The organism is Kitasatospora sp. NPDC001683, from assembly GCF_053596495.1.
This window is the reverse complement of sequence record NZ_JBSFGK010000025.1, coordinates 1-56,824: the sequence shown is the minus strand read 5'-3', so window position 1 is coordinate 56,824 and position 56,824 is coordinate 1. Positions and strand designations below refer to the sequence as shown.

At 71.8% G+C, this 56,824-nt stretch carries 54 protein-coding genes (1 of these 54 cut by a window edge); 41 read left to right on the top strand and 13 right to left on the bottom strand.

Annotated features, from left to right (window positions below; genetic code table 11):
* Positions 1 to 518 carry the 5' end (the start) of an ABC transporter substrate-binding protein gene (locus ACWCYO_RS16125; protein WP_449784553.1) on the bottom strand. 784 nt of this gene lie to the left of the window's left edge, so 518 of the gene's 1,302 nt are visible here — the first part of the coding sequence; its start codon is at positions 516 to 518; its stop codon lies beyond the left edge, outside the window.
* A 246-nt stretch (positions 519 to 764) separates the two neighbouring features.
* Between ACWCYO_RS16125 and ACWCYO_RS16120 the strand changes: the two genes are divergently transcribed.
* Positions 765 to 1,208: an SCO4402 family protein gene (locus ACWCYO_RS16120; protein ID WP_408941679.1), complete on the top strand. Its 444-nt coding sequence runs from the start codon at positions 765 to 767 to the stop codon at positions 1,206 to 1,208.
* A 116-nt stretch (positions 1,209 to 1,324) separates the two neighbouring features.
* A complete protein-coding gene (purU, locus tag ACWCYO_RS16115; protein ID WP_405000660.1) occupies positions 1,325 to 2,191 on the top strand; it encodes a formyltetrahydrofolate deformylase in 867 nt (288 codons plus the stop codon).
* 49 nt (positions 2,192 to 2,240) lie between these two features.
* Here purU and ACWCYO_RS16110 read toward each other — a convergent pair whose 3' ends face one another.
* Positions 2,241 to 3,470, bottom strand: coding sequence for a zf-HC2 domain-containing protein (locus ACWCYO_RS16110; RefSeq protein WP_270151058.1), 1,230 nt, complete (start codon positions 3,468 to 3,470; stop codon positions 2,241 to 2,243).
* A 2-nt stretch (positions 3,471 to 3,472) separates the two neighbouring features.
* Positions 3,473 to 4,069 (bottom strand): sigma-70 family RNA polymerase sigma factor, encoded by a 597-nt coding sequence (locus tag ACWCYO_RS16105; protein ID WP_270144824.1) that lies wholly within the window; start codon positions 4,067 to 4,069, stop codon positions 3,473 to 3,475.
* A 656-nt stretch (positions 4,070 to 4,725) separates the two neighbouring features.
* Between ACWCYO_RS16105 and ACWCYO_RS16100 the strand changes: the two genes are divergently transcribed.
* Positions 4,726 to 5,199 carry an ATP-binding protein gene (locus ACWCYO_RS16100; protein WP_270144823.1) on the top strand — a complete coding sequence of 158 codons (474 nt, stop codon included), beginning with the start codon at positions 4,726 to 4,728 and terminating at the stop codon, positions 5,197 to 5,199.
* Positions 5,200 to 5,727: 528 nt separating this feature from the next.
* Here the strand turns inward: ACWCYO_RS16100 and ACWCYO_RS16095 are convergent.
* On the bottom strand, positions 5,728 to 6,702 hold the full coding sequence (locus ACWCYO_RS16095; protein WP_270144821.1) for a GlxA family transcriptional regulator: 975 nt from the start codon (positions 6,700 to 6,702) through the stop codon (positions 5,728 to 5,730).
* Between the two features lie 146 nt (positions 6,703 to 6,848).
* Between ACWCYO_RS16095 and ACWCYO_RS16090 the strand changes: the two genes are divergently transcribed.
* The 4 genes from ACWCYO_RS16090 (at position 6,849) to ACWCYO_RS16075 (ending at position 10,402) form a co-directional block, all read left to right on the top strand.
* Positions 6,849 to 8,192, top strand: coding sequence for an MFS transporter (locus ACWCYO_RS16090; RefSeq protein ID WP_270144819.1), 1,344 nt, complete (start codon positions 6,849 to 6,851; stop codon positions 8,190 to 8,192).
* 32 nt (positions 8,193 to 8,224) lie between these two features.
* Positions 8,225 to 8,752 carry a GNAT family N-acetyltransferase gene (locus tag ACWCYO_RS16085; protein WP_270144817.1) on the top strand — a complete coding sequence of 176 codons (528 nt, stop codon included), beginning with the start codon at positions 8,225 to 8,227 and terminating at the stop codon, positions 8,750 to 8,752.
* Between the two features lie 123 nt (positions 8,753 to 8,875).
* Positions 8,876 to 9,220 carry a DUF4229 domain-containing protein gene (locus ACWCYO_RS16080; protein WP_270144815.1) on the top strand — a complete coding sequence of 115 codons (345 nt, stop codon included), beginning with the start codon at positions 8,876 to 8,878 and terminating at the stop codon, positions 9,218 to 9,220.
* A gap of 18 nt (positions 9,221 to 9,238) precedes the next feature.
* The gene (locus ACWCYO_RS16075; protein ID WP_449784552.1) at positions 9,239 to 10,402 is read left to right on the top strand and encodes a LacI family DNA-binding transcriptional regulator; all 1,164 of its coding nucleotides are present in this window, start codon (positions 9,239 to 9,241) and stop codon (positions 10,400 to 10,402) included.
* Positions 10,403 to 10,519: 117 nt separating this feature from the next.
* Here the strand turns inward: ACWCYO_RS16075 and ACWCYO_RS16070 are convergent, their stop codons facing one another.
* Positions 10,520 to 11,731, bottom strand: a complete 1,212-nt coding sequence (locus ACWCYO_RS16070; protein ID WP_270144811.1) for an MFS transporter — start codon at positions 11,729 to 11,731, stop codon at positions 10,520 to 10,522.
* Positions 11,732 to 12,203: 472 nt separating this feature from the next.
* On the opposite strand from ACWCYO_RS16070, the gene ACWCYO_RS16065 reads away from it, so the two are divergent.
* Positions 12,204 to 13,553 (top strand): dicarboxylate/amino acid:cation symporter, encoded by a 1,350-nt coding sequence (locus ACWCYO_RS16065; protein ID WP_449784551.1) that lies wholly within the window; start codon positions 12,204 to 12,206, stop codon positions 13,551 to 13,553.
* Between the two features lie 246 nt (positions 13,554 to 13,799).
* On the opposite strand, the gene ACWCYO_RS16060 is transcribed toward ACWCYO_RS16065, so the two are convergent.
* Entirely contained in the window at positions 13,800 to 14,003 is a 204-nt protein-coding gene (locus ACWCYO_RS16060) for a cold-shock protein (protein WP_030287184.1), read from the bottom strand.
* Between the two features lie 429 nt (positions 14,004 to 14,432).
* On the opposite strand from ACWCYO_RS16060, the gene ACWCYO_RS16055 reads away from it, so the two are divergent.
* From ACWCYO_RS16055 to ACWCYO_RS16030, 6 genes are all read left to right on the top strand, one after another.
* A complete protein-coding gene (locus ACWCYO_RS16055) occupies positions 14,433 to 15,338 on the top strand; it encodes a menaquinone biosynthetic enzyme MqnA/MqnD family protein (protein WP_270144808.1) in 906 nt (301 codons plus the stop codon).
* Positions 15,339 to 15,628: 290 nt separating this feature from the next.
* Positions 15,629 to 16,849 (top strand): cyclic dehypoxanthinyl futalosine synthase, encoded by a 1,221-nt coding sequence (gene mqnC, locus ACWCYO_RS16050; RefSeq protein WP_449784550.1) that lies wholly within the window; start codon positions 15,629 to 15,631, stop codon positions 16,847 to 16,849.
* Positions 16,850 to 16,928: 79 nt separating this feature from the next.
* Positions 16,929 to 17,579, top strand: a complete 651-nt coding sequence (locus ACWCYO_RS16045) for an amidohydrolase family protein (RefSeq protein WP_270144804.1) — start codon at positions 16,929 to 16,931, stop codon at positions 17,577 to 17,579.
* A gap of 293 nt (positions 17,580 to 17,872) precedes the next feature.
* Positions 17,873 to 18,460 (top strand): hypothetical protein, encoded by a 588-nt coding sequence (locus tag ACWCYO_RS16040; RefSeq protein WP_270144802.1) that lies wholly within the window; start codon positions 17,873 to 17,875, stop codon positions 18,458 to 18,460.
* A gap of 131 nt (positions 18,461 to 18,591) precedes the next feature.
* Positions 18,592 to 19,287: a demethylmenaquinone methyltransferase gene (locus ACWCYO_RS16035; RefSeq protein WP_270144800.1), complete on the top strand. Its 696-nt coding sequence runs from the start codon at positions 18,592 to 18,594 to the stop codon at positions 19,285 to 19,287.
* Between the two features lie 170 nt (positions 19,288 to 19,457).
* Positions 19,458 to 20,747, top strand: coding sequence for a geranylgeranyl reductase family protein (locus ACWCYO_RS16030; RefSeq protein WP_270151057.1), 1,290 nt, complete (start codon positions 19,458 to 19,460; stop codon positions 20,745 to 20,747).
* A gap of 93 nt (positions 20,748 to 20,840) precedes the next feature.
* Here the strand turns inward: ACWCYO_RS16030 and ACWCYO_RS16025 are convergent, their stop codons facing one another.
* From ACWCYO_RS16025 to ACWCYO_RS16015, 3 genes are all read right to left on the bottom strand, one after another.
* Entirely contained in the window at positions 20,841 to 21,203 is a 363-nt protein-coding gene (locus tag ACWCYO_RS16025; protein WP_270144798.1) for a MazG-like family protein, read from the bottom strand.
* Between the two features lie 200 nt (positions 21,204 to 21,403).
* Positions 21,404 to 22,114 (bottom strand): peptidylprolyl isomerase, encoded by a 711-nt coding sequence (locus tag ACWCYO_RS16020; protein WP_449784549.1) that lies wholly within the window; start codon positions 22,112 to 22,114, stop codon positions 21,404 to 21,406.
* Positions 22,115 to 22,296: 182 nt separating this feature from the next.
* Positions 22,297 to 22,980 (bottom strand): TetR/AcrR family transcriptional regulator, encoded by a 684-nt coding sequence (locus tag ACWCYO_RS16015; RefSeq protein WP_449784548.1) that lies wholly within the window; start codon positions 22,978 to 22,980, stop codon positions 22,297 to 22,299.
* A gap of 103 nt (positions 22,981 to 23,083) precedes the next feature.
* Here ACWCYO_RS16015 and ACWCYO_RS16010 point away from each other — a divergent pair, with 103 nt between their 5' ends.
* The gene (locus ACWCYO_RS16010) at positions 23,084 to 23,740 is read left to right on the top strand and encodes a CatB-related O-acetyltransferase (RefSeq protein ID WP_449784571.1); all 657 of its coding nucleotides are present in this window, start codon (positions 23,084 to 23,086) and stop codon (positions 23,738 to 23,740) included.
* Between the two features lie 179 nt (positions 23,741 to 23,919).
* On the top strand, positions 23,920 to 24,891 hold the full coding sequence (locus tag ACWCYO_RS16005) for a DMT family transporter (protein WP_449784547.1): 972 nt from the start codon (positions 23,920 to 23,922) through the stop codon (positions 24,889 to 24,891).
* Positions 24,892 to 24,904: 13 nt separating this feature from the next.
* On the opposite strand, the gene ACWCYO_RS16000 is transcribed toward ACWCYO_RS16005, so the two are convergent.
* On the bottom strand, positions 24,905 to 25,483 hold the full coding sequence (locus tag ACWCYO_RS16000; RefSeq protein ID WP_270144791.1) for a hypothetical protein: 579 nt from the start codon (positions 25,481 to 25,483) through the stop codon (positions 24,905 to 24,907).
* A 202-nt stretch (positions 25,484 to 25,685) separates the two neighbouring features.
* Between ACWCYO_RS16000 and ACWCYO_RS15995 the strand changes: the two genes are divergently transcribed.
* From ACWCYO_RS15995 to ACWCYO_RS15900, 20 genes are all read left to right on the top strand, one after another.
* Complete coding sequence (locus ACWCYO_RS15995) at positions 25,686 to 26,807, top strand: sensor histidine kinase (protein ID WP_449784546.1); 1,122 nt, start codon at positions 25,686 to 25,688, stop codon at positions 26,805 to 26,807.
* Positions 26,804 to 27,496 carry a response regulator gene (locus ACWCYO_RS15990; protein WP_449784545.1) on the top strand — a complete coding sequence of 231 codons (693 nt, stop codon included), beginning with the start codon at positions 26,804 to 26,806 and terminating at the stop codon, positions 27,494 to 27,496. Before ACWCYO_RS15995 ends, ACWCYO_RS15990 begins: the two co-directional genes overlap by 4 nt.
* Before the next feature lie 811 nt (positions 27,497 to 28,307).
* Positions 28,308 to 28,667 carry an NADH-quinone oxidoreductase subunit A gene (locus tag ACWCYO_RS15985; protein WP_030060100.1) on the top strand — a complete coding sequence of 120 codons (360 nt, stop codon included), beginning with the start codon at positions 28,308 to 28,310 and terminating at the stop codon, positions 28,665 to 28,667.
* Between the two features lie 134 nt (positions 28,668 to 28,801).
* Complete coding sequence (locus ACWCYO_RS15980) at positions 28,802 to 29,356, top strand: NuoB/complex I 20 kDa subunit family protein (RefSeq protein WP_030286559.1); 555 nt, start codon at positions 28,802 to 28,804, stop codon at positions 29,354 to 29,356.
* Positions 29,353 to 30,066, top strand: a complete 714-nt coding sequence (locus ACWCYO_RS15975; protein WP_449784544.1) for an NADH-quinone oxidoreductase subunit C — start codon at positions 29,353 to 29,355, stop codon at positions 30,064 to 30,066. Before ACWCYO_RS15980 ends, ACWCYO_RS15975 begins: the two co-directional genes overlap by 4 nt.
* Entirely contained in the window at positions 30,066 to 31,397 is a 1,332-nt protein-coding gene (locus ACWCYO_RS15970; protein WP_270144781.1) for an NADH-quinone oxidoreductase subunit D, read from the top strand. The genes ACWCYO_RS15975 and ACWCYO_RS15970 overlap by 1 nt, the downstream gene beginning before the upstream one ends.
* Entirely contained in the window at positions 31,394 to 32,245 is an 852-nt protein-coding gene (nuoE, locus tag ACWCYO_RS15965; RefSeq protein ID WP_449784543.1) for an NADH-quinone oxidoreductase subunit NuoE, read from the top strand. Before ACWCYO_RS15970 ends, nuoE begins: the two co-directional genes overlap by 4 nt.
* The gene (nuoF, locus tag ACWCYO_RS15960) at positions 32,245 to 33,606 is read left to right on the top strand and encodes an NADH-quinone oxidoreductase subunit NuoF (protein WP_270144777.1); all 1,362 of its coding nucleotides are present in this window, start codon (positions 32,245 to 32,247) and stop codon (positions 33,604 to 33,606) included. The genes nuoE and nuoF overlap by 1 nt, the downstream gene beginning before the upstream one ends.
* Entirely contained in the window at positions 33,603 to 36,164 is a 2,562-nt protein-coding gene (locus ACWCYO_RS15955; RefSeq protein ID WP_449784542.1) for an NADH-quinone oxidoreductase subunit G, read from the top strand. Before nuoF ends, ACWCYO_RS15955 begins: the two co-directional genes overlap by 4 nt.
* A complete protein-coding gene (gene nuoH / locus ACWCYO_RS15950; protein ID WP_270144773.1) occupies positions 36,161 to 37,507 on the top strand; it encodes an NADH-quinone oxidoreductase subunit NuoH in 1,347 nt (448 codons plus the stop codon). Before ACWCYO_RS15955 ends, nuoH begins: the two co-directional genes overlap by 4 nt.
* A 6-nt stretch (positions 37,508 to 37,513) precedes the next feature.
* Positions 37,514 to 38,116 carry an NADH-quinone oxidoreductase subunit NuoI gene (nuoI, locus tag ACWCYO_RS15945; protein WP_270144771.1) on the top strand — a complete coding sequence of 201 codons (603 nt, stop codon included), beginning with the start codon at positions 37,514 to 37,516 and terminating at the stop codon, positions 38,114 to 38,116.
* Positions 38,116 to 39,000 carry an NADH-quinone oxidoreductase subunit J gene (locus tag ACWCYO_RS15940; RefSeq protein ID WP_449784570.1) on the top strand — a complete coding sequence of 295 codons (885 nt, stop codon included), beginning with the start codon at positions 38,116 to 38,118 and terminating at the stop codon, positions 38,998 to 39,000. The genes nuoI and ACWCYO_RS15940 overlap by 1 nt, the downstream gene beginning before the upstream one ends.
* Positions 38,997 to 39,296: an NADH-quinone oxidoreductase subunit NuoK gene (gene nuoK, locus ACWCYO_RS15935; protein ID WP_188309222.1), complete on the top strand. Its 300-nt coding sequence runs from the start codon at positions 38,997 to 38,999 to the stop codon at positions 39,294 to 39,296. Before ACWCYO_RS15940 ends, nuoK begins: the two co-directional genes overlap by 4 nt.
* Before the next feature lie 13 nt (positions 39,297 to 39,309).
* On the top strand, positions 39,310 to 41,223 hold the full coding sequence (gene nuoL, locus ACWCYO_RS15930; protein ID WP_270144768.1) for an NADH-quinone oxidoreductase subunit L: 1,914 nt from the start codon (positions 39,310 to 39,312) through the stop codon (positions 41,221 to 41,223).
* Between the two features lie 34 nt (positions 41,224 to 41,257).
* Entirely contained in the window at positions 41,258 to 42,940 is a 1,683-nt protein-coding gene (locus tag ACWCYO_RS15925; RefSeq protein WP_449784541.1) for an NADH-quinone oxidoreductase subunit M, read from the top strand.
* A complete protein-coding gene (gene nuoN, locus ACWCYO_RS15920) occupies positions 42,937 to 44,571 on the top strand; it encodes an NADH-quinone oxidoreductase subunit NuoN (protein WP_449784540.1) in 1,635 nt (544 codons plus the stop codon). Before ACWCYO_RS15925 ends, nuoN begins: the two co-directional genes overlap by 4 nt.
* Positions 44,572 to 44,822: 251 nt before the next feature.
* The gene (locus ACWCYO_RS15915) at positions 44,823 to 45,833 is read left to right on the top strand and encodes a polyprenyl synthetase family protein (protein ID WP_270144761.1); all 1,011 of its coding nucleotides are present in this window, start codon (positions 44,823 to 44,825) and stop codon (positions 45,831 to 45,833) included.
* Between the two features lie 104 nt (positions 45,834 to 45,937).
* The gene (locus ACWCYO_RS15910) at positions 45,938 to 46,600 is read left to right on the top strand and encodes a response regulator transcription factor (protein ID WP_270144760.1); all 663 of its coding nucleotides are present in this window, start codon (positions 45,938 to 45,940) and stop codon (positions 46,598 to 46,600) included.
* 222 nt (positions 46,601 to 46,822) lie between these two features.
* Positions 46,823 to 48,778: a 2-oxoacid:acceptor oxidoreductase subunit alpha gene (locus ACWCYO_RS15905; RefSeq protein ID WP_270144759.1), complete on the top strand. Its 1,956-nt coding sequence runs from the start codon at positions 46,823 to 46,825 to the stop codon at positions 48,776 to 48,778.
* A 100-nt stretch (positions 48,779 to 48,878) separates the two neighbouring features.
* Positions 48,879 to 49,949, top strand: coding sequence for a 2-oxoacid:ferredoxin oxidoreductase subunit beta (locus ACWCYO_RS15900; protein WP_270144758.1), 1,071 nt, complete (start codon positions 48,879 to 48,881; stop codon positions 49,947 to 49,949).
* A gap of 56 nt (positions 49,950 to 50,005) precedes the next feature.
* Here the strand turns inward: ACWCYO_RS15900 and ACWCYO_RS15895 are convergent, their stop codons facing one another.
* Complete coding sequence (locus ACWCYO_RS15895) at positions 50,006 to 50,386, bottom strand: VOC family protein (RefSeq protein WP_449784539.1); 381 nt, start codon at positions 50,384 to 50,386, stop codon at positions 50,006 to 50,008.
* Between the two features lie 177 nt (positions 50,387 to 50,563).
* On the opposite strand from ACWCYO_RS15895, the gene ACWCYO_RS15890 reads away from it, so the two are divergent.
* Genes ACWCYO_RS15890 through ACWCYO_RS15875 form a run of 4 tightly spaced genes read left to right on the top strand, consistent with a single transcriptional unit; the run spans position 50,564 to position 53,592 of the window.
* Entirely contained in the window at positions 50,564 to 50,860 is a 297-nt protein-coding gene (locus ACWCYO_RS15890) for a type VII secretion target (protein WP_270144756.1), read from the top strand.
* A 26-nt stretch (positions 50,861 to 50,886) separates the two neighbouring features.
* Positions 50,887 to 52,476: a DUF2515 family protein gene (locus ACWCYO_RS15885; protein ID WP_270144754.1), complete on the top strand. Its 1,590-nt coding sequence runs from the start codon at positions 50,887 to 50,889 to the stop codon at positions 52,474 to 52,476.
* Positions 52,473 to 53,096 (top strand): hypothetical protein, encoded by a 624-nt coding sequence (locus ACWCYO_RS15880; protein WP_449784538.1) that lies wholly within the window; start codon positions 52,473 to 52,475, stop codon positions 53,094 to 53,096. The genes ACWCYO_RS15885 and ACWCYO_RS15880 overlap by 4 nt, the downstream gene beginning before the upstream one ends.
* 13 nt (positions 53,097 to 53,109) lie before the next feature.
* Positions 53,110 to 53,592, top strand: a complete 483-nt coding sequence (locus ACWCYO_RS15875; RefSeq protein ID WP_270144750.1) for a hypothetical protein — start codon at positions 53,110 to 53,112, stop codon at positions 53,590 to 53,592.
* Between the two features lie 49 nt (positions 53,593 to 53,641).
* Here ACWCYO_RS15875 and ACWCYO_RS15870 read toward each other — a convergent pair whose 3' ends face one another.
* On the bottom strand, positions 53,642 to 55,312 hold the full coding sequence (locus ACWCYO_RS15870; protein ID WP_449784537.1) for an LCP family protein: 1,671 nt from the start codon (positions 55,310 to 55,312) through the stop codon (positions 53,642 to 53,644).
* Positions 55,305 to 55,655: a DUF6542 domain-containing protein gene (locus ACWCYO_RS15865; protein ID WP_449784536.1), complete on the bottom strand. Its 351-nt coding sequence runs from the start codon at positions 55,653 to 55,655 to the stop codon at positions 55,305 to 55,307. The genes ACWCYO_RS15870 and ACWCYO_RS15865 overlap by 8 nt, the downstream gene beginning before the upstream one ends.
* 417 nt (positions 55,656 to 56,072) lie before the next feature.
* Here ACWCYO_RS15865 and ACWCYO_RS15860 point away from each other — a divergent pair, with 417 nt between their 5' ends.
* A complete protein-coding gene (locus ACWCYO_RS15860) occupies positions 56,073 to 56,720 on the top strand; it encodes a TetR/AcrR family transcriptional regulator (RefSeq protein WP_270144744.1) in 648 nt (215 codons plus the stop codon).
* Positions 56,721 to 56,824: the final 104 nt, after the last annotated feature.

Sequence of the window (56,824 nt, the reverse complement as noted above, 5' to 3'; positions counted from 1 at the left end):
ATCAGCGCCGGCATCCCGCCGTCCACCGGGTAGGACAGCGGGCTGGAGAACTCGGGCTGGGACAGGCCGTACCCGCCGATCAGCGGGATGCCGGCGCGCTCCAGCACCGGCATGAAGGCGTCGCCCCACTGGCTGTAGGAGCCGATCACGGCCACGGCCTTGGCGTCCACCGCCTGCTGGGCGCAGTCCTTGGCACCGTCGGCGGTGTTGTGCTCGTTGCAGGTGATCACGTGCAGCCGGTGGCCGTTCAACCCGCCCTTGAGGTTGACGTCCCGGCCGATCGACTCGGCGAGCGCGGTCATGCCGGGGCGGTCCGCGGCGCCGGTGCCGGACGGGGCCCAGGTCATCACGGTGAGGTCGTCGGCGTCGGTGGAGGCGTCGGCCGGTCCGCCGCACGCGGAGGCCGAGAAGAGGGCGGGGAGCAGCGCCGCGGCGGTCACCGCGGCGGCGATCGGACGCCGGTGGCGGCGCCGGGCGATCGTGGGACGGGCCCGGAACGAGTCCCTTCGGCTGGTCATCGGTCTTCCCTCTCTGGGGCGCCATCCGGCGCACCGGAAACAGCCAAGCCCCGGAGCCACAAGCCGAGAGGGCGGAAATGCGAACGGCCGGCGAACGGCGGCCGAACTCCGAAGGGGTACGCGTGTAGATCGCGAGTGGAGCACGAACAGACGGGGAACGTACGATCGTTCACCATGTCCGCCAGCACAGATTCTTCGCACCGGTCCGCCCGAAACCCTTCTCGTCCGGGCCACCGCTCCAGCACGATGGGCGGCATGCCGCTCAACGACCTGCCCTGGTGGCGCTGGCGAGCCCGACTGCGCTCCGCGCTGCACATGCTGTCCGACCCCGGTTTCCAGCAGGAGGCCTGGCTGGCCGGACGGGAGGGCTACGGGGACGTGACCGACGCCGTCTACCGGCTGGTCGAGGACACCTGGCTGGACCGCTGGTCCGCCGAGAAGTACGTGGGCACGATCTTCCGCGACTCCGCCGAGGCCGCCCTGGTCGACGTCGCGGTGCTGCGCGCCGTGCAGATGCTGCACGAGGTCGGCGCGGACGCCCCGGCCTCCGCCTACCTCGGCCACCCCGGCTGGCCGGAGACCGTCCGGGCCGCCCGCGAGGCGCACGTCGCCCTGGCCGTCGGCGACGGGGAGGACCCGGACACGGCCCCCAGGTCCCTGGACGTGCTGCGCATCCTGACCCAGGTCTGAGGCGGTCCCGCCGGGCGGTGCCGTCCCGCAGTACGGGCAGCGGGGCGGCCACTGTCCAGGATGTGACACGCTGGACCATTCACGAACTCGCACGACCTCAGGACGGGATACCCCCAGTGGAACAGCAGCCGGCCAGCGCCCAGTACGTCCTCACGCTGTCCTGCCCCGACAAGCAGGGCATCGTCCACGCTGTCTCCAGCTACCTCTTCATGACCGGCTGCAACATCATCGACAGCCAGCAGTTCGGCGACGGGGACACCGGACTCTTCTTCATGCGGGTGCACTTCTCCGCCCCCGAGCCGGTCACCGCCGACAAGCTGCGGGCCAGCTTCGCCGCGATCGGCGCCTCCTTCGGGATGGACTGGCAGATCCACCCGACCGAGCAGCGGATGCGGATCGTCCTCATGGTCAGCAAGTTCGGGCATTGCCTGAACGACCTGCTCTACCGCACCCGGATCGGCGCCCTGCCGGTGGAGATCGCCGCGGTGGTCTCCAACCACACCGACCTGCGCGACCTGACCGAGAGCTACGGCATCCCCTTCCACCACATCCCGGTCACCAGGGACACCAAGGCCGAGGCCGAACGGCAGCTGCTCGACCTGGTCGAGAAGGAGAACGTCGAACTGGTCGTACTGGCCCGCTACATGCAGGTGCTCTCCGACCAGCTGTGCACCGAGCTGTCCGGCCGGGTGATCAACATCCACCACTCCTTCCTGCCGAGCTTCAAGGGCGCCAAGCCGTACCACCAGGCGCACGCCCGCGGCGTGAAGCTGATCGGCGCCACCGCGCACTACGTCACCGCCGATCTCGACGAGGGCCCGATCATCGAGCAGGAGGTGGCCCGGGTCACCCACGACGTCAGCCCGGACCAGCTGGTCGCGATCGGCCGGGACGTCGAGTGCCAGGCGCTGGCCCGCGCGGTCAAGTGGCACAGCGAGCACCGGGTGCTGCTGGACGGCACCCGGACCGTCGTCTTCGCCTGATTCCCCTCGCGGTTGATTCCGCCCGCGCCCGCTTCCCCCCGCGGCTCCCTTACGGCCGCGACAGCAGCGGCAGCGCGTGCAGCACCTCGCGCACCGCGGCCCGGTCACCGTGCTCGCCCACCGGCAGCCGGTCCGGGTCGCGGTGCGCGGCGGCCAACTGGCACAGCTCCAGGCCGTCCAGCACCATCGAGGCCACCGGCTCCCCGCCGGGCGGCCCCGCCTCCTCGCCGTCCAGCGGCACCAGCCACTCGCCGGCCGCCGGACCGTCCACCACCAGCCGCAGCCGCCTCGCCTCCCGCACGGCCGGCGCGCCCGGCGCGGTCGGCGCTGCGGCGAACTCGGGTCGCGCCGCGCGCAGCCCGCCCAGCGCCCGCGGCAGCAGCCGGACCACCAGCTCCACCATCTGCCGCAGGTGCTGCGGCGCCGGCGGGTCGTACGGGTAGGCGACCGCGCGGGCCACGTCCTCGCCGTGCACGAAGCACTCCAGGGCGCGGTCCACGAAGGCGTCGCGCAGTGGCAGCACCGCGAAGCCCAGATCGACCGGGGTTCCGCCGTACGGGGCCAGCGCGGCGCTGCGCACCAGGTCGTGGGTCTGCTGGCGCCACCGGGCGCGCACCGACTGCGGGGGCAGCCCGGCCTGGTAGGCGAGCAGCCGGGCGGTGCGCGCGGTGACCGCGGCGTACCGGCCGCCCTGTGACGGCACCCGCGGCACCCGCGGCGCCGGGACGGCCGCCTCCTGCGGCGGCACCCGGCGGCCGACCGGCGGAGTCGATGTGGAAGCCCATGCGGAAGTCGGTGCGGAAGTCGGTGCGGAAGGGGCGGCCGCCGGTGCCGGGTCCGGCAGGCCGAGGGCGAGCGCCAGGAAGCCGTCCCCCGCGGTCAGCCGGCCCAGCACCTCGGCCGGGCGCAGCCGCTCCGCGCCGCCGTGCCACGGCAGTTCGGCCACCTCCTGCCACTCCTCCTGGCCGAGGTCGCGCAGCAGCGCGTCGAGCTTGGCGGTCTCCGCGGTGTACGGCATCCCCCAGGAGGGGAGGGGCAGTTCGGCCGGGCGGCGGGCCAGGCACCAGTCCAGCACCTGCTGGCGCAGCGAACCGGGCTGGTCCAGCGGCTCGTCCAGGGAGAGCCAGCCGGCCGCGTCGCGCAGCCGGGCCGCCTCCTCGGCGCACTCCGGGCAGCCGCGCAGGTGCTGCTCCAACTCGGCGGCCTCGCGGGGCGGGCAGGCGCCGAGGGACCAGGCGCCGAGCAGCGAGCGCAGGGCGTCGTGCCGCTCCTCGTTCATGGTCACCTGCCCCCGTCCCCGTCGCCGTCCCGGTGCTCCCGGTGGGGCTCCTGGCGGGCGCGCTCGTCGGCCAGTTCGGTGGCCAGCAGCTCCAGGCCGAGCCGCATCCGCTGCTTGGCGGCCTGCTCGCTGATGCCGAGCAGCCGGGCCGTCTCCTGGTAGGTGCGGCCGTCGTAGTACGTCACCGCGATGGTCTCACGCAGGGATTGGGGCAGGGAGTCGACCACGTACTGCATGCGGGCGGCGGTGGCCACGGCGCGGATCTCCTCCTCGGCCGCGCCGCTGCCGCGTCCCGGCAGCCGCTCGGCGCCGCGTCGCGCCCGCAGCCGTTCGACCGCGCGGCGGTGGGTGAGCGCGCCGAGCCAGGAGCGCAGCGAGCCCTGGGTGGGGTCGAAGTCCTCGGGGTGCTCCCAGACGTGGGCGAAGATCTCCCGGGTGAGCTGGTCGGCGGCCGCCTGGTCGGCGAGTATCCGCCCGGCCAGCCCGTGCACCATCGGCGAGAGCCGGTCGTAGAGTTCGCCGAGTGCGGTCTCCTCGCCGCGGGCGAGGCGCCGCTGCAACTGCTCGTCCCAGCGCGGGATCCGGTCCGGGGCGGCCATCGAGAACCACCCTCCTGCCCGGTTCGCTTGGCGTTACCCCACGGTATCCCGTGGCCGTTCCGGGGTGGGAGGGAATCCGCCAAGAACGGAACCCTGCCTCATGGTTCGGCCGCCCTGTGTCCGGCCGCCTCGCCCTTCGGCGCCCGCTCCTCGGGCCCGGCGGTGGCGGTTGGTCACATGGTTGGACGGTCCGCTCGTGGGACGGTCCGTCGATGCCGCTGTTCGAGAACCGCTGGACATATGTCGCACGGGTGGTTCGCGAGTGGCGGACGGGGCGTCGGGGGTGTCCGGCGATAGGTTCCCGCCAGGGCGTGTCCGACACGCGCTGAACGGGACCGGCGCCGGCCCGGGCCGGACGAGTGCCGGTGCGAGGCTCGCGAGAGTGAGCGGGACAGTATGCACTGCCCTGTCCCCCGATCGCCGGAATATGCCCGAAGCGCTTGCTGCCGTCCGTCCGCCCACCCATCCTGAGGCGTATTCGTGTCGCGGCCTGTGCGCGACTGACGAGTTGGCGCGGGCGAGTGGCGCGGGCGGACGGGTCGGCGAGCGCCCGGGCGAGCCCCGGGTGGCACCGGGCGAAGAGTGAGGGCTGCGCCGGCCGGCTGATCCGGCCCGATCGGGACGTTGGCCGAACTGCGAGTGCGGGTGGTGGAGCGGTGCAGGTTCTTCAGGTACAGCTTGCGGTGCGGGCGGACCCCTCGGAGGTCGGCCGGGCCCGCCGGTGGGTGCGCTCGCGGCTGCTGAACCACGGAGTGGAACCGGACGCGCCGATGGCCGAGACGGTGGTGCTGGTGGTGTCGGAACTGGTCACCAACGCCGTGGTGCACACCGGCTGTCCGGCCGTGCTGAGACTCTGTCTGCCGGTGGTCGACGACTCCCCGCAGGCCGGTCCGGCCGGTCCGCTGCGGGTGGAGGTGGCCGACGCGAGCCGGACCGCCCCGGCCCCCCGGCACGCCGGTGCGGACGAGGAGGCGACCAACGGGCGAGGTCTGGAACTGGTCGAGCTGCTCTGCGAGCGCTGGGGCTGGTACCCGGACGGATCGGGCAAGCGGGTCTGGTGCGAGATCGACACCCAGGCCAGGCCGGTGGACCCGATGGCCGGGGTGGACTGGGCCGCTTTGGCTCAATAGCGGCTTCCCGCAACGGCTTTCGACGCTTTCGACGGCCTTCCGGCGGCCGTCGGCAGGGCTTGCAGGCCGGTCGACGGATGGCGGCGATCACCGGCCGAAAGCTGACGCAACCATTCCGAATTTCTGACTACCCATTGACGTGACGTATCCGACTGATCACGCTTGGGTGCGGCTCTCCGTTGCGAGGGGACGCCGAGGGGACGTCCGTCCGCCGCCACGGTGCTGCTGTCCAGGGGGATCGCGTCAGCAGGGGGGATCGTGGACCGCCGGTCGCGGCCCGCTCCTCGGCGAGTGCGGAGGGCGCGGTGCGGGTTCAGGGCCCGCGCGCCGCGATCGGATGGCGGCCCACCATGCTGCGCTCGGCGCGCACGCGGTCGGCCGCCGTCCGTTGCGCCGCTCCGGAACGGCGAATTCCGGCCAACCGTCAGTCTTTTCCCAGGGTTCACTCAGCTTCACCCCGGTTCACTCGGCTCCGCCCAGCCCCGCTCGGCTCCGCCGGGAAGGCCTGCTCCAGTCCTCGGGCACGCCTCAGGCGGCCGGGGTGTTCCGGAAGGTGCGCCGGTAGGCGCTCGGTGCGACGTCCAGCCGCCCGCGCAACTGCAGCCGCAGCGAGGCGGCGGTTCCGAAGCCGGACCGCCGGGCGACCTGGTCGATCGTCAGGTCGGTGCGCTCCAGCAACTGGCGGGCCCGCTCGGTGCGCTGGGTGGTGATCCACTGGCCGGGGCTGGCACCGGTCTCCTCGCGGAAGCGCCGGGTGAAGGTCCGTACGCTCATGCCCGCCCGGTCGGCGAGTTGGCGCAGCGGCAGCGGCTCGTCCAGGTGCTCCAGCGCCCAGGCGCGGACGGCGGCGGTGCCGGAGCCGCCCGGGTCCACCGGGCTCGGGGCCTCTACGTACTGCTTCTGGCCGCCGTCGCGCCACGGCGGTACCAGGCAGTTGCGGGCCACCGCGTTGGCCACCGCGCTGCCGTGGTCGCGGCGCACGACGTGCAGGCACAGGTCCACCCCCGCGGCCACCCCGCCGGAGGTGAGGATGTCGCCGTCGTCGGTGTAGAGCACGTCCGGGTCCAGCAGGACCTTCGGGAACCTCCGGGCGAAGAGCTCGGTGTAGCGCCAGTGGGTGGTGGCCGGGCGGCCGTCCAGCAGGCCGGCGGCGGCCAGCAGGAAGGAGCCGGTGCAGATCGACATCAGCCGGGCGCCGGGCCGGATCCGCCGCAGTGCGGCGGCCAGTTCGGGGGTGAAGGGGGCGTCCGCGCTGTCCGGATCGGAGTCGTGGGAGGCCGGGAGCACCACCGTGTCGGCCCGCTCCAGCAGTTCGGGCCCGTGGTCGACCGCGATCCGGAAGTCCGCGCTGGTGGCGACCGGACCGCCGTCCAGGGTGCAGGTGGCCACCTCGTACAGCGGCCGGCCGGAGCCGTCCTTGGCGCCGCCGAAGATCCGTGCCGGGATGCCGAGTTCGAAGGCGATCGCGCCCTCCAGGGCGAGTACCGCGACCAGGTGCGCCATGCCGTTCCTTCCCGAACCGTCGCGGGCCGTTTCCCCGAGTGGGGCGGTGGCCCGGGCCAGGGTACGCGAGGGCGTGGCCCGATTCTTGCGAAAGCTGTCATTCAGGCCACTCGTCCGGGCGCCGCGCGCTCGGGAGACTCGTCCACGTGACCGAACGCAGTGCCCTCGCCGCCTCCGCGCCCACCGCCCCCAGACCCACTGCCACCACCCCCGCGCCCGCCCCCGGCCGACGCCCCCGGGTGCACTACGCCTGGGTGGTCGCCGCCGTCGCCCTGCTCGTCCTGCTCGGCTCGGCCGGCTTCCGCTCCACGCCCAGCCTGATGATGGACGCCCTGCACAACGAGTTCGGCTGGTCGCTCGGGACCATCTCCAGCGCCACCTCCGTCAACCTCACCCTCTACGGCCTCACCGCCCCCTTCGCCGCCGCCCTGATGGATCGTTTCGGCGTGCGCCTGGTGGTGGTCTGCGCGCTGCTGACCATCTCGGTCGGCGCCGGCCTCACCATGCTGATGCGCCAGCCCTGGCAGCTGGTGCTCTGCTGGGGCGTGCTGGTCGGCCTCGGCAGCGGCTCGATGGCCGGCGCCTTCGCCACCACCATCACCGGCCGCTGGTTCGAGGCCCGCCAGGGACTGGTCACCGGTGTGCTGACCGCCGCCGGAGCGGCCGGCAACCTGGTCTTCCTGCCGGTCGGCGCCTGGCTGGTCGAGCAGCACGGCTGGCGCGCGGCCGTGGTCGTGGTCTCGCTCGCCGCCAGCGCCGTCGCCGTGCCCGTCCTGCTGCTGATGCGCGAGCGCCCCGCCGACCTCGGCCTGCTCCCGTACGGCGCCACCGAGGCCCCGCCCGAGCCGGTGCGGGACACCCGCGCCCTGGCCCGCACGCTGCGGGTACTGCGCGACGCCGCCCGCACCCGGCCGTTCTGGCTGCTGGCGGGTTCCTTCGCGATCTGCGGCGCGACCACCGCGGGCCTGGTCGGCACCCACTTCATCCCGGCCGCGCACGACCACGGCATGCCCGTCACCACCGCCGCGAGCCTGCTCGCCCTGATCGGCCTGTTCGACGTGGCCGGCACCGTGTTCAGCGGCTGGCTCACCGACCGGGTCGACTCCCGGCTGCTGCTCACCGTCTACTACGGGCTGCGCGGGGTGTCCCTGCTCCTGCTGCCCCAGCTGCTCGCCGGCTCGCTGCAGCCGCCGATCCTCGCCTTCGTGGTCTTCTACGGCCTGGACTGGGTGGCCACCGTGCCGCCGACCGTCGCGCTGTGCCGCCGGCACTTCGGCGAGGACGCCCCGATCGTCTTCGGCTGGGTGCTCGCCGCCCACCAGATCGGCGCGGCCGTCGTCGCCGGACTGGCCGGCCTGGCCCGCGACGCGCTCGGCAACTACGACCTGACCTGGTACGGCGCCGGCGCGCTGTGCGCGATCGCGGTCGGACTCTGCCTGGCGCTGCGCACCGGAGGGTCGACCGACCGGGCGGTGCCCGCCCTGCCGTAAGCGCGTTCGACCGGAGGGCTAGGCTCCGCCTCATGGCGCTCACGTTCACCCTGGACCCGAAGCTCGACCCCGACCTGCGCACCGCCGTGGTGCGGTTGTGGACGGACGTGACCAACGCCGGCGGCGCGGTCGGCTTCGTGGCCCCGGTCACCGAGGACGAGGTCTGGGACACCGCCGAACGCCAGTTCGCCGGGGTCGCCCCCGACGGCCCCGACCGGCTGCTGGTCGCGCACGAGAGCGCGACCGGTCGGCTGGTCGGGGTGCTGTTCTTCTCGTCGATGCGCTTCGAACCGATGGACCACTGGCGGATGCTCAAGCGGGTCATGGTGCACCCTGACTTCCAGGGCCTCGGCTACGGCGCCGAACTGCTCGCCGAGGCCGAACGGATCGCCCGCGCCTGGGGCCTGGAGTCGCTGCGGCTCACCGCGCGCGGCGGCCTGGGCCTGGAGCGCTTCTACGCCCGCAGCGGCTACCGGGAGGTCGGCCGGGTGCCGGCCGCGATCCGGGTCGCCCCCGGCGACGACCGCGACGACATCACCATGTGGCTCGACCTGCGCTGAGCCGGCGCCGACCCGTTCCGGGGGAGGGGAGGGGGAGGGACGGCAGACCCATGGACCGCGCCGGGCGTCAGGCATGCTTGACTGGAAGTCCCGCCCCGGCTCGAACCAGAAGGATGTGTCCCAGTGAGCAGCAACGGCCCGCAGAAGTCGCACGCCACGCTCCGCTACACCTCCATGCGGGCCAGCATCTTCCTCGGCTGCTTGCTGGTGGCCCTGCTGCTCGGGCACTTCGGGATCATTCCGGTGAGCGGCGAGGCCGGGGTGGTCTTCCTGGTCCTGCTGGCCGCGATCGCCTCCGCGCCGCTCAGCTACGTGCTGCTGAGCAAGCAGCGCGACGAGATGTCCTCCCAGATCACCACCAAGGTCGCCGGGATGCGCAGCCGCACCGCCGAGCGGATCGCCGCGCAGAACGCCGAGGAGGACGCCGTGGACGACGCCGCCCGCGCGGCCGCCTCCGGGCAGAGCTGACACCGGGCGCCGCCCGCCGTGGCCGCTGATCCTGCCGAGCCCGCCGAGCCCGCCGAGGCCGACTCCGCCGTTGGCACCGACCGTCCGGCCGAGGCCGACTCCGCCGCCGACCGTCCGGCCGAGGCCGACTCCGCCGCCGACCGTCCGGCCGAGGCCGACCGGCCCGCCGGCACGTGGCCGGCCCCCGTGCGTCGGCCCACCGGGCGGGACGTGGCCCGGCTCGCCGGGGTGTCCCAGGCCACCGTCTCGCTGGTGTTCTCCGGCGCCGAGGCCGGCCGCCGGGTCTCCGAGGCGACCCGGGAGCGGGTCCGCGAGGCCGCCCGCAGCCTCGGCTACCGCCCGCAGGCGGCCGGCCGGCAACTGCGGCTGGGCCGCAGCGGGATGATCATGCTGGCCGTGCCGAACCTGCAGGGCCCGTTCTTCGGCCGGGTCCTGGAGGGCGTCCACCACGAGGCCGGCCGGCACGGCCTGGCGGTCGTGGTGAGCTCGGGCTGGGGCAGCGCCACCCTCGCCGAGGCCGCCACCGCGGGCCGCTTCGACGGCCTGCTGATCTGCTCCCCGGACGACAGCCAGCTCGGCGAGCTGCCGCCCGACACCCCCGCCGTCTTCCTGGACGCCGACCCCGGCACCGACCGGGCGCGCCCGACCGTCGAACTCGACGTGGCCGGCGGGATGCGGTCCGCCGTCGAGCACCTGGCCGCCCTCGGACACCGCCGGATCGGGCACCTGCGTTCCACCCACGCGGCGTACACCTTCCGGGTCCGGCAGACCGCCTTCGAGCAGGCCGTCCGCGAACTCGGCCTGGAGGTCGTGGAGTTGGGCGTGAGCCTGAACGAGGGGTACGCGGCCGCGCGGAGCGTGGCGGCGGAGCTGCTGGAGCGGGCGGACCGCCCGCACGCGGTGATCTGCGACGACGACGTGGTCGCCTCTGGGGTCTACCAGGCCGCCGCCGAGCGGGGGTTGCGGGTGCCGGAGGACCTGTCGGTGGTCGGCATGGACAACGTCGCGGTCTCCGGGCTGCTCGCCCCGCCGCTGACCACCGTCGACCTGCCGGGCGAGGAACTCGGCCGGGTGGGCGCGGCCGCGCTCGCCGGACTGCTGCGCGGGGAGCTGGTGGAGCCCGTCGCGCCGCTGGCCACCGCGCTGGTGCGGCGCTCCTCGACCGCCCCGGCGCGGTCCTGACGCACCGTCGGCCGGAGCTTCGGCCAACCGGAGCTTCGGCCAACCGGAGCTTCGGCCAGAAGGACCGCGCCCGCCGGCCAGACCCCCGGCGGGCACGGTCGTACGGGGGCGCCCCGGTCAGCCCACCGGAACGGGCTCGACGCGCGGGGTGACCGGCGCGGAGCGGAACCAGCGGCGGGCGCCGAACAGCACCAGGGCGCCGAGCGCGATCCCGCCCGCCGCGCACACCGCCACCGGGCGCAGCGAGGAGCCCTCGGCGAGGTGGCCGGAGACGGCGTAGCCGAGTGAGTTGCCGGTCGCGAACAGGGTCACCAGCCAGGCGAAGGCCTCGGTGACCGTGCCGGTCGGGGCGAGTTCGGCGACCAGCACGAAGGCGGCCGCGAGCAGCGGGGCCAGCACGATGCCGGAGAGGAAGGCCAGTGCGGCCATCGGGTACGGGCCGGGCAGGGTCAGCAGCGGGAGGTAGGAGGCGGCCATCGCGAGGGCCATCACCCAGGTGCGGGTCGCGGTGCTCCGGCGCCAGCTGACCATGCCGTAGGCCAGCGCGCCGAGCAGTCCGCCGAGGGCGGCCAGCGCCAGCAGGGTGCCCCCGCCGCCGGGCAGTGCGCCGGCGTGCCGTTCGGCGTAGGCGATGAAGAGCACGTTCTGCGCGCCGACGGCCCAGCCGGCCCCGGCCAGTCCGATGAGCAGCAGCACCAGGCCGGGGGAGCGCAGCGGGCCGAGCAGCCCGGCGGACTGTTCGCGGGCGGGGGCGCGCCAGGCCCGGGTGGGGGCGGCGGTGGCGACGACCAGTGCGCCGGCCAGTCCGAGTCCGGCGGCCACCCAGAGCGCGGCGACGGCGCCGAACAGCCCGGCGATCCCGGCGACGGCCAGCGGCCCGGCCACGTAGAGGATCTGCTGGGAGGCGGAGTCGAAGGCGTAGGCGGTGTCGAGCTGTTCGTCCTCGACCACATCCGGCCAGAGCGAGCGCAGACAGGGCTCCAGCGGCGGCATCGCCAGGCCGGCGACGGCGGCGCCGAGCGGCGCGGCGACCGGGGAGCCGGGGGCGAGGGCGAGCAGCGCGTACCCGCCGCCGGCGACCACGGCGGAGGCGAGCAGGACGCGGGGCTGCCCGGTGCGGTCGACGATCCGCCCGAGCACCGGCCCGCCGACCGCGGCGGCGAGCGCGTAGACGGAGGTGGCCAGTCCGATCCGGCCGTACGGGACGCCGGCCTCGCGCAGGGCGAGGGCGATCACCAGGGCGGTCATACCGGCGGGCAGGCGGCCGAGCAGGGTGCCGAGCAGGAGTCGGGTGACGTGCGGGGCGCGGAGCAGGGCGAGGTAGCCCATCGGTGGTCTTCTCCGGTCTGGGCAGGGGAGGGCGGGGACGCCGTCAAAGTTATACGTATAACTGCCGGTCGGTCAATCCGGCCGGAGGGCTGGACTGATGGGGCGTCAGCCTCGTTCGTGCCCGGATCTCACCCGGGTCTGGTCCGGATCCCACCCCAAGGCGGGCTTGGAGTCCGGCCTGATCTCAAACAACTACTTTGAACATCTCAAACCTTTACTGCTAACGTGTCGGCCGTGACCACCTCAGACGCACTGCGGATGCACGGCCCGGGCCCGCTGCCCGGCGCCGCCCGCCCGTGTGCTCTGACCGGTGCTGTGGACAGCCCGCGCCGTTGTCGCGCCATGAGCTGTATGCCGGCGGCACGCCCCTGAACCGGGGTCCGTGACCTCTGCACGTCCGGCCCCGCGCCGTGCCGCCTCCCCCGCCCCACACCCCACCGTCAGCAACGCCCTCCCCCGGAGTCGCACCCCCATGTCCACAGCGCCCGAGGCGACCTCGTCGCCGTCCGTGCTCACCCGCATCCGCAAGACACCGTTCTGGGTGCAGATCGTCGCCGGCCTCGTGCTCGGCGTCGGCCTCGGCTACCTGGCCCGTGCCGCCGACGTCTCCTGGCTGGCCACCACCCTGGAGACGATCGGCAAGATCTTCGTCCAGCTGCTCAAGCTGGCCGTGCCCCCGCTGGTCTTCACCGCGATCGTGGTGAGCGTCGCCAACCTGCGCAACGTCACCAACGCGGCCCGGCTGGCCACCCGCACGCTGCTCTGGTTCATGATCACCTCGTTGATCGCGGTCGGCATCGGCCTGGGCCTGGGCCTGCTCACCAACCCCGGCCAGGGCACCAACCTCAAGACCGAGGGCCTCAAGGCGCTCGACTCCAAGGGCACCTGGATCGACTTCCTGACCGGGATCTTCCCGACCAACATCGTCGACGCCTTCGTCAAGGTGAACGTGCTGCAGATCGTCTTCATGGCGGTCGTGGTCGGCGCGGCGATCATCAAGCTCGGCACCAAGGCCGAGCCGGTCCTCAAGCTCAGCGAGACCGTGCTGGAGCTGACCCAGACCGCCCTGTGGTGGGTCATCCGGCTCTCCCCGCTCGGCACCCTGGGCCTGATCGGCAAGTCCGTCGCCAAGTACGGCTGGGACCTGCTCAAGCCCTTCGCCACGCTGACCCTCGACATCTACGTCGGCTGCGCGCTGGTGCTGTTCGTCGTCTACTCGCTGGTGCTGCGCTTCGCCGCGGGCCTCAACCCGCTGCACTTCTTCAAGGGCGCCTGGCCCGCCATCCAGCTGGCCTTCGTCTCGCGCTCCTCGGTCGGCACCCTGCCGGTCACCCGCCGCGTCACCGAGCGCCTCGGCGTCCCGAGCGAGTACGCCTCCTTCTCCGTGCCGTTCGGCGCCACCACCAAGATGGACGGCTGCGCCGCGATCTACCCGGCCGTCGCCGCGATCTTCGTCGCCCAGGTCTACAACATCGAGCTGGGGATCAAGGACTACATCCTGATCGCCTTCGTCTCGGTGGTCGGCTCGGCCGCCACCGCGGGCCTCACCGGTGCGATCGTCATGCTGACGCTGACCCTGTCCACCCTGGGCCTGCCGCTGGAGGGCGTCGGCCTGCTGCTGGCCATCGACCCGATCCTGGACATGATGCGGACCGCGACCAACGTCGCCGGTCAGGTGGTCGTGCCGATCGTGGTCGCCGCGCGGGAGCGGATCCTGGACGTGGCCGCGTACAACAACCCCTCCGGGGACCTGTACGAGGAGGACGCGCCGAAGGCCGTCATCCCGGCGCGGGCCGACGCGAAGGCTGCGGCCGCGGCCTGATCCCCGGGTCTTCGACGGCGCACGAAGGGCCGTGCGAAGGGCCCTCTCCCGGTGACGGGGGAGGGCCCTTCGGCGTTCCTCGTCGCTCTTCCGGGCGCGGCCCGAAAAGGCGCGGCCCGAAAAGGCAGGGGGCCCGCCGCGATGGGCAGGCCCCCTTGGGTGCTGCTCTTGTGCTCATGGTGACGGCTGTCGGGAGCCGCCGGTGGACCCGAAGGGGTCCCGAGCGATCAGAACATCAGAGGATGGTCAGACGGCGGTGACGTTCTCCGCCTGCGGGCCCTTCGGACCCTGGGTGACGTCGAAGGTGACCGCCTGGTTCTCCTCCAGCGAACGGAAGCCGTTCGCGTTGATGGCGGAGTAGTGGACGAAGACGTCGGGGCCGCCGCCCTCCTGGGCGATGAAGCCGAAGCCCTTCTCAGCGTTGAACCACTTGACGGTTCCCTGAGCCATGCCGTTCTCCTTGCGATGCGTGTCGGGGGCCACACCGTGTGGTCCCCGGTCCGCTGCGCTGATCGCCCTGCCTCCGGACGAGTCCGAAGTTTTTCGATATTGCTGAAAAACTACAAAAAGCCTGCGGTTACATGCTCCGCAGGCTTCAAGTACTGCAAGGGGAATCAAACTGCAACTGAGGGCAACGCTAGCATGCGGTCGCTGTGACGACCAGAGGTCACTTGCGCTCCGGACGGCGCGTGTCGTAGGCCTCCTCCCAGCCCTCCGGAAAGGGCTGGGAGCGGGCGGGGGAAGGCCCGTTGGGGCGTGCACCAGTTCGGCGGGGTTCGGCGGGAAACGCTCCCGCGCGTGTCGGGTGGCCGGTGCGAGCCGCCCCGAACAGCAGGCATACGCTGCGGGGAAGCGCACGAACAGCAAGGGAGCGGCGCAGTGGCAGCACCGGACGCGCAAACGCGGGAGCCCGAAGAGAACACCCCGGTCAGGCCGCGGGTCGGCCATATTCAGTTCCTGAACTGCGTCCCCCTCTACTGGGGCCTCGCCAGGACCGGCAATCTGCTCGACCTGGACCTCACCAAGGACACCCCCGAGAAGCTGAGCGACCAGCTCGTCGGCGGCTCCCTCGACATCGGGCCGATCACCTGCGTGGAGTACCTGCGCAACGCCGACGACCTGCTGGTCCTGCCCGACATCGCGGTCGGCAGCGACGGCCCGGTGATGTCCTGCCTGATCGTCAGCAAGGTGCCGCTCGCCGACCTCGACGGCCGCCGGGTCGCCCTCGGCTCCACCAGTCGCACCTCCGTCCGGCTCGCCCGACTGCTCCTGGAGGAGCGCGAAGGCGTGCGCCCGGACTACTTCAGCTGCCCGCCCGACCTCAGCGCGATGCTCGCCGAGGCCGACGCCGCCGTCCTGATCGGCGATCCCGCCCTGCGCGCCTACCTCGGGCAGGCCGCCGACCTCGGGCTGACCGTGCACGACCTCGGCGAGATGTGGAAGGAATGGACCGGGCTGCCCTTCGTCTTCGCGGTCTGGGCCGTGCGCCGCGAGTTCGCCGAGCGCCGCCCCGAGCTGACCGCCGCCGTCCACCGGGCCTTCCTGGAGTCCCGCGACCTGTCGCTGGTGGAGGCCGCCAAGGTCGCCGAGCAGGCCGCCCGCTGGGAGGCCTTCGGGGCGGACGTGCTGGAGCGGTACTTCAGCGAGGCGCTCGACTTCTCGCTCGGCGAGCGGCAGCTGGCCGGGGTCGCCGAGTTCGCCCGGCGGGTCGCACACGACAGCGGCTTCGCGCCGGACGTGGCGGTGCGGCTGCTGGAGCCGGCGGCGCTGCCGGTCGGGGGGTAGGAGCGTAGGAGTGTAGGGGAGCGGGCGTCGGGCGGCCGGGCGCTGCGCTCGTCCGGGCACCGGCCACCGGGCGCCGACCGGCTTTTTCACCCGTTCGGGTTATGCGGTGGGCTCGTCCGGCGTCATGTCCTACGCCTTCGTACGACTTTCGTACGCCTTGATGGCGTCCGAGCGGTCGGACGGGCGGCGACCGCAGTGCAGCTCAGCGGGCTGACTCGGGCGCCCGAAAGGCCTGGCGTAGGCTGGTTCGGCCGTACCCCAGTAGCACTTGAGAGAGAGAAGGCCGTCAGGTGACCGAGCTCGCAGCGACCACCCTCGATGCGTCCAGCACCGACCTGCAGGCCGTGCTCGACCGGGCCGCCGCCGGTGGCCGGATCACCCCGGAGGAGGCGCTGGAGCTCTACCGCTCCGCGCCGCTGCACGCGCTCGGCTCCGCCGCCGACGCGGTGCGCCGCCGCCGCTACGCGGGTACCGAGCACATCGCGACGTACATCATCGAGCGCAACATCAACTACACCAACGTGTGCGTGACGGCGTGCAAGTTCTGCGCCTTCTACGTGCCGCCGAAGAGCGACAAGGGCTGGTCCCGCGAGCTCGACGAGATCCTGCGCCGCTGCGCCGAGACGGTCGAGCTGGGCGGCACCCAGATCATGTTCCAGGGCGGCCACCACCCGGACTACGGCGTGGAGTACTACGAGCGCGCGTTCTCGGCGATCAAGGCCGACTTCCCGCAGCTGGTGATCCACTCGCTGGGCGCCTCCGAGGTCGAGCACATGTCCCGGATCTCGGGCGTCTCCATCGAGGAGGCCATCACCCGGATCCACAAGGCGGGCCTGGACTCCTTCGCCGGCGCCGGCGCCGAGCTGCTCCCGGAGCGGCCGCGCAAGGCGATCGCCCCGCTCAAGGAGTCCGGCGAGCGCTGGCTGGAGATCATGGAGGCCGCGCACCGCCTCGGCGTGGAGTCCACCTCCACCATGCTGATGGGCACCGGCGAGACCAACGCCGAGCGGATCGAGCACCTGCGGATGATCCGCGACGTGCAGGACCGCACCGGCGGCTTCCGCGCCTTCATCCCGTACACCTATCAGCCGCAGAACAACCACCTGAAGGGCTCGACCCAGGCCACCGTCTTCGAGTACCTGCGGATGATCGCGATCGCCCGCCTGTTCCTCGACAACGTCGCCCACATCCAGGGCTCCTGGCTCACCACCGGCAAGGAAGCGGGCCAGCTGTCGCTGCACTACGGCGCGGACGACCTCGGCTCCGTGATGCTGGAGGAGAACGTCGTCTCGGCGGCCGGTGCCAAGCACCGCTCCAACCTGACCGAGCTGATCCACCTCATCCGCGCCGCCGACCGCGTCCCGGCGCAGCGCTCGACCACGTACGAGCACCTGCGGGTGCTGGACGACCCGGCGAACGACCCGGTCGACCCGCGGGTCGCCTCGCACATCGCCTCCACGGCGATCGAGGGCGGCACGGCGCACCCCGAGCTGAAGATCCTGGACAACTGAGCCTGCCGGTCCCCTTGCCGACCTGCTGACCCGCTGACCTGCTGATCCGCTGATCCGCTGACCTGCTGAGACCGAATCGGTGCTGACCCTCCACCGGGCGGCCCTCGTGCTGCCCGACCCGGCCGACCCCACCGCCCCGTCCTACGCCGACGGGGCGGTGGTGGTGCGCGGCGAACTGGTCGAGGCCGTCGGGCCGTACGGGGAGCTGGCGGCGGCGCATCCGTCGGCACGGGTGCGGGACTGGGGTACGGCCGTGCTCACGCCCGGGCTGCGCAACCCCTGGGGGCAGCGGCTGTTGGAGCGGGACTACCACCCGGACCCGCGCGAGGAGATCGGCGTCGAGCCGGTGGCGGACGGGCTGGTGGGGTGCACCGACGAGACCCGGTACGGGGCGAGTGCGCGGCGCGGGCTGCAGCGGATGCTCGGGTTCGGGGTGACGGCGGTGGCCGGGCCGTTCGAACGGGCCTCGGTACGGACGGCGGTCGCGCGTTCGGGGGTGGCGGCGCCGCCGGGGGCGGAGGGCGGCGCGGCGGCGGTGTTGGATCCGCTGGAAGTGCTGCCGTTGGCGTCGGCCGTGCACGGGCGGGTGGCGGCCGGTGGGCGGGCGGACTTCGCGGTGTTCCCGGTCGCGGACGGGGATGGGAGCGGGGCCGGGGGTGGGGTGCGGCCGGCGGCCGGCGGGTGCCTGGCGACCGTGCTGGGCGGGCGGTTGGTGTACCGGCGGCGGTGACCTCCGGCTGACCCATGGCCGGCCTCCGGAGTGGGCGGGTGGACCTGACCGACGTGGTCGATGTGACGTACTCGTCAGTAGTCGGATTGCCTTGCCGCGTACGGCACTTCCTTCGTGTGCACCCGAACTGCCGTGCCCGCCCAGGGGGGTGATTGCTCCTTCGCCGTGACCTGAGGGCCCGCCAGCGGATACGATCCCGGACAGCTCACTCCGTACCCTCACCACACCACCGCCCGTGCCCGCGGGCGGCGGGGCCGCGTCCCCGGCCCCGGAGGCAAGCCAGGACAGGAACCATGCGAACCGCGACCGTCCCCCCGCCGCGATCCCCGCGGTTGGGCCGTGGTTGGTACCTCGCCGCCGTGCTCAGCGCCGTGCTGGCCGTCGGGATGTGCCTGCTCGGTTGGCGCCAGGCCGACCAGGCCGACCGGATCGCGGCCCACCCGGTGAGAGTCGAGGGCGTCGTCACCCAGCTGCCCACCGGCGGCGGCACGTACAGCGCCGTCAGCTACAAGGTGAGCGGCCAGCCGCACACCGCGGCCGCGCTGCCGCTCGCCGACGGCGCCAAGGTCGGCGACGCGGTCTGCCTGGAACACGCGGCCGACGACCCGGGCGCGGTGCGGATCTGCGGTGACACCTACCCCCAGCCGGTCGGCGTGGGGCTGGCCCGGTTCAGCGTGCCGGTCGCCGTCGTGCTGTTCGTGATCTGCGTGCTGCGCATCCGGCGCCACCGGCGGGCCCTGGCGGTCCGCAGTGGGCAGGGGCGGCTCGCCGCCAACCTCGCGCTGGCGACCGGGGCGCTGGCCGAGGGGATGCCCGCGATAACCCAGGGCAAGCGCTCCCGGCGCCGCCGCCGCGCGGGCGGACGACGGGGAGCGCACTGAGTGTTCTGACCGGGGCGTGTTCTGACGGGGGCGGGGCGGGCGGCCTTCGCGGCTCCCCGGGTGGACCGCCCTGGGGCGCCCCGGTGAGCCCCGTTGGTCGGGGCGTCCGTCACAGGGTGAAGAATGGGGGCGTGACCCGAGCCTCCCTGGACAAGCAGCCGCACGAAGTCGCCGCCATGTTCGACGACGTCGCGGCCAAGTACGACCTCACCAACGACGTGCTCTCCCTCGGCCAGGCCCGCGCCTGGCGCCGCGCGGTGGCCGAGGCGGTGGCCGCCGGACCGGGGGACCTCGTGCTCGACCTCGGGGCCGGCACCGGCACCTCCTCGCTGCCCTTCGTCGAGGCCGGGGCCAAGGTCGTCCCGTGCGACTTCTCGGTCGGCATGCTCACCGAGGGCAAGCGCCGTCACCCCGAGCTGCCGCTCACCGCCGGGGACGCCACCCGGCTGCCGTTCGCGGACGACACCTTCGACTCGGTGACGATCTCCTTCGCGCTGCGCAACGTCCAGGAGACCGACGCGGCGCTGCGCGAGATGCACCGGGTCACCAAGCCCGGCGGCAAGCTGGTGATCTGCGAGTTCTCCACGCCGACCTGGACGCCGTTCCGGACCGTGTACACCGAGTACCTGATGCGCGCGCTGCCGCCGGTCGCGACCGCCGTCAGCAGCAACCCGGACGCGTACGTCTACCTCGCCGAGTCCATCCGGGTCTGGCCGGACCAGCCCTCGCTCGCCGCCCGGATGCAGGAGAGCGGCTGGTCGAAGGTCGCCTGGCGGAACCTGACCGGCGGGATCGTCGCGCTGCACCGCGGGTACAAGTCGGCGTAGCCGGGCGGCGGGCGGTGTCCCTGCCCCGGCGGGGCGCCCGCGGTGAGGTGTTCCCGTCGGGGCGCGGGCGTTTCCGTCGGGGTGAGCGGAACTAGACTGCCGGAGACAAAAGCCGCCATCCCCCGCCGCAGCTCCAGGAGTGTGTCCACGTGTCCGAGACCGCAGCCGATCTGACGAAGCCGGACAGCACGGTCGAGAGCACCGCCGACGTCATCGTGGTCGGCGCGGGGCCGGCCGGCTCCACGACCGCGTACTACCTCGCCCAGGCCGGGCTGGACGTCCTGCTGCTGGAGAAGACCGCCTTCCCGCGCGAGAAGGTCTGCGGCGACGGCCTGACCCCGCGCGCCACCAAGCAGCTGGTGGACATGGGCATCGACGTCTCCACCGAGAACGGCTGGCTGCACAACAAGGGCCTGCGCATCATCGGCGGCGGCGTCCGGCTCGAGCTGGACTGGCCGGAGCTGGCCTCCTTCCCGGACTACGGCCTGGTCCGCAAGCGCGCCGACTTCGACGAGCTGCTGGCCCGTCAGGCCGAGAAGGCCGGCGCCCGGCTCTACGAGCGCTGCAACGTCAGCGGGCCGGTCCTGGACGACCGCACCGGCCGCATCGTCGGCGTCACCGCCAAGCTCGGCGACGAGAAGCGGCCGGTCACCTTCCGGGCCCCGCTGGTGGTCGCCGCCGACGGCAACTCCACCCGGCTCTCGCTCGCCATGGGCCTGCACCGCCGCGAGGACCGCCCGATGGGCGTCGCCTACCGCACCTACTTCAACTCGCCGCGCCACGACGACGACTACCTGGAGTCCTGGCTGGAGCTGTGGGACACCCGCGGCGGCCAGCGCAAGCTGCTGCCCGGCTACGGCTGGGTCTTCGGCATGGGTGACGGCACCTCCAACGTCGGCCTCGGCATCCTCAACTCCTCGCCCGCCTTCGGCGAACTCGACTGGCGCGAGGTGCTCAAGGCCTGGTGCGCCGGCATGCCCGAGGAGTGGGGCTACACCCCCGAGAACATGACCGAGCCGATCCGCGGCGCCGCGCTGCCGATGGCCTTCAACCGGCAGCCGCACTACACCCGCGGCCTGCTGCTCGTCGGCGACGCCGGCGGCATGGTCAACCCGTTCAACGGCGAGGGCATCGCCTACGCGATGGAATCCGGCCAGATCGCCGCCGGCGTCATCGTGCAGGCCCACGCCCGCCTCACCGACGGCGGCCGCGAGCGCGCCCTGCAGGCCTACCCGCGCATCCTCAAGGAGGTGTACGGCGGCTACTACACGCTCGGCCGCGCCTTCGTGAAGCTCATCGGCAACCCCAAGGTGATGCAGCTCGCCGCCCAGCACGGCCTGCCCCGGCCGCTGCTGATGCGCTTCACCCTGAAGCTGCTCGCCAACCTCACCGACCCGAAGGGCGGCGACGCGATGGACCGCGTGATCAACGGGCTGGCGAAGGTCGCGCCCAACGCCTGACGCCTGGTTTGGGCGTTTGCCCCACGCCTGTCCGCGGGTTCGTCTTCAGGCCTGTCCTCAGGTTTGTCCTGAGGCGTGTCCTGAGGCGTGACCTCAGGCTTCGGCCTCCGCCGTCTCCTCGGGCCCGTCGACCGGGTGCCGGGAGGCGGCGGAGCGCTGTTCGACGTAGGCCAGGCGTTCGGCGAACACCCGCGCCGCGTCGGGGGTGAGCGTCCGCAGGGCGACGAGGGCGCTGAAGACGACGTCGCAGAGCTCGTGCTGGACGTCCTCCCAGGAGTGGGTGACGCCCTTGCGCGGGTTCTGACCGGTGGCGCCGATCACCGCCGCGCCGACCTCGCCGACCTCCTCGGAGAGTTTGAGGAGCCGCAGCAGACGTTCTTCCTGCGGTGACTGCGTGCTGTGCTCGTCCAGCCATGCGACCAGGTGGTCGACGCTCTCCCAGATCCGGCTGTCCATGCGGTGCTGCTCCCTGCGGTGTCGTTGGTGCTGCCACCGTACGGGAGCGGCCACGGGGGCTGGGCCGGCCGGGTCCGCCCGGCCGGCTCGCCCGGTGGTTGTGGTTCGGCCGGCCCGCCCGGCGGTTGTGGTTCGGCCGACCGGGACGGTTGACTGACTGCCGGTTGGTGTTCGGTCGGCTGGGACGTTCGGCCGGCTGGTCAGTGCTTGCTGATCTTCACGTGGCGGATGTTCACGGGGACGTTGGGGTAGCCGTCGCCGGGGCCGTTCTGGTCGTCCTCGCCGACGGCGGCGATCTTCTGCAGGACGTCCAGGCCGGCCGTGACCCGGCCGAACGGGGTGTAGGCGGGGGAGAGCTTGGTGTCCTTCCAGACGATGAAGAACTGGCTGCCGTTGGTGTTCGGACCGGCGTTGGCCATCGCCACGGTGCCGGCCGGGTAGGTGGCGCCGGTCAGGTTCTCGTCCGGGAAGGAGTAGCCCGGACCGCCGCTGCCCGTTCCGGTCGGGTCGCCGCACTGCAGGACGTAGATCCGCTGGGTCGTGAGGCGGTGGCAGTGGCTGCGGTCGAAGTAGTCGTGCTCGGCCAGGAAGCGGAACGAGAAGGTGGTGCAGGGCGCCTTGTCGGTGAGTGCCTCGAAGGCGATCGGGCCCTGGTTGGTTCGCAGGGTCGCGCGGTAGGGGCGGGCGGCCTTCTCGGCGTCGAAGACCGGGATGCCCTTGAAGTTGTCGGCCGGGACGGCGGGTGTGTAGGTGCAGGCCGCGCTCTGGGCCGGGGCAGCGCCGGAGGGGGCCGCGACGGCCGTGCCGGTGCTCGCCGCGAGCGGGAGGGCGGTGGCGGCGGCGACCAGCGCCCAGTGCTTGCGCTTCACGTGACGGGCCTTCCGGGGGGTGGTGGACGGCGTGCTTGTCATGGAGGAATCATCCACGGCCGGGTGGGTCTCCGGTAGGGGGCGGGGCGGCGGGGGCTCCTTTGGCTGAAGGGGTGGTGATGGATGGTCAGTTCCTCTTCGGGGCGTGGTTGATCGGTGGGCGGGATCGGGATGGGGCGGCCTGACGGGTGGGCTGTGGGTGAGGGCGCGGTGGGCGCCGGGCCCTACGGGGTGGGGGTGGCCGGTGTGGTGCCGGGCTCCGGGTCGGTCGGGGTGGTCGAGGTGGTCATGAACAGCCCGGCGCGGGCGGCCAGGGTGGCGGCGTCGGCGGCCCGCTCGGCGGTGCGGGCGTCCAGCGGTTCACCGGTGACGAACAGTCGGTAGTAGAGCGGGGCGGTGGCGGCGCTGACCACCTCGGCGCCGTCCGTTCCGACGGGCAACTCGCCGCGAGCGACTGCCCGTTCGGCGACCTCGGCGGCCTGGTGGTGGCGGGCCGCGAAGAAGTCGCGGAGAGCTGCCGCGCCGACGTCGGAGCGCTGGGCGGCGGAGATCAGCGCGATGGGCGTGGGGCTCTGCTCGGGGTCGGTGAAGACGTCGAACACCTCCTGGGTGATGCGGCGGAGGTCCTCCTGGAGGTCTCCGGTGTCGGGCAGCGGCCAGGGCTGGTCGGCCGAGGCGGTCAAGGCGTCCGCGACCAGGCCGTCGATCCCGCCCCACCGGCGGTAGAGGGTCGCCTTGTGGACGCCGGACCGGGCCGCGACCGCCTCGGCGGTGAGTCCGTCGTAGCCCTTCTCCGTGACCTCGGCGAGCGTGGCGGCGACCACGTTCGTACGGACCCGGGCGCTTCGGCCGCCGGGGCGCGGGGTCGGTGTGCGGGGCTGCTGATCGGGGTGGGTGGGCTCGCTCAAAGTCGACTCCAGTCGCATTAAGACTTGCTGTGGCGTGGCGATCGTGCCATGATCATCGTAATGCGACTGGAGTCGCATTACGAGAGGAGCTCATGTGACCGCCATCGCCATCCCCGACCCGACCGCCCTCCACCCGCTCGCCGGCCACGACCGAGTGGTCCTGCTGCGCCCGCTGGTCACCGACCCGAGGATCGAGGTCGGCGAATACACCTACTTCGACGGCCCTGACGGAGCCACCCGCTTCGAGGAGCGCAACGTCCTCTACGCGTACGGCCCCGAACGGCTGGTGATCGGCAAGTACTGTGCGATCGCCACCGGAACCCGCTTCCTGATGGCCGGGGCCGCCCACCCGACCATCGGCGTGTCCACCTTCCCCTTCACGATGTTCGGCGGCAGCTGGACCGAGCAGACCCTCGACATCGTCACAGGTCTCCCCAGCCGGGGTGACACCGTGGTCGGCAACGACGTCTGGTTCGGATTCGGTGCCACCGTCCTGCCCAGTGTCAGGATCGGCGACGGAGCGATCATCGCGGCCGGTGCGGTGGTGACCGCCGACGTCGAGCCCTACACGATCGTCGGCGGCAATCCCGCCCGCCCGATCCGGCGCCGCTTCGACGACGCCGACATCGAACGCCTGCTCCGCGCCGCCTGGTGGGACTGGCCGGTCGAGCTCGTCACCGAGCACGTCCGCGCGATCATGTCCGGCACCCCAGCCGACATCGAGGCCATCGCCGAGACGAACGGCGTGCTCGCCTCCTGACCCGCCGGCAGCACCCGGCAGGGGCATTGATCACCGGCGGCCCGGTGCGCGAAGATGGCGCCCCCTTGCTCCATCCCTCACCCCGTCCGCCGCTGAGCCACACGCCCAGCTCCCGGGTCCGTCCGACGCCGTACGGTCCTCGCACCCGCCGGTTCCGTTCGCTCGGAGGGATCCTCCTCATGCGTGCCTCCCTGTCCTCGTCATCATCGGTTCTTCGTGATCTGCCGGTCCTGCTCGTGGCAGTGGTCTGGGGGTCGAGCTTCCTCGCCGTCCAACGGGTGGCCGAGCCCGGGACGGTCGTGGCGATGCTCGTGTTGCGCTTCGGGGTGGTGCTGCCGTTGCTCGGGCTCACCGCCTGGCGGGCCCTGCGGAAGCTGAGTCGCGCCGAGTGGCTCGGCGGCGCCGCACTGGGCCTGGTCCTCAGCGGGATCTTCCTGCTGGAGACCTACGGCGCCGTGCACACCTCCGCAACCAACGCCGGGCTGATCATCAGCCTCGCCATGGTCCTCACCCCGCTCGGCGAGAGCGCCCTCAGCAGGACCGCGCCACCACGGGCCTTCCTTGCGGCGGCCGGTCTGGCCGTCCTCGGCGTCGCCCTCCTCACCGGCGACGGCGGACTGCGCCCTCCGACGCTCGGTGACCTACTGGTGCTGGGCGCCGCCCTCGTCCGCTCCGGGTACGTCCTCGCGATGGCCCGCGCCCGGGCCGTACGCGACACCGACATGCTCGCCGTCACCTGGGTCCAGCTCGCCGTCGCCACCGCAGTGTTCGCGGTCGTCGCACTCGCCGGCGGGCCCGCGCCGTGGGCCGTCGCGCTTTCGTACGGAGCCGGCCAGTGGGCCTGGCTGCTGCACCTGTCCTTGTTCTGCACGCTCTTCGCCTTCTTCGTTCAGATGTGGGCCGTCCGGGCGACCTCGCCGTCCCGGGTGAGCCTGTTGCTCGGTACCGAACCCCTGTGGGCCGCCGTCTTCGGCATCACCGTCGCCGGCAACCGGATGGGCCCGCTCGCCTTGCTCGGCGGAGCCCTGGTGCTGGTCGCGACCGAGTGGGGCCGGCGGACCGCCCCCACACCACGCCCGGCCGAGGGCGATGAGGAGCGTGAGAGTGAGCTCGACGTGGTGGGATCGAGCCCGGAGGCGGCCCCGGTGTGACCCGTCGCCTTCGTCACCGGCGGTGCCACAGCGTCCGACGGGCGTAGTCGACGGTGACCACGCCGAGCAGCGGCCCCCAGGCGACCAGGGGCAGGTAGGCGAGGGTCATCACCAGGGCGCTGAAGCCGCGCGGCGAATCCGGCTGGGCCAGGTTGTGGGCCCAGCGGCCGAACAGACCCTCCATGCCGAGGACGGTGAGTATCACCGAGCCCAGCACGGCCGGGACGATCGCGGCGAGCGGCTGGACCCGGTGGCCGCCGATCAGCGGGATCCACCGGGGCACCACCAGCCCCCAGGGCCGGACCAGACCCACAGTCAGGAAGGCCAGCGCCTCGGTCAGGATGCTCAACACCACGCAGTAGACCGTTCCCCAACCCGGCTGGTGCGCGTTGTAGGCCGCAGCCGTCGCGCCGGTGAAGCCGACCGGGACGCCGAAGCCGAAGACGATCCGCCACACTCCGGAGGGGACGGTGCTCAAGGCGGCGGTCTTGGCGGCCAGTTCGGCCCAGCGCGGCGCCGGCGGGACGGCGCCGGCAGGAGCGGTGGGGGTCGGGCGGTACGTGATCCCGGCCTTGATCATGAGCTTGGACATGGTGTTGAACTCCTATCCCGGGCGGTCCCGGTGGCCGATCCGATGACTCAAGACTGGCGCCCCCGAGACGATGCCGGCAGATGCCGATCGGGCTGTTCCTCCTGCTCAACCGGCCTGTGAAATATGCCGATCGGCACAGGCCTTCCGTCTGCGCGGCGTCGTAATGTGACGGCATCCGAAGAGTCGAGGAGAGGTGGTGGCGATGACTCAGATCCTGTCCGGGGCCGTCCTGGTCCTGGCGCTGCCGGCCTGGGCGGCGCGTCGGCGGCACGGGGCGGCGGCCGTGACCCTGGTGCTCGGGGCCGCGTCGCTCGTGGTGACGGTCGCCGTCTGGCTCCTCGGCCGCTGGGCTGAGGGCAACCGCTGGGCCGGGCTGCTGGGCCTGGTCGAAGTGGGCGTCCTGGCGCTGTCGGTGGTCATCAGCCTGCGTACGGAGGACGGCCCGCGGTGCGCGGCGGCGGTCTGGACGGCGTGCGGAGCGGTCGCGCTCTGGCTGTCCCGCTTCGCGATCGTCGACGGGCCCGGGGACATACTGACGGTCTTCGGGTTCGGCTCGATGCTCTCAGTGCCGGCCGTTCTGGTCGGGCTCTACCTCCGAGGCCTGGACGAGGGGCGCAACAGGGCGGTGGTCGAGGCCAGACGAGCGCAGCGGATCGAACTGGCCCACGACCTCCACGACTTCGTGGCGCACGACGTCAGCGGCATGGTCGCCCAGGCCCAGGCGGGGGCGTACCTGGCCGCCATCGACCCGGCACGGGCGGCCGAGATGTTCGAGCGGATAGAGCAGGCAGGGCAGCGGGCGCTGGCCTCGCTGGACCGGACCGTGCAGCTGCTTCGCAGCGAGGAGGCCGGCGGTCGCAGCCCACAGCCTGGTCTCGCCGAACTGGCTGAGGTGGCCGAGCAGTTCACCGCTGCAGGCGGCGCCGAGGTCCAGCTGGAGCTGCCGGACCAGTCGGTTCCGCGAGAGGTCGGCAGGACGGTCCACCGAATCGTCGTCGAGGCGCTGACCAACGTTCGCCGGCACGCCCGGGGCGCCCGCCGGATCGACATCCGGGCTCGCTGCGCCGGTGAGTGGCTGGAGCTGACCGTGACGAACGACGGCCGGGCGCCGGGTCTGATCGGCCGCCCCCGCCGCGGCGGCGGCAGCGGATTGCCAGGGCTGGCGGCGCGTGTGGAGGCTCTGGGTGGCACGTTCGAGGCAGGTGCGCACGAGCAGGAGGCCTGGCGGGTGACAGCGAGGCTGCCGTTGGCGGAGCGGGAGGAACCGGAGCGGCCGGAGACCCCGATGAGGACCAGTGCGGACGCAGGGGAGAAGAGCAGATGAGCAGCAACGCAAGGCCGATTCGGATCCTGATCGCCGACGACCAGGCCGATGTCCGCAGCGCGTTCCGGATGATCCTGGACGTCCAGCCGGACATGACGGTGGTGGCCGAGTCGGCGGACGGCGCCGCAGCGGTTCAGGAAGCGAAAAGGCTGCGGCCGGACGTGGTGCTCGCAGACATCCGGATGCCGAAGCTCGACGGCCTGGAGGTCACGCGGCAGCTGGCCGACCAGTGCAAGGTGATCGTGGTGACCACCTTCGACCTGGACGAGTACGTGCACACGGCCTTGCGGCACGGTGCGGCGGGCTTCCTGCTGAAGCGTTCGGGGCCGGTACTGCTGATCGAGGCGATCCGGGCGGCGATGGCCGGGGACGCGTTGATCAGTCCACAGATCACGGTCCGGCTGCTGCAGCACATGGCGTTGCCGGGATCCAACCCGGCGTCCGGGCCGGCCGCGACAGGCGTGCCGGGCCCGTTGATAGCGGGCCCGGTGGAGGAACTGACCGAGAGAGAAAGGGAGATCGCTGAGCTGGTGGCCGACGGAGCGACCAACGCCGAGATCGGTGCCGGGCTCTTCATCTCACCGGGAACCGTGAAGAACCACCTCGCCAACATCCAGCGCAAGCTCGGCGCCCGTAACCGGGTGGGCGTCGCGGCCTGGGTGTGGGAACAGGCGGTCGGCAACCGGTAGCCGATGCCTGGCCCACAGGGCGGGAGCGGATCAGTGGAGGCGGCCCGCGCAAGGGTGAGCCCGAGAACGAAAGGGAGGCAAGGGCGGAGGCGGAGGCGGGCCCGGGGATTTGAGGGCCGCACCGAGAAGTTGGGCCTGCCCGCAACGGGAGGCAGAGCCGCGTAAGCGGTGGTGGCGGAGGTGGACGGCGGAGGAGGAGGGCGAGGGCGGGCCCCCAGGCGCCCATAGGCTGCCGGAGCTGCGAGCGCGCCGCAGCTCCGCGCTGGGACCGGCCGGCCCAGCGCAGGGTGACACCGGCAGCAGGTGGGCAACCCTGGCGCGGGCGGCGGGCGGCGGGCGGGTGGGGGGAGGGGGAGGGGGAGGGAAACCCCCACGACAACTTCGCGCACTTGTGAACGAAGGGTCAAGCAAGCGTTCATCCCCCCACCACCCCTCCGAGTGAGCCCCCATAACACGTCAACCTGCCGCCCAGAAATTTGCCATCCACGATGCATAGTTGATATAGGAACCAGCCCCTGACCAGCTGCTCCAAAGACAAATGCGACTACTTGTGACCATTTGACTCCTTTGCGCTGACAACTCTGGGCATGTTCACATTCGCCACCATTCACATGGTGTCGTAGATCACAAAGATGACGTTGAACTGCGTGTCGCAGATCACAAGCCACCGGGCATAGGATGCGCTCGTTCCAGGCTTTGTGAACTGCCTCACATGAGGTGGATCTCGGGAACTGGAGCGCGGGTTCACCTCAGCGTGACCTGCCGGTTCCGATCTGCAGTCAAGGACGACTGGACGGAGGGAGCGGGGGCTATGAATGCCTACGCGCCGATCCTCGTACTCGGTGCCATCGCGGCGGCGTTCGCGGTCGGTTCCGTCGTGATGGCCTCACTCACCGGCCCCAAGCGCTACAACCGGGCCAAGTTGGAGGCGTACGAGTGCGGCATCGAGCCGACCCCGCAGCCCGTGGGCGGCGGTCGGTTCCCGATCAAGTACTACCTGACGGCGATGCTCTTCATCGTCTTCGACATCGAGATCGTCTTCCTCTACCCCTGGGCGGTGACCTTCGACGCCCTGGGGATCTTCGGGTTGGTCGAGATGCTCCTGTTCATCGCCACCGTCTTCGTCGCCTACGCCTACGTCTGGCGACGCGGCGGCCTGGAGTGGGACTGAGCACGCCTGGAGTGGGACTGAGCACGGGGTGGTCCGCCCCACCCGTCGACCCGGCGCGCGACCGCTTGTGAACGGGCGGACAAGCCGGAACCTGCCGACGTTCCAGATGACTTGAGGGCATTGAGAGGGATCTGATGGGAATCGAGGAGAAGCTGCCGAGCGGCTTTCTGCTCACGACCGTGGAGACGGCCGCCGGCTGGGTGCGCAAGGCGTCACTCTTCCCGGCCACCTTCGGTCTGGCCTGCTGCGCGATCGAGATGATGACCACCGGCGCCGGCCGCTACGACCTGGCCCGGTTCGGCATGGAGGTCTTCCGGGGCTCCCCCCGGCAGGCGGATCTGATGATCGTGGCGGGCCGGGTGAGCCAGAAGATGGCCCCGGTGCTGCGCCAGGTGTACGACCAGATGGCCAACCCGAAGTGGGTCATCTCGATGGGCGTCTGCGCCTCCTCCGGCGGGATGTTCAACAACTACGCGATCGTCCAGGGCGTCGACCACATCGTCCCGGTGGACATCTACCTGCCCGGTTGCCCGCCCCGCCCGGAGATGCTGATGGACGCCATCCTGAAGCTGCACGACAAGATCCAGCACGAGCCGCTGGGCGTGAACCGGCGCCGCGCCGAGGAGCTCGGCGAGGCCCTGGCCCTCAAGGCCACCCCGGTCAGCGAGATGCGGGGGCAGCTGCGATGAACGAGCAGGCACCCGAGACCCGCCGCGAGCAGCCGGTGCGCGAGATCCCGGTCGAGGTGGTCGGCCGCCGCCAGGGCATGTTCGGCACCCAGGGCACCGGCGACACCTCCGGCTTCGGCGGCCTGGCCGCCCCGATCGTGCTGCCCGGTCCGAGCGAACGCCCGTACGGCGGCTGGTTCGACGAGGTCGCCGACGAGTTCGAGGGCGCCCTGGAGGAGCAGGGCCTGGACCCGGCCGAGGTGATCGAGAAGACCGTGGTCGACCGCGGCGAGCTGACCTTCCACCTCGACCGTGCCCACCTCCTGAAGGCCGTGCGCATCCTGCGCGACGACCCGGCGCTGCGCTTCGAACTGTGCCTGGGGGTCAGCGGTGTGCACTACCCCGGTGACAAGGGCCGCGAGCTGCACGCGGTCTACCACCTGCGCTCGATCACCCACGGCCGGCTGATCCGGCTGGAGGTCACCGCGCCGGACGCCGACCCGCGCATCCCCTCGGTGGTCAGCGTCTACCCGACCAACGACTGGCACGAGCGCGAGGCCTACGACTTCTTCGGCCTGGTCTTCGAGGGCCACCCGGCGCTCACCCGGATCATGATGCCGGACGACTGGCTGGGCCACCCGCAGCGCAAGGACTACCCGCTCGGCGGCATTCCCGTCGAGTACAAGGGCGCCCAGATCCCGGCACCCGACCAGCGGAGGTCGTACAGCTGATGAGTACTCAGCACTACGAGGAAGCAGACGCCCGCGAGACCACCGAGGGCCGGGTCTTCACCGTCACCGGCGGCGACTGGGGCGAAGTGGTCGAGGCGGTCGGCCGGGCCGACGACGAACGCATCATCGTCAACATGGGCCCCCAGCACCCGTCCACCCACGGCGTGCTGCGGCTGATCCTGGAGATCGACGGCGAGACGGTGAAGGAGGCCCGCTGCGGCATCGGCTACCTCCACACCGGCATCGAGAAGAACATGGAGTTCCGCAGCTGGGTCCAGGGCACCACCTTCGTGACCCGGATGGACTACCTGACCCCGCTGTTCAACGAGACCGCCTACTGCCTGGCGGTCGAGAAGCTGCTCGGCATCACCGACGACGTCCCGGACCGGGCCAGCGTCATCCGGGTGATGATGATGGAGCTCAACCGGATCGCCTCGCACCTGGTCTGCCTGGCCACCGGCGGCATGGAGATCGGCTCCACCACCCTGATGATCTACGGCTTCCGGGACCGCGAGCTGATCCTGGACGTCTTCGAGCTGGTCACCGGCCTGCGCATGAACCACGCGTACGTGCGCCCCGGCGGCCTTTCCCAGGACCTGCCCCCGGGCGCGGTGGACCAGATCCGCGAGGCGGTCCGCACCTTCCGCTCCCGGATGCACGAGTACGACAAACTGGCCACCGGCAACCCGGTGTTCAAGGCCCGCCTGGTCGACGTCGGCTTCCTGGACCTGCCCGGCTGCCTGGCCCTCGGCGCGACCGGCCCGATCCTGCGCGCCACCGGCCTGCCGCACGACCTGCGCAAGACCGACCCGTACTGCGGCTACCAGGACTACGACTTCGAGGTCGCCACCGCGGACAGTGCCGACTCCTACGGCCGCTTCCTGATCCGCCTGGAGGAGATGAAGCAGTCGCTGCGGATCGTCGAGCAGTGCCTGGACCGGCTGCGCCCGGGCCCGGTCATGGTGGCCGACAAGAAGATCGCCTGGCCCGCCCAACTGGCCGTCGGGCCGGACGGCATGGGCAACTCGCTCGACCACATCCGCAAGATCATGGGCACCTCGATGGAGGCCCTGATCCACCACTTCAAGCTGGTCACCGAGGGCTTCCGGGTCCCGGTCGGCCAGGCGTACGCGGCGGTCGAGTCGCCCAAGGGCGAGCTGGGCGTGCACGTGGTCAGCGACGGCGGGACGCGCCCGTACCGGGTCCACTTCCGGGATCCGTCGTTCACCAATCTGCAGACGATGGCGGCGATGTGCGAGGGCGGCCAGGTGGCCGACGTGATCGTCGCGGTGGCCGGGATCGACCCGGTGATGGGAGGCGTGGACCGGTGACCAACGTCGAACTCGGACTGCCGGCGCTGCCGGCCCCGCCCTACCCCGAGGAGGTGCGCGCCCGGCTGGCCGCCGACGCCGCCGAGCTGATCGGCCGCTACCCGCAGGCCCGTTCGGCGCTGCTGCCGCTGCTGCACCTGGTGCAGGCCGAGGAGGGCTTCGTCAGCCCGACCGGGATCCGGTTCTGCGCCGAGCAGTTGGACCTCACCACCGCCGAGGTCACCGCCGTCGCCACCTTCTACACGATGTACCGGCGGCGCCCCGCCGGGAAGTACCACGTCGGGGTCTGCACCAACACCCTGTGCGCGGTGCTCGGCGGCGACCAGATCTTCGCCGAGCTCCAGCAGCACCTGGGGATCGGCAACAACGCCACCACCGAGGACGGCCAGATCTCGATCGAGCACATCGAGTGCAACGCCGCCTGTGACTACGCGCCGGTGGTGATGGTCAACTGGGAGTTCTTCGACGACCAGACCCCGGAGAGCGCCCGGCAGCTGGTCGACGACCTGCGGGCCGGCCGCGAGGTGCGGCCCACCCGCGGCGCCCGGCTGTGCGGTTTCAAGGAGACCGCCCGGATCCTGGCCGGCTTCCCCGACGAGCGCCCGGGCGCCAACGACGAGTCCGGCGCCGGCGGTGCCGCCTCACTGGCCGGCCTGCGGCTGGCCCGCGGCGAGGCCCTGCCCGGCACCGGCGGCACCAAGGTCGTCGCCCCCCGCCACGAGGAGCCCCGCCACGAGGAGCTCCGCCACGAGGAGCCCCGCCACGAGGAGCTCCGCCCCGAGGAGCCCCGCCCCGAGGAGCCGGGCCAGGAGGCCAAGGCCGACGGCCAGGAAGGGACCGAAGCGTGATGACCTCCGCCGAGCCGGCCGAGAAGCTGCTCACCCCCGTCCTGTCCGACCCCTGGGACGACAGCCGCCCCTGGACCCTCGCCACCTACCGCCGCCACCACGGCTACGAGGGCCTCAAGGCGGCCCTCGCCATGCCCCCGGACGACGTGATCGCCCTGGTCAAGGACTCCGGCCTGCGCGGCCGCGGCGGCGCAGGCTTCCCCACCGGGATGAAGTGGCAGTTCATCCCGCAGAACGACGGCAAGCCGCACTACCTGGTGGTCAACGCGGACGAGTCCGAGCCGGGCACCTGCAAGGACATCCCGCTGCTGTTCGCCAACCCGCACGCGCTGATCGAGGGCATGATCATCGCCTCCTACGCGATCCGCTGCGACCACGCCTTCATCTACCTGCGCGGCGAGGTCGTCCCGGTGCTGCGCCGCCTGCACGCGGCCGTCGCCGAGGCGTACCGGGCCGGGCTGCTGGGCCGCGACGTCCTCGGCTCCGGCGTGAACCTCGACATCACCGTGCACGCCGGCGCCGGCGCGTACATCTGCGGCGAGGAGACGGCGCTGCTGGACTCGCTTGAGGGCCGTCGCGGCCAGCCGAGGCTGCGGCCGCCGTTCCCGGCGGTGGCCGGCCTGTACGCCTGCCCGACGGTGGTCAACAACGTCGAGTCGATCGCCTCGGTGCCGGCGATCCTGGCCCGCGGCAAGGAGTGGTTCAAGGGCCTGGGCACCGAGAAGTCCCCCGGCTTCACGCTCTACTCGCTCTCCGGCCACGTCACCAACCCGGGCCAGTACGAGGCGCCGCTGGGCATCACCCTGCGCCAGCTGCTGGACCTCAGCGGCGGCGTCCGGGCCGGGCACCGGCTGAAGTTCTGGACCCCGGGCGGCTCCTCCACCCCGATGTTCACCGACGAGCACCTCGACGTCCCGCTGGACTACGAGGGCGTCGGCGCGGCCGGCTCGATGCTCGGCACCAAGGCGCTGCAGGTCTTCGACGAGACCACCTGCGTGGTGCGGGCGGTCACCCGCTGGACCGAGTTCTACGCCCACGAGTCCTGCGGCAAGTGCACCCCCTGCCGGGAGGGCACCTACTGGCTGGTCCAGCTGCTGCGGCGGATCGAGGCGGGCGAGGGCGTCGAGGGGGATCTGGAGAAGCTCCTCGACATCGCCGACAACATCAACGGCAAGTCCTTCTGCGCGCTGGGCGACGGCGCGGCCAGCCCGATCGTCTCCTCGCTCAAGTACTTCCGGGCCGAGTACGAGCAGCACCTGGCCGAGCGCCGCTGCCCGTTCGACCCGGCCGCCTCCACCGTCTGGGCCGACGGCCCCCGCCCCGGCCACCAGTCCGCCACCGAAAGGGAGGTGCACGCGTGACGATCACCGAGCCGACCGCCTCCACGAACGACGGAGCCACGGTCGAACTGGTCACGCTCACCATCGACGGCGTCGAAGTGAAGGTCCCCGAGGGCACCTTGGTGATCCGGGCCGCCGAGACCATCGGCACCCAGATCCCGCGCTTCTGCGACCACCCGCTGCTGGACCCGGCCGGCGCCTGCCGGCAGTGCATTGTGGAGATCGAGGGCCAGCGCAAGCCGGTGGCCTCCTGCACCGTCCCGGTCGCCGAGGGCATGGTGGTGCGCACCCAGCTGAGCTCGCCGGTGGCCGAGAAGGCGCAGCGCGGCGTGATGGAGCTGCTGCTGATCAACCACCCGCTGGACTGCCCGGTCTGCGACAAGGGCGGCGAGTGCCCGCTGCAGAACCAGGCGATGTCCACCGGTGACGCGGATTCCCGCTTCGAGGGCATGAAGCGCACCTACGAGAAGCCGGTGCCGATCAGCAGCCAGGTGCTGCTGGACCGGGAGCGCTGCGTGCTGTGCGCGCGCTGCACCCGGTTCTCGCAGCAGATCGCCGGGGACCCGTTCATCGACCTGGTGGAGCGCGGGGCGCTGCAGCAGGTCGGCACCGGGGAGGGGGACGACTTCGAGTCGTACTTCTCCGGGAACACCATCCAGATCTGCCCGGTGGGTGCGCTGACCTCGGCGGCTTATCGTTTCCGCTCGCGCCCCTTCGACCTGACCTCCTCGCCGAGCGTGTGCGAGCACTGTGCGGCGGGCTGCGCCCAGCGCACCGACCACCGGCGGGGCAAGGTGCTGCGCCGGCTGGCGGGCGAGGACCCGGCGGTGAACGAGGAGTGGAACTGCGACAAGGGCCGGTTCGCCTTCCGCTACGCCCAGTTGCGGGACCGGCTGACGACGCCGCTGGTGCGGGAGGACGGCGAGCTGGTGCCGGTGTCCTGGCCGGAGGCGCTGGCCCGGGCGGCGCAGGGGCTGCGCGGGGTCCGTACCGGCGTGCTGACCGGCGGCCGGGTGACGGTGGAGGACGCGTACGCGTACGCGAAGTTCGCCCGGGTGGTGCTGGGCACCAACGACGTGGACTTCCGGGCCCGCCCGCACAGCGGTGAGGAGGCGGACTTCCTGGCCGCGGCGGTGGCCGGGCGCGGGGTGGACGTGGACGGCGGCGGCCTGAGCTACGAGCGGCTGGAGCAGGCTCCGGCGGTGCTGCTGGCCGGCTTCGAGCCGGAGGAGGAGTCGCCGATCGTCTTCCTGCGGCTGCGGAAGGCGAGCCGCGCGAAGGGGCTGAAGGTGTTCTCGGTGGCGGCCTTCGCCTCCCGGGGGCTGGCGAAGCTGCGCGGTGCGCTGCTGCCGACGGCTCCGGGCACCGAGCCGGAGTGGTTCGCGGCGCTGGCCGCGGACGAGCCGTTGAACGACGACGCCGGGCGGGCGGCCGAGCTGCTGCGCCGGCCGGGCGCGGTGATCCTGGCGGGCGAGCGGCTGGCGGCGGTGCCGGGTGCGCTGACGGCGGTGCTGCGGCTTGCGCACGCGACCGGGGCCGAGCTGGCCTGGGTGCCGCGCCGGGCGGGCGAGCGCGGGGCGGTGGAGGCGGGTGCGCTTCCGGGCCTGTTGCCGGGTGGCCGTCCGGTGGCCGCGGCGGCGGCGCGGGCGGAGGCGGCCGCGGTGTGGGGGGTGGCGGAGCTGCCGTCGCGTCCGGGCCGGGGCACCGGCCAGATCCTGACCGCGGCGGTGCAGGGCGATCTGGACGCGCTGCTGGTCGGCGGGGTGGATCCGGACGACCTGCCGGATCCGGCGCTGGCCAGGGAGGCCTTGGCGGCGGCGTTCGTGGTGTCGCTGGAGCTGCGTCCGTCGGCGGTGACCGAGCGGGCCGACGTGGTGCTGCCGGTGGCGGCGGTGGCGGAGAAGGCGGGCACCTTCCTGGACTGGGAGGGCCGGGTGCGGATGTTCGAGGCCGCGCTCAAGCCGGACCAGCAGATGGGCCGTCACCTCCAGTCGGACCTGCGGGTGCTGGCGATGCTGGCGGACGCGCTGGGGCACCGGCTGGGCCTGGCGGATGTGCGGGCGGCCCGGCTGGAGCTGGACCGCTTCGAGCCGTGGCGGGGTGACCGGGCGGCCGCTCCGGCGGCGCACCCGGGTGTGCTGCCGCGGCCGGCCACGGGCCAGGCGGTGCTGGCGGGTTGGCGCCTGCTGCTGGACGAGGGCTCGCTGCAGCAGGGCGATCCGCACCTGGCGGGCACCCGGCACCGGGCGGTGGCCCGGGTCTCGGCGGCCACCGCGAAGGAGGTCGGCGCCGAGGCGGCCGGGGCGCTGCGGCTGACCGGCCCGGCCGGGTCGCTGGTCCTGCCGCTGGAGGTCACCGAGTCCGTCCCCGACCGCACGGTCTGGATCCCGCTCAACTCCACGCCGGGCGGCGCCCATCGCGCGCTCGGCACCACCGTCGGCCACCTGGTGACGATCGCCGCGGCCGAGCTCACGCCGGTCGCCGTCAAGGGCGCCGAGGACGCCAGGGGCGCAGCGGGCGTCGAGGGGGTCCGAAGCGAAGGCGACGGGGCCGAGGCCCGGGAAGGGGAGGTCCGATGACGACTCCGCAGCCGTACGAGACGCTCCACTTCTTCGGCCAGGACCCGTGGTGGCTGGTGCTGCTGAAGGCGGTGTTCTGCTTCGCGTTCCTGGTGCTGACGGTGCTGGTCGCGATCGTCTGGGAGCGCAAGGTGGTGGCCTGGATGCAGTTGCGCATCGGGCCGAACCGGCACGGGCCGTGGGGCCTGCTGCAGTCGCTGGCGGACGGGGTGAAGCTGGCGCTGAAGGAAGACCTGGTGGTCAAGGGCTCGGACAAGGTGGTCTACGTCCTGGCCCCGATCGTCTGCGCCATCCCGGCGTTCATGGCCTTCGCGGTGATCCCGTTCGGTCCGGCCGGCGACGAGGTGTCGATCTTCGGCACCCGGACGCCGCTGCAGCTGACCGACTTCCCGGTGGCACTGCTGTACGTGCTGGCGACGGCCTCGGTGGGCATCTACGGGATCGTGCTGGCGGGTTGGTCCTCCGGTTCGACGTACCCGCTGCTGGGCGGGCTGCGCTCCTCGGCGCAGATGATCAGCTACGAGATCGCGATGGGCCTGTCCTTCGCGGCGGTGTTCATCTACTCGGGTTCGATGTCGACCTCGGAGATCGTGGCGCACCAGCAGCCGACCTGGTTCGCGGCGCTGCTGCCGGTGTCGTTCATCGTCTACATCATCGCGATGGTGGGCGAGACCAACCGGGCGCCGTTCGACCTGCCGGAGGCCGAGGGCGAGCTGGTCGGCGGGTTCAACACCGAGTACTCCTCGCTGAAGTTCGCGATGTTCATGCTGGCCGAGTACGTCAACATGGTGACGGTCTCGGCGGTGGCCTCGACCCTGTTCCTGGGCGGCTGGCGCGCTCCGTGGCCGGTGTCGACCTTCTGGGCGGGCGCCAACCACGGCTGGTGGCCGATGCTGTGGATCACGCTGAAGATCCAGCTGCTGCTGTTCTTCTTCATCTGGCTGCGCGGCACGCTGCCCCGGTTCCGCTACGACCAGTTCATGAAGCTGGGCTGGAAGGTGCTGATCCCGGTCTCGCTGGTGTGGCTGGTGCTGATCGCGAGCGTGCGGGCGCTGCGCAACGAGGGGTACGGCTTCGGCGAGGTGGTGCTGTACGTCGGCGCGCCGGTCGGCGCGGTGCTGCTGCTGGCGCTGGTGCGGGACTTCCTGCGCAAGCAGCCCGAGGAGGCCGCGACGGCTGAGAACGGGCCCGACCAGGCGGGTGAGTTCGATCCGATGGCGGGCGGCTACCCGGTGCCGCCGATGCCCGGTCAGGTGCTTCCGCCGGTGCCGCGCCGGCCCAGCCGCGCCCCGAAGCAACTCCAGGACGCCCTCAACGGGGCCGACCATTCCGAAGGGAGCTGATCCGCGATGTCGTCCGACCAGACGGGCCGGCCCGAGCGGGCCGACCGGCCGTCGGTCCTCGGCCCGGCCGCCGGCTTCGGCGTGACCTTCAAGGCCATGTTCAAGAAGCGGCTCACCGAGCAGTACCCGGAGCAGAAGAAGCCCACCGCTCCGCGCTTCCACGGCCGCCACCAGCTGAACCGGCATCCGGACGGCCTGGAGAAGTGCGTCGGCTGCGAGTTGTGCGCGTGGGCCTGCCCGGCCGACGCGATCTACGTGGAGGGCGCGGACAACCGGGACGAGGAGCGCTACTCGCCCGGCGAGCGCTACGGCGCGGTCTACCAGATCAACTACGCCCGCTGCATCCTGTGCGGGCTGTGCATCGAGGCCTGCCCGACCCGGGCGCTGACCATGACCAACGAGTACGAGCTGGCCGATTCCTCCCGCAAGGACCTGATCTTCACCAAGGAGCAGCTGCTGGTGGGCCTGTCCGAGGGCATGGTCGACACCCCGCACGCGATCTTCCCGGGCGCCGACGAGGGCGCGTACTACCGGGGAGAGGTCACCGCGGCGGCGCCGGGGACGGTCCGGCAGGAGCGCACCGACCGGGAGAAGGAGGCGCGGCCGTGATCGCACATCTGGCGGCGGCGAGCGGGACGACCTCCACGGGTGAGGCCGTCCAGTTCTGGGTGCTCGCGGTGGTCGCGGTCGGCGGCGCGCTGGGCATGCTGGTGATGCGCAAGGCCGTGCACAGCGCGCTGTGCCTGGCGGCCACCATGCTGGCGCTGGCGGTCTGTTACATGGCCCAGGGCGCGGTGTTCCTGGGCGTGGTGCAGATCGTGGTCTACACCGGCGCGATCATGATGCTGTTCCTGTTCGTGGTGATGCTGGTCGGCGTGACCAGCGAGGACTCTCTGAAGGAGCAGCTGAGGGGCCAGCGGTTCGCGGCGGTGCTGTGCGGGCTGGGCTTCGGCGTGCTGCTGATCGCCGGGATCGCGAACGCGAAGCTGAACCACTTCACCGGGCTGGCCGAGGCCAACGCCGAGGGCAACGTGCCGGGCCTGGCCCGGCTGATCTTCACCCGGTACGTGTGGGCCTTCGAGGTCACCGGCGCGCTGCTGATCACGGCGGCGATCGGCGCGATGGTGCTGACCCACCGCGAGCACGTGAAGGCGCCGAAGACCCAGCGCGAGCTGGCGGCGCAGCGGGTCAGGGACAACATCCAGGTGCCGCCGCTGCCGGCGCCGGGCGTGTACGCGCGGCACAACGCGGTGGACGTCCCGGCGCTGCTGCCGGACGGCACGGTCGCCGAGGACTCGGTGATGGCGACGCTGCGCGAGCGCGGTCAGGTGCGGGACGTCAGTCAGGCGATGCTGCGGCGGATGGCGGAGCTGGAGAACAGCACGGCGGACTGGCTGGGCCGTCCGTCCTCGGAGCGGCCCGCGGTGGCCGGTCCGCGCAAGTCCCTGGAACCGGTGCCCAATCACGAGACCGGCGAGGAGGACGCGCAGTGAACCCGGTCAACTACCTGTACCTGTCGGCCCTGTTGTTCACCATCGGGGCGTCCGGGGTGCTGATCCGGCGCAACGCGATCGTGCTGTTCATGTGCGTCGAGCTGATGCTGAACGCCTCGAACCTGGCGCTGGTGACGTTCTCCCGGCTGCACGGGACACTGGACGGCCAGATCATCGCCTTCTTCACGATGGTGGTCGCGGCGGCCGAGGTCGTGGTGGGCCTCGCCATCATCGTCTCCATCTTCCGGACCAGGCACTCCGCTTCGGTCGACGACAGCAACCTGATGAAGCTGTAGGCGGAGGGCCTCGGTGAACTCTCTCATTCCGCTGCTGGTGGCGGCTCCGCTGGCCGGCGCCGCCCTGCTGCTGCTCGGCGGCCGGGCACTGGACCGGTCCGGCCACTGGCTGGCCACCGCGCTCGCCGCGCTCTCGTTCGGCTTCGGCCTGGTGCTGTTCTCGGACATGCTCGGCCGTGACGCCGAGCACCGGGCGGTGACGCAGCACCTGTTCAGCTGGGTGCCGGTGAACGCCTTCCAGGCGGACGTCTCGTTCCGGCTCGACCAGTTGTCGATGACCTTCGTGCTGCTGATCACCGGGGTGGGCACGCTGATCCACCTGTACTCGGTGGGCTACATGGCGCACGACGAGCGCCGGCGTCGCTTCTTCGCGTACCTGAACCTGTTCCTGGCCGCCATGCTGCTGCTGGTGGTGGCGGACAACTACCTGCTGCTGTACTTCGGTTGGGAGGGCGTGGGCCTGGCCTCGTACCTGCTGATCGGCTTCTGGCAGCACAAGCCGAGCGCGGCGACGGCGGCGAAGAAGGCCTTCATCGTCAACCGGGTCGGCGACATGGGCCTGTCGATCGCGATCATGCTGATGTTCGCGGAGTTCGGCTCCTTCGCCTTCACCCCGATCCTCGGTTCAGAAGGCACGGTCGGGGCGGCGCACCAGGCGAGCGAGGGCAAGCTGACGGCGATCGGCCTGATGCTGCTGCTGGCGGCCTGCGGCAAGTCGGCGCAGGTGCCGCTGCAGTCCTGGCTCGGGGACGCGATGGAGGGCCCGACCCCGGTCTCGGCCCTGATCCACGCGGCCACCATGGTGACCGCCGGGGTCTACCTGATCACCCGTTCCTCGGTGATCTTCGACCTGGCGCCGGACGCCCGGACCGCCGTGGTGGTGGTCGGCGCGGTGACGCTGCTGTTCGGTGCGATCGTCGGTTGTGCCAAGGACGACATCAAGAAGGCGCTGGCCGGCTCGACCATGTCGCAGATCGGCTACATGGTGCTGGCGGCCGGTCTCGGCCCGATCGGCTACGTCTTCGCGATCATGCACCTGGTGACCCACGGCTTCTTCAAGGCCGGGCTGTTCCTCGGCGCCGGGTCGGTCATGCACGGCATGAACGACGAGGTGGACATGCGTCACTACGGCGGTCTGCGCAAGTACATGCCGTGGACCTTCGCCACCTTCGGCATCGGCTACCTGGCCATCATCGGCTTCCCGGGCCTGTCCGGCTTCTTCTCCAAGGACCGGATCATCGAGGCGGCCTTCGCCGAGGGCGGCACCGAGGGCTGGATCCTCGGCCTGTGCGCGCTGGTCGGCGCGGCGATCACCGCGTTCTACATGACCCGGGTGATGCTGCTGACCTTCTTCGGCGAGAAGCGCTGGCAGCCCGACGAGGAGGGCAACCTCCCGCACCCGCACGAGGCGCCGAAGACCATGGTCATCCCGATGGTGCTGCTGGCCGTCGGCTCGGCCTTCGCGGGCGCGCTGTTCGACGTCAACGACCGGTTCCTGAAGTGGCTGGAGCCGGTCACCGGCCACAGCGAGGGCAATTCCCCGCTCGGCTCGTGGACCGTCACCGGGCTGACCACCGCCTGCATGCTGGCCGGCCTCGGCCTCGCGTACGTGATGTACGGGCGCTCGTCCGTCCCGGTGGTGCCGCCGGTCGGCTCCCCGCTCACCCGGGCCGCCCGCCGCGACCTGCTGCAGGACGACTTCAACCACGCCGTGCTGGTGCGGCCGGGCTCGGCGCTCACCGCGACCCTGGTCTTCTTCGACAGCCGCGGCCTGGACGGCCTCGTCAACGGCCTGGCCGCGCTCATCGGGGGCCTGTCCGGCCGGCTGCGGCGGGTCCAGAACGGCTTCGTCCGCTCGTACGCGCTCTCCATGTTCGGCGGCACGCTGGTGCTGGTCGCCTCGACTCTCCTGATGAGGTCCGTCTGATGAATCGCGCAGATTCCACCTGGGGGGTGCGGCCGTGAGCGTCCTGCTGACCACCACCTGCGCCGTCCCGGCGGCCGGCGCGGTGCTGACCGCCGCCCTGCCCGCCGGGGCCACCGAGGCCCGGCGCCGCACCACCAAGACCGTCGCGCTGGCCGTCTCGGCGGTCACCCTGGTGCTGGCCGCCGCCGTGGCGCTGCGGTTCGACCCGCACGGCGCCCGCTACCAGCTGACCGAGTCCTACGGCTGGATCCGTTCCTTCGGCATCACCTTCTCGCTCGGCGTGGACGGCATCGGCGCGGTGCTGGCCCTGCTGACGGCCGTCCTGGTGCCGATGGTGATGCTGGCCTCCTGGCACGACGCCGACCCGCCCTCCTTGCCCGCCAACGGGCTGGGGGCACCTCCCGGCCGCCAGGCTGGGGGAGAGGGGCCCAGCCCGGCCGCACCGGACGGGACCTTCGAGAACAGGCGGCGCACCCAGGGCTTCTTCGCCCTGATCCTGGCGGTGGAGGCGATGGTGATCGTCTCCTTCTACGCCACCGACGTCTTCCTGTTCTACGTGTTCTTCGAAGCCATGCTGATCCCGATGTACTTCCTGATCGGCGGCTTCGGCGACCGGGCGGGCGGCCCGGAGTCCGCGCGCCAGCGCTCCTACGCGGCCGTCAAGTTCCTGCTGTACAACCTGCTCGGCGGCCTGGTGATGCTGGCCGCCGTGATCGGCCTGTACGTGGTCGCCCAGGACCAGGGTCTGGGCACCTTCGACCTGCCCACGCTGACCGACGCGATCGCCGGCGGCAGCCTGAAGCTGTCCGGCACCGCGCAGAACGCGCTGTTCCTCGGCTTCTTCTTCGCCTTCGCGGTGAAGGCCCCGCTGTGGCCGCTGCACACCTGGCTGCCGAACGCGATGGGCGAGGCCACCGCCGGAACCGCCGTGCTGATCACCGCGGTGGTGGACAAGGTCGGCACCTTCGCGATGCTGCGCTTCTGCCTCGGGCTGTTCCCGGACGCCTCGAAGACCTTCGCCCCGGCGATCCTGGTGCTGTCGCTGATCGGGATCGTCTACGGCGCGCTGCTGGCGGTCGGTCAGAAGGACATCAAGCGGCTGGTCGCCTACGCCTCGATCTCGCACTTCGGCTTCATCATCATGGGCATCTTCGCGCTGACCAGTCAGGGCCAGAGCGGTGCGACCCTGTACATGGTCAACCACGGCCTGTCCACCGCCGCGTGGATGCTGGTGGCCGGCTTCCTGATCTCCCGGCGCGGCTCGCGGATGATCGCCGACTACGGCGGGGTGCAGAAGGTCGCCCCGGTGCTCGCCGGGACGTTCCTGATCGGCAGCCTGGCCACCCTGTCGCTGCCGGGACTGGCCCCGTTCGTCAGCGAGTTCCTGGTGCTGGTGGGCACCTTCACCCGCTACCCGGTGATCGGCGTGATCGCCACCATCGGCATCGTGCTGGCCGCGCTGTACGCCCTGCTGCTGTACCAGCGCACCATGACCGGCCCGGTGAAGGAGGGCGTGCGGTCGATGCCCGACCTCAAGGTCCGCGAACTGGCCGTGGTGGCGCCGCTGGTGGCGCTGACCATCCTGCTCGGCGTCTACCCCAAGCCGCTCACCGACCTGGTGAACCCGTCGGTGAACGCGACGCTCTCGCAGGTCCACCGGACCGACCCGGCGCCGGCCCACCCGGTCGCCGCCACCTCAGGAGGTGAGCAGAAGTGAGTGCCAGCGCAGTGCTCGCCGCCGCCGGCGGCAGCACCCCGAGCATCCCCGCACCGCACATCGAGTACGGCCAACTCTCCCCGATGCTGGTGGTGTTCGGCGCCGCCGTGGCCGGCATCCTGGTCGAGGCGTTCGTCCCCCGCAGGTTCCGCCACTGGAGTCAGGTCTCGCTCGCCCTGGTCGGGCTGGTCGGCGCCTTCGTCGCCGTGGTGGTGCTGGCCGCGCAGGGCCACGCGCCCCGGATCGACCTGCTGGCCATGGAGTCGGTCGCGCTGGACGGCCCGGCGCTGTTCCTGCAGGGCGTGATCCTGCTGGTCGCGGTCGTCACGGTGCTCACCTACGCCGAGCGCAGGCTGGAGCCGAAGGCCGGCGGCGCGCCCGCCGACGCCTTCGCCGCCCAGGCGGCCGCCACCCCGGGCGGGGAGCAGGAGCGGGCCGCGATCCGGGCCGGCTTCACCACCACCGAGGTCTTCCCGCTGACCATGTTCGCGGTCGGCGGCATGCTGCTCTTCCCGGCCGCCAACGACCTGCTGACCATGTTCGTGGCGCTGGAGGTCTTCTCCCTGCCGCTGTACCTGCTCTGCGCGCTGGCCCGGCGCCGCCGGCTGCTGTCCCAGGAGGCGGCGGTCAAGTACTTCCTGCTCGGCGCCTTCGCCTCGGCGTTCTTCCTGTTCGGCACCGCGCTGCTGTACGGCTACGCCGGCAGCGTGAAGCTCGGCGACATCGCGGACGTCGTCTCCGGCAAGGCGATGACCACCCCGGCGCAGCTGAGCACCACCCAGAGCGACGTGCTGCTGCTGACCGGTCTGGCGATGCTGGCGGTGGGCCTGCTGTTCAAGGTCGGCGCGGTGCCGTTCCACTCCTGGACCCCGGACGTCTACCAGGGCGCGCCGACCCCGGTGACCGGTTTCATGGCCTCGGCGACCAAGGTCGCGGCCTTCGGGGCGTTCCTGCGGCTGTTCTACGTGGCCTTCCCGGGGCTGCGGCTGGACTGGCGCCCGGTGCTGTGGGGCGTGGCGATCCTGACCATGGTGGTCGGCGCGGTGCTGGCGGTGACCCAGCAGGACGTCAAGCGGCTGCTGGCGTACTCCTCGATCGCGCACGCCGGGTTCATCCTGACCGGGGTGATCGCGGTCAACAAGCAGGGGCTGTCCTCGGTGCTGTTCTACCTGGCGGCGTACTCCTTCGTGACGCTCGGCGCCTTCGCCGTGGTCACCCTGGTGCGGGACTCCAAGGGCGAGGCGACCCACCTGTCCAGCTGGGCCGGGCTCGGCCGGCGTTCGCCGCTGGTGGCGGCGGTGTTCGCGCTGTTCCTGCTGGCCTTCGCCGGGATCCCGCTGACCTCGGGTTTCACCGGGAAGTTCGCGGTGTTCCAGGCGGCGGCGGCCGGCGGCGCGACGCCGCTGGTGATCGTCGGTGTGCTGAGCTCGGCGGTGGCCGCGTTCTTCTACATCCGGGTGATCGTGCTGATGTTCTTCTCCGACCCGAAGCCGGGCGGCCCGACGGTGGCGATCCCGAGCGCCTTCACGGCGACCGCGATCGGGGTGGGGGTGCTGGTCACGCTGGGCCTGGGCCTGCTGCCGCAGTACTTCCTGGACCTCGCCTCCAAGGCCTCTCTGTTCGCATACTGACCGTCATGGTCGGTTTGCTGGAGATCGGTCCGGATGCCCGGGCCGATCTCCAGCCTTTATTTCCGGATGAATTCGCCCCCACCGCCGCTTCGCCCACGAAGGCCTCCTGACCAGGGGTTCCGGCGCGGGCATGACGGGATCCGCACGCCCGTGCAGTGATCCACTCGCGACCGGATACCCTGCCTGTATGGCCAGCGGCGGCACTCAGGGACCAGGCCGCTAGATCGACCAGGGACAGAGGAGTGGTCTTCGTGACCGTCGTGGGACCCTTCGGGCTCAGCGTGCAGGACCGCGACCTGACCCGTGACGTCCAGATCGGACTGGACGCGGTGGAGGCGGCGCTCGCCGAGGCCGTCAAGTGCGACGTCCCCTTCATCACCGTCACCGCCAGCCACCTGCTCGAGGCCGGCGGCAAGCGCTTCCGCCCGCTGCTCCTGCTGCTGGCCGCCCAGTTCGGCGACCCCGGCGCGCCCGGCGTGGTGCCGGCCGCGGTGGTGGTCGAGCTGACCCACCTGGCCACGCTGTACCACGACGACGTGATGGACGAGGCCCCGGTGCGCCGCGGGACGGAGAGCGCCAACTCCCGCTGGGACAATTCGGTGGCCATCCTCACCGGCGACTTCCTGTTCTCCCGCGCCTCCCAGGTGCTGGCCGACCTCGGCCCGGCGGCGGTGCGGATGCAGGCCGAGGCCTTCGAGCGGCTGGTCACCGGCCAGATCCTGGAGACCCGCGGACCCGGCCCGGACGGGGACCCGCTGCTGCACTACCTGGACGTGCTGGAGGGCAAGACCGGCTCGCTGATCGCCGTCTCCTGCCGGATAGGAGCGCTGGTGGCCGGCGCCGAGCCGTGGCTGGTGGAGACCCTCGGCGAGTTCGGCGAGCGGATCGGCATCGCCTTCCAGCTGGCCGACGACGTGCTGGACATCGCCAGCGACGGCCACGAGTCCGGCAAGACCCCCGGCACCGACCTGCGCGAGGGCGTGCCCACCCTGCCGACCCTGCTGCTGCAGCAGATGCCGGCCGACCCGTCCGACCCCGACGACACCCGGCTGCGCGAACTGCTCACCCAGGACCTCTCCGACGACGACCTGCACGCCGAGGCGCTGCGCCTGCTGCGCGCCCACCCCGCGCTGGAGCGCGCCCGCCGGGAGACCCTGCGGCACGCCGAGGAGGCCCGGGCGCTGCTGGCCCCGCTGCCGGACTGCGCGGCGAAGGCGGCCCTGGACGGGCTGTGCGACGCGGTGGCGATCCGCACGATGTGACCGGTCCCGGGCGGTCCGGGAGCCGGTCCACGGTCGGCGCCCACGGCACCGCCGGGATGGGGGAGACTGGCTCCCGTCAGCTCACGCCTGCCCGGAAGGTCACCATGCGTCGCGTCGTCATCGCCGAGGACTCCGTACTGCTGCGGGAAGGTCTGACCCGGCTGCTCACCGACCGCGGCCTGGAGGTCGTGGCGGGTGTCGGGGACGGCGCCGCCCTGGTGAAGACCATCCACGACCTGGCGGCCTGCGACGCCCTGCCGGACGTGGTGGTCTCGGACGTGCGGATGCCCCCGACCCACACCGACGAGGGCCTGCGCGCCTGCGTGGAGCTGCGCGGGCGCTACCCGCAGCTGGGCGTGCTGGTGCTGTCGCAGTTCGTGGAGGAGCGCTACGCCTCCGAGCTGCTGGCCGGCTCGACCCGGGGCGTCGGCTACCTGCTGAAGGACCGGGTCGCCGAGGTGCGCGAGTTCGCCGACGCGGTGGTGCGGGTCGCCGAGGGCGGCACCGCACTGGACCCGGAGGTGGTGCAGCAGTTGCTCAGCCGCAGCCGCAAGGGCGACGTTCTGGCCAATCTCACGCCGCGCGAGCGCGAGGTGCTCGGCCTGATGGCGGAGGGGCGCACCAACGCGGCGGTGGCCAAGCAGCTGGTGGTCTCGGACGGCGCCGTGGAGAAGCACGTCAGCAACATCTTCCTCAAGCTCGGCCTGGCGCAGAGCCCGGAGGACCACCGCCGGGTGCTCGCGGTGCTCACCTACCTGAACTCGTAGCCGGGGGCTTCCGGCCCGGGTGCGGCGGGCCTGGTCCGTGCGCGGAATGATCTCCGGCGGTCGTGCGTTGTGGTGAGGTGCGGTACGAGCGTGGGCGGGTGAATTTCCTGCCGGAGTTCCGGCCGGGCTCGTGTACGCGCGCATAGGATGCGAGCGGTGCACCAGGCGGACGGGGCACGGGGCCACGCCCGCGGTGGTGTGCCCACGAGGAGGTCCGCGGCAGTGACCAGTCAGGTCGATCAGTCAGAGGCAGTGGACGGATCGGACGGCGGCGAGGGTCGTACGGGTCCCGCTCCAGGGGGCCCGCCGGAGAAGCGCGCCAAGCCCGTTCGCAGACTCGACCGGGTGATCATCCGGTTCGCCGGTGACTCCGGTGACGGCATGCAGCTCACCGGTGACCGGTTCACCTCGGAGACGGCCGCGTTCGGCAACGACCTCTCCACGCTGCCGAACTTCCCGGCCGAGATCCGGGCGCCCGCCGGGACGCTGCCGGGAGTGTCGTCCTTCCAACTGCACTTCGCCGACCACGACATCCTCACCCCGGGCGACGCCCCGAACGTGCTGGTGGCGATGAACCCGGCCGCCCTGAAGGCGAACCTGCCGGACCTGCCGCGCGGCGCGCAGATCATCGTCAACACCGACGAGTTCACCAAGCGCGCGCTGGCGAAGGTCGGTTACCCGGCGGATCCGCTCGGCGACGGTTCGCTGGACGGCTTCCACCTGCACAAGGTGCCGCTCACCACGCTGACCCTGGAGGCGCTCAAGGACAGCGGACTGGCCCGCAAGGACGCCGAGCGGGCGAAGAACATGTTCGCCCTGGGGCTGCTGTCCTGGATGTACCACCGGCCCACCCACGGCACCGAGGCCTTCCTGCGCGGCAAGTTCGCCAAGAAGCCGCAGATCGCCGAGGCGAACATCAGCGCCTTCCGGGCGGGCTGGAACTTCGGCGAGACCACCGAGTCCTTCGCGGTCTCCTACGAGGTGGCACCGGCCAAGCTCCCGGCCGGGCGCTACCGCAACATCTCCGGCAACCTGGCGCTGTCCTACGGGCTGATCGCCGCCGCGCAGCGCTCCGGCCTGCCGCTCTACCTGGGGTCGTACCCGATCACCCCGGCCTCGGACATCCTGCACGAGCTGTCGAAGCACAAGAACTTCGGGGTGCGCACCTTCCAGGCCGAGGACGAGATCGCCGGCATCGGCGCGGCGCTCGGCGCGGCCTTCGGCGGGGCGCTCGGCGTGACCACCACCTCCGGGCCGGGCGTGGCGCTGAAGTCCGAGACGATCGGCCTGGCGGTCTCGCTGGAACTGCCGCTGCTGGTGGTGGACATCCAGCGCGGCGGCCCGTCCACCGGCCTGCCGACCAAGACCGAGCAGGCGGACCTGCTGCAGGCGATGTTCGGGCGCAACGGCGAGGCGCCGGTGCCGATCGTGGCCCCGGCCACGCCCGCCGAGTGCTTCGACGCGGCGCTGGAGGCGGCCCGGATCGCGGTGACCTACCGGACCCCGGTGTTCCTGCTCTCGGACGGCTACCTGGCGAACGGCTCGGAGCCGTGGCGGATCCCCGAGGTCGGTGAACTGCCGGAGATCGACCCGAAGTTCGCGACGCGGCCGAACCGCGAGGACGGCGCCTTCTGGCCGTACCTGCGGGACCCGCACACCCTGGCCCGCCCCTGGGCGGTGCCCGGCACGGCCGGGCTGGAGCACCGGATCGGCGGCATCGAGAAGCAGGACGGCACGGGCAACATCTCCTACGACCCGGCCAACCACGACTTCATGGTCCGCACCCGGCAGGCCAAGGTCGACGGCATCACGGTCAAGCCGGTGGAGGTCGACGACCCGACCGGCGACGCCCGGGTGCTGGTGCTCGGCTGGGGCTCGACCTACGGGCCGATCACCGCGGCGGTGCGCCGGGTGCGCGCGGACGGCGGCGAGATCGCCCAGGCGCACCTGCGCAACCTCAACCCGTTCCCGGCCAACCTGGGCGCGGTGCTGCGCAGTTACGAGAAGGTCATCGTGCCCGAGATGAACCTCGGGCAGCTCGCGCTGCTGCTGCGGGCGAAGTACCTGGTGGACGCCGAGTCCTACAACCAGGTGCGCGGACTGCCCTTCAAGGCGGCGCAGTTGGCGGACGTGCTGTGGGCGGCGATCGGCAGCCTGGACGAGGAGGACCACCGATGAGCGAGCGATGGGGGTACCCCCGGCCGAAGGCTGGGGGAGAGCGAACCACCAAGAGGCGCGCGTGGGCGAATGCCCCTGCCGAGCGGAGCGAGGCGAGCGCATGAGCGACATCGACTCCGGGAAGCGCGGCTTCCCGTCGCTGCGGCTGGTGCCGAAGGCCGAAGGGCCGCAGAGCGCCCGGGACTTCAAGACCGACCAGGAGGTGCGCTGGTGCCCCGGCTGCGGGGACTACGCGATCCTGGCGGCGGTGCAGGGCTTCATGCCGGAGCTCGGCGTCAAGCGCGAGAACACCGTGTTCGTCTCCGGCATCGGCTGCTCCTCGCGCTTCCCGTACTACATGAACACCTACGGGGTGCACTCGATCCACGGCCGGGCGCCGGCGATCGCGACCGGGCTGGCCTCCTCCCGGCGGGACCTGAACGTGTGGGTGGTGACCGGGGACGGTGACGCGCTGTCGATCGGCGGCAACCACCTGATCCACGCCCTGCGACGGAACGTCAATCTGAAGATCCTGCTGTTCAACAACCGGATCTACGGCCTCACCAAGGGCCAGTACTCGCCGACCAGCGAGCTCGGCAAGATCACCAAGTCCACCCCGATGGGTTCGCTGGACGCGCCGTTCAACCCGCTGTCGCTGGCGATCGGCGCCGAGGCCTCCTTCGTCGCCCGCACCATCGACTCGGACCGCCAGCACCTGCAGTCGGTGCTGCGGGCGGCGGCCGAGCACGAGGGCACGGCGCTGGTGGAGATCTACCAGAACTGCAACATCTTCAACGACGGCGCCTTCGAGGTGCTGAAGGAGCCCGGCACCCGCGACGAGGCGCTGATCCGGCTGGAGCACGGGCAGGCCATCCGTTTCGGTGCCGAGCTCGCCAACGGCGTCTTCCGGGGTGAGGACGGCGAGTTGTTCACCGCTCCGGTCACGCCGGAGAACGAGGCGCGGGTGCTGGTGCACGACGCCCACGCGGCCAGTCCGGCCGGCGCCTTCGCGCTCTCCCGGATCGCCGACGCGGACACCCTGCACCACACGCCGATCGGCGTGCTCCGCGACGTCCGGCGGCCGGTCTACGACGAGCTGATGGAGAGCCAGCTGGCCACCGCCGCCGCCCACCGCGGCCCGGGCGACCTGGCGACCCTGCTCGCGGGCAACGACACCTGGACCGTGGACTGACCACCCCCGCCCACGAGTTGGCGCCCCCGTCCGCTACCGGACGGGGGCGCCGTCGTTTACCTGTCCGCCCACTCGACCAGTTCGACCACGACCCCGTTCGGGTCGGTGACCTGGAAGAGCTTCTCGCCCCACGGCTCCTCGCGCAGCGGCAGGGTGATCGCGACCCGCTCGCCGCGCAGCCGCTCCTCCTCCCCGGCGATGTCCTCGACGGTGAACGCCAGGATCACCCCGTCCGCCGTCCGGTGCCGCTGGTCCTCGGGCAGGACCTCCAGGCCGCGTCGCAGATAGACGACGTTGACCCCGCCGCCGGGGTGGCCGAGCGAGACGAAGCCGTCGGCGGACATCAGCTCGGTGTAGCCGAAGTGCCGCTGGAGGAAGGCGGCGGAGGTGGTGACGTCCTCGACGGTCAGGGTGACGACGGTGCTGGTGATCTGCATGGGCGGAGCCCTCTCGTCGGTGAGCGCGATTATCCCGTACGCAGTACACTATACACAGTACGGAGAATCTCGCCAGGGAGATCCACTCATTCGTGCCCATGTTCGAGAAAGTCCGGCGGTGATCCGCACGGCGCCGCTAGTGTTGAGGGATCGCATCGAGCATGGGGGGCCGATCCGATGTCGGACGCCGGATTCGAGGTTTCGCCGGAGCAGTTGAGGTCCTCGGCGGCCAACGCTTCGTCCATCACCGCAGGGCTGGCCAAGCCGGCCCAGGCCGCGAGCACCGCCTCGGGGAACGCCGAGACGGCCCTGGAGGGCTGGCAGGTGTCTGGGCAGCTGGCCGCCGTGGTGACCGCGTGGACCCAGGGAGTGGAGAAGATCCGTACCGCGCTGGGCGCGGACGAGGAGGCGCTCCGCACGGCCGCCGACAACTACGGCAAGACAGACCACGGGTCTGCCAAGGCCCTCGAATAGGACGACAGGGAAAAAGGGGGGCTCCCGTGGTGGACTTCGCGCGCCTGCGTGACGTGAAACTGGAGTCGGTGACGGAGTCCGGCAAGGACTGGCAGGCCGTCGCCAAGGCGTTCGACCAGGCGCGGCAGCACATCGAGGAGTCGGTGCTGAAACCGCTCGGGACCTGGACCGGCCCCGCCGCGACCGGCGCCCGGCACTCCTTCGGCCAGCAGGAGTTGCAGCTGCAGGTGGCCGCGCTGGAACTCCAGGCGGTCCAACAGGTGTTGGACGGCTTCGTCCAGGCGGTGACCGCCGCCCAGCAGGAACTGCAGTGGGCGCTGACGGAGGCGAGCAGGCGCGGCCTCACGGTCGACGCGAACGGCACCGTCACCGCCACGCCGACACCGGTCGACCAGCTGCCGAAGAACGCGGCGCTCCGGCAGGAGGCCGCCGACTCCTACCGGGCCGAGGTCGCCGCCGCCACCGCTCTCACCACCGACATCGCCGCCGCCGTCCAGGCCGCCACCCGGGCGGACGCCAAGTGCGCGGCCGAACTGGGCAAGCTGGCAGCGGAGTCCAAGCTTCTGGACGGCAGCGGGCGCACCGGCCTGGCGGGCGCGGTTCAGCTCGCCGCCAAGGACCTCGGCGAGGCCACCCGGCTCGCCGGGACCGTCGAGGGGGACGCGATACCCACCGACCCGGCCGCCCGGGCCGCCTGGTGGGGCGCGCTGTCGCCGGACCAGCGGAACCTGTTCCTGGACGCGGCGCCGTGGAAGGTCCAGGGGCTGCCCGGGGTGCCGAAGCTGGAGGACTACTACAGGCAACTCGCCATGCGGAAGGCCGGGATCGACCCGTCGAAGTGGAACCCGGACAAGGGCCTGGACTTCAACGACGAGACCGTGCAGAAGGTCTACGCCTGGTACCAGAAGCTGTGGGACGAGAACCCGGACTTCCAGTGGGCCGGCATGGCCAAGCTGGCCGGAGCCCCGGTGTACGGGGGGATCCACGACCTCGACGAGTTCATCAAGGGCGCGAACGTGGGCGGGCTGGCCACCCCGCTGATGGGGCCGTTGGCCACCATGAGCACGGACGAGGTGCAGTGGTTCGAGAACAAGTTCCTGAGCATGCAGAAGGACATCTTCGACGACGTCGGCTCCATGCATGCCGCGTACCAGCAGTACGGCATGGCCGGCATCGAGGCGTTGCAGCAGCAGGACGTGAACAAGTACCCGAAGGAACTGGTCGATGCCTGGCGGGACATCGACTCGGGTGATCCGAAGCGGGTGGCGGCAGGGAACGCCGCACTGCTGGAACGTGAGCAGACCAAGGTGCTGCCGGGCTCCTACCAGGCCGTGGAGAACCACCACGGCCCGGTCGGGGAGACCTTCGCCGAGGTGCTGTCGGCCATGACCAAGTCGCCGATCCCGGGCAGCAAGTCCTTCAGCGACTACTACGGCGGTGAATGGTCGACCTGGTGGGACGATCGGTATGTGACCGACACCAACGATCGGATGGACTGGATCCGCAAGGACATGCTGCCCAAGTACCAGCAGCTCCTGGCGAATCCGGTGGCGGCGAAGACGCTCATCGACACTCCGCTGCTCGACCGGGCCGAGCAGTACGAGATCCTGCCGTGACGGAGGGACGGCGGGTTCAACGCCTTGCCGCGGTGATCTGTGCCGGTCTGCTGGTCACCGGGTGTTCGCTGGTCGACAGGACACGTTCCGTCCACTGGGATCTGCGGAACTCGCATCGGGGCGCCGATCTTGGGGTCAAGCTGAACCCGCACAGTGGCCACGACTTCAACGACCTGGGCCCGCTGGACATCGATCTGCCGGGCGGTCAGCGCTTCCACGCCGACAAGATGTTCCTCGTGGTGGCGGCCACCCACGATGACGCCGAGAACATCGATGAACTCCTCTGCTGGTACCCCGAGATGCCGCTCGAAACGGCGTACAAGAAGGCTCTGGAACTTGCCCGGCAGTTCCACCTGAAGACCGACGGGATCGAGGACTTCCATCAGAATGTCCTGGATGACCTGGCGAAGGGCGACCGGGCGCGTCTCGGGTCTGAGGAGGGCGGGACCGACGCCCCGCTGTTGACTCCGGACGGCCCGCTCGTCGGTGTCAGTCTCAGGTACGAGACCGTCAACAACGGGCAGCCAGTGACCATCAAGATCAGTTTTGCCTGGGGCGACAACCTGAGGCTCACCCTCCGGGACCAGGCCACCCAGTCCGCCACCGCGACCCCACCCTGAACCGGAGCCCCTGTTGTCGTACGAGCAACCCGTCCACCCGGAGGCCGTCACCTGGAACCTCCGCACCGACCACCGCCGCAGCGACGTCGGCTGGCCCGGGGCCGTCCGGCGCCGCTGGCGCATCCCCACGGTGGCCGCGACCATCGCGCTGCCGGGCGGGCGCTGGTTCACCGGGCGGGTCGAGCTGCTGGCCACCGCCGAGGGGGAGACGCTCGACCTGGTCAGCGCGACCTTCCCGGCGGCCACGGTGGACGACGCCTACCGGCTGTCAGGCGAGTTGGCCGCGTACTGGGACCTGCCGGTCGAGCCCCTGGAAGCCTGGTACCGCGAGGTGCGGGTGGGGCTGGCGGCGGGGAAAGCGATCAACGACTTCGGGTTGAGCATCCGCGGCCCGCGGCTGGAGGCGCCGTCCGGGCCCACCGTGAACCTGGTGTTCCTGTTCGCGCCCGGCAGCCCGCGGCCGGTGCGGCCGGCGCTGTACTTCGAGTGGTCCTGAGCTGGTGCCCCGCCCGGACGGCGGGGCACCGGATCGATGACGGAAGTCGTCAGAAGACGCAGGGGATGCCGCCGTCGGACTCGGCGTCGACGCCGGGGCCCTGCATGGGGAGGTTGGCGGCGGGGTCGCCGGTGGGGGCGGGGCCGGCGGGGGTGGTGGGCTGGTCGGTGGCGACGCCGGTGAAGGTGGTGCCGAGGGTGACCACGACGTGGTCGGCGGTGACGGAGGCGGACTCGGTGGCGGTGACGCCGTAGCGGGCGGCGATCTGGTCGGCGGCGTCCTTGGCGCCCTTGCCGTAGGTGACCGTGGTGGCCTTCTGCTTGGTGCGCGCCGGGCCGGTCGTGCCCTCCTTGAATCCCATCGCGACCAGGGCCTTGGCCTCGGTGGCGGAGGAGACCCCGGGGGCGGAGGAGGCGTTGAACACCTCGACGGTGGCCGGGGCGACCGCCTTGGCCGGGGTGGTCGGGGTCGGCGAGGGGGCGGGGGCCTCGGTGGTCGGGACGTCGGTGGCGCCGTCGGCCGGGGCGGCGGCCGAGGCCGCGTCGGCGTAGCCGAACACCTGCTTGACCACCTTCTGGATCTTCGCCGGGGTGACCAGGTTGACGTCCTGGCCGTTCCTGGTGCCGAAGCCGTCGAAGGTCAGGGTGTTGAACTCGACGTTGCCGCCGGTCAGCGCCGGGGCCTGCTGGGCGAAGTCCAGGACGTTCCACTCGTTGTCGATCACCAGGTCCTTCTGGACGACGCCGAACAGGTCCTTGAGCTTGCCGATGTCGCTGATGATGCCGTCCTGCTTGAGCTTGTGCACGACGGAGGAGATGAAGGCCTGCTGGCGGTGGGTGCGGGCGAAGTCGCCGGTGTTGCCCTTGCCGTCGTCCAGGTTGTGGCGCTGGCGGACGAAGGCGAGCGCCTGGGAGGCGTTGAGGGTGTTGATGCCCTTCTTGAAGTCGGCGCCGGAGCCTTGGCCCTCCATGGCCGGGTCCTTGGTGTCGTGGGTCAGGCAGACCTGGATCGGCTCGACGGCCTTGGCGATGTCGTAGAAGCCCATCAGGTTGACCTCGGCGACGTGGTCGACGGGCTGGTTGACGAAGGTCTGGACGGTGCGGATGGTGGCCGCGCGGCCCTCGTCTCGGCCGGCCTTCTCCAGGTCGGCGCCCTTGAGTCCCTTGGCCTTCGAGCTGCCGTCGAACTTCTCCTTGGCGATCCCGTACGCCTCCTTGATCTTGTGCATGCCCTGCTGGGAGCCGTCCCCGTTGTAGGTCATGACGTAGTCGTCGCGCGGGATGGAGATCGCCTGCACCTTGCCGCCGCCCGCCGGTATGTGCAGCAGGATCAGCGAGTTGGTGTTGTAGCCGCCGACGTCCGAGCTGTGGCCGGCGTGCAGTTCGTCCTGGACGAACTGCGGAGGCAGGTCGGAGCCGTCCATGTTCTTGCGGCTGTCCAGGCCGATCAGCAGCAGGTTGACCGAGTTGTCCAGGTGCTTGGGGGCGTCCTTCTTGGTCTGCGCGATGGCGTTGGAGGTGGTCATCCCGTCGGTGAGGGACGTGTACTCGTACCAGACCACGCCGCTCGCCGCGAACACCGCGAAGCCGACCGTGGTGGCCGCCACCCGGCCGGCGATCAGCAGCGGGGAGCTCTTGCGGTCCGCCGGGGCCTGCGGGGCCTGCGCGGCCTTGCGGCCGACGGTCCGGCCGCCCTCCCGCTGCTCACGGTCGTCAGCCATGCCGCCTCCTCCGGTCCCGGACCACCCGGACCACGATCACCAGCAGGGCCGCCGCGGCGGCCTGCGCCATCACGGGGAAACCCTGGACGACCCACTTCGCGGAGCCGGTCGCCAGCTTGCTGCCCTGGTAGTCGGAAGTGTTCGCCGAGAACTCGACCACGGCCGTCACACCGAGCACGACCAGTGGGGACGCGGCGAGCACCCACCACCAGCCCCGGCGGGTGCTGAGCCCGGCCGCCAGGCCGGTGCCGAGCGCCGCGCAGACCGCGAAGGCCAGGCCCATGCCCGGCCCGGAGAGCTCGTCGATCACCGCGCCCACCAGCGGCAGCCCGACGGCCGCCACCCCAGGCAGCGTCGGCCCGCCGGAGAAGGGACGCTCGGGGCCGGTGGCGCGGCTCGTCGCCCGCCGCCGTGAACCCTGGTCGGACGACCGTCCTCGCTGCCCCGCCACTCACTCACCCCCGGGTGTTCCCGTGCTCGGCGCGCCACGTCGGCGCTGCGCCGGGTCACTGCGGGAGAGCGGTAGCGGCGCTGCCAGTACGGGACGCTGGTGTTCGGCCGGCCGGTTCCCGTTCTCGGTTTCCCGCTGCTGCTCGGGGGCAGGCACGTTTTCGGATTCGCTCTACAGAGGTGTAGAGATCGTACGCAGCATAGAGCACGCCTGTTCGGTGGCAAGTCCGCGTGAACGGGCCTGCAGACACTACACCGGGCAGTTTCTGAGACGGGTCGGCGGGGGCGCCGACGGAGAAGGAGGAGGGCCGTGGCGACCACAGGCGGAGCGGGACGACCGGAGAAGCGCAAGGCGATCACCCGGGCCGCGACGACGGTCTTCGGGCGTGAGGGCTACGTCCGGGCCAGCATGGACGCGATCGCGGCCGAGGCCGGGGTGTCCAAGCGCACGGTCTACAACCACTTCGCCGACAAGGAGACCCTCTTCCTGTCGGTGGCGCTCCGGAGCGCGGCGGAACTGACCGAACGGCTCGGGGAGTTGATGGCGAAGCACCTCGATCGGATGGTGGACCCGCGCCGCGGCCTGGTCGACTTCGCGGTCGAGCGGGCCGACGCCGTGCTCGCCGCGGGCGAGCACGGGGCGCTCGGCCGGGCCATCCGCGCCGAGGTGGCCAACATCCCGGCGGACGTGCTGGAGGCCTGGCTGGAAGCCGGTCCGGCGGCCGCCCAGCGGGACCTCGCGGAGCGCTTCGCGGCGCTCGCCGAGCGCGGGCTGCTGGCCGTCGTGGACGCGGAGCTGGCCGCCGAGCAGTTCACCCTGCTGACCTTCCACGGCGTGGCCGAGCGCTCCTTCTGGGGCGCGCTGCCGGTGGCCGGCGAGGAGGTCGAGCGGATCGCGGCGGCGGGCGTGGACGCCTTCCTGCGGATCCACGGCGGGCCGGCGGCGGCAGTGAAATGACCGGAATGACCGGTGGGGGGGGGGGCCCGCCGCCGCCCCCCCCCCCCCCCCCCCCGGTCGGAACATCCCCTTGAAGCCCCTTCCCCGGCGGTAAGGCTCGCCCC

Coding starts and splice junctions, on each gene's coding strand:
- ACWCYO_RS16040 (WP_270144802.1), top strand. CDS start 17,873: ATGCGAACCGCGACCGTCCCCCCGCCGCGATCCCCGCGGTTGGGCCGT.
- ACWCYO_RS16105 (WP_270144824.1), bottom strand. CDS start 4,069: ATGGCCGCCCCGGACCGGATCCCGCGCTGGGACGAGCAGTTGCAGCGG.
- nuoH (WP_270144773.1), top strand. CDS start 36,161: ATGACGACTCCGCAGCCGTACGAGACGCTCCACTTCTTCGGCCAGGAC.
- ACWCYO_RS16000 (WP_270144791.1), bottom strand. CDS start 25,483: ATGTCCAAGCTCATGATCAAGGCCGGGATCACGTACCGCCCGACCCCC.
- ACWCYO_RS15975 (WP_449784544.1), top strand. CDS start 29,353: ATGAACGAGCAGGCACCCGAGACCCGCCGCGAGCAGCCGGTGCGCGAG.
- ACWCYO_RS15990 (WP_449784545.1), top strand. CDS start 26,804: ATGAGCAGCAACGCAAGGCCGATTCGGATCCTGATCGCCGACGACCAG.
- ACWCYO_RS15970 (WP_270144781.1), top strand. CDS start 30,066: ATGAGTACTCAGCACTACGAGGAAGCAGACGCCCGCGAGACCACCGAG.
- ACWCYO_RS16070 (WP_270144811.1), bottom strand. CDS start 11,731: ATGGGCTACCTCGCCCTGCTCCGCGCCCCGCACGTCACCCGACTCCTG.
- ACWCYO_RS15890 (WP_270144756.1), top strand. CDS start 50,564: ATGTCGGACGCCGGATTCGAGGTTTCGCCGGAGCAGTTGAGGTCCTCG.
- nuoI (WP_270144771.1), top strand. CDS start 37,514: ATGTCGTCCGACCAGACGGGCCGGCCCGAGCGGGCCGACCGGCCGTCG.
- ACWCYO_RS16065 (WP_449784551.1), top strand. CDS start 12,204: ATGTCCACAGCGCCCGAGGCGACCTCGTCGCCGTCCGTGCTCACCCGC.
- ACWCYO_RS15985 (WP_030060100.1), top strand. CDS start 28,308: ATGAATGCCTACGCGCCGATCCTCGTACTCGGTGCCATCGCGGCGGCG.
- ACWCYO_RS16085 (WP_270144817.1), top strand. CDS start 8,225: ATGGCGCTCACGTTCACCCTGGACCCGAAGCTCGACCCCGACCTGCGC.
- nuoF (WP_270144777.1), top strand. CDS start 32,245: ATGACCTCCGCCGAGCCGGCCGAGAAGCTGCTCACCCCCGTCCTGTCC.
- ACWCYO_RS16120 (WP_408941679.1), top strand. CDS start 765: ATGGGCGGCATGCCGCTCAACGACCTGCCCTGGTGGCGCTGGCGAGCC.
- ACWCYO_RS15870 (WP_449784537.1), bottom strand. CDS start 55,312: ATGGCTGACGACCGTGAGCAGCGGGAGGGCGGCCGGACCGTCGGCCGC.
- ACWCYO_RS15995 (WP_449784546.1), top strand. CDS start 25,686: ATGACTCAGATCCTGTCCGGGGCCGTCCTGGTCCTGGCGCTGCCGGCC.
- ACWCYO_RS15980 (WP_030286559.1), top strand. CDS start 28,802: ATGGGAATCGAGGAGAAGCTGCCGAGCGGCTTTCTGCTCACGACCGTG.
- ACWCYO_RS16095 (WP_270144821.1), bottom strand. CDS start 6,702: ATGGCGCACCTGGTCGCGGTACTCGCCCTGGAGGGCGCGATCGCCTTC.
- ACWCYO_RS15895 (WP_449784539.1), bottom strand. CDS start 50,386: ATGCAGATCACCAGCACCGTCGTCACCCTGACCGTCGAGGACGTCACC.
- ACWCYO_RS16020 (WP_449784549.1), bottom strand. CDS start 22,114: ATGACAAGCACGCCGTCCACCACCCCCCGGAAGGCCCGTCACGTGAAG.
- ACWCYO_RS16110 (WP_270151058.1), bottom strand. CDS start 3,470: ATGAACGAGGAGCGGCACGACGCCCTGCGCTCGCTGCTCGGCGCCTGG.
- ACWCYO_RS15910 (WP_270144760.1), top strand. CDS start 45,938: ATGCGTCGCGTCGTCATCGCCGAGGACTCCGTACTGCTGCGGGAAGGT.
- ACWCYO_RS16005 (WP_449784547.1), top strand. CDS start 23,920: ATGCGTGCCTCCCTGTCCTCGTCATCATCGGTTCTTCGTGATCTGCCG.
- ACWCYO_RS15900 (WP_270144758.1), top strand. CDS start 48,879: ATGAGCGACATCGACTCCGGGAAGCGCGGCTTCCCGTCGCTGCGGCTG.
- ACWCYO_RS16060 (WP_030287184.1), bottom strand. CDS start 14,003: ATGGCTCAGGGAACCGTCAAGTGGTTCAACGCTGAGAAGGGCTTCGGC.
- ACWCYO_RS16025 (WP_270144798.1), bottom strand. CDS start 21,203: ATGGACAGCCGGATCTGGGAGAGCGTCGACCACCTGGTCGCATGGCTG.